Source organism: Stenotrophomonas sp. STEN031 (assembly GCF_056759975.1).
The window spans coordinates 1-54,315 of the sequence record NZ_JBRREA010000032.1 but is presented as its reverse complement, the minus strand read 5'-3'; the positions used below and the strand labels follow the sequence as shown (position 1 = coordinate 54,315).

Genomic DNA, 54,315 nt, shown 5'->3' with positions numbered 1-54,315 from the left:
TTTACAAAGCGAACAGGAAAGTCAATGAAATCAACGGTCTACCCAGACCACCCCCGCGCCAGTGCTAGCTTTGCGTACCGTCACTTATTGCACTGAAAACGAGGAGACCCCGAACCGGCCTGCGCCGGATCGACCCTGCCCAGCCTACGGCAGGGCTGCCGCTGCGAGCTGGCTTTCAGCCTCGCTCATCAGCACCGCAGTGCTGCATTCGAGCGCGCCGGCAATCTTGAAGATGATCGCCAGCGTTGGCATGTGCTCGCCGCGCTCGATCTTGCCCATGTGCGACCGTTCGACGCCAGCCAGGTGCGCCAGCGATTCTTGCGCGATACCGCGCTCTATCCGCAGCGCACGCACCGCAGCGCCGAAGGCGTGAGCCAACTCGGCGTCATGGGTGGTGGAGCCAGCCGGTCGGCCGGGCTGGACGGATCGCTTCTGCATGGACAGAAGCGTCGATTCGCCGCACAATTAAAACCACGTTATCTTTAACTCATTCATCAAAGCCCCACCGTTTTACGCTTCTGCAGAAATCCGTATTTACGGACTCCGACAAAGGAGCAGACCCACGGAATCACAATCGTGTTCATGCCCAAATCCGCCGATACGGTTTTGTGCTTTCACGCTTTGGCGGATTCGTGCAGCCGACGGGAATCGCCATGAATCCGCTCATCACCGAGGACGACCGTGTGCGCCTGCTGGCCCACGGCCAGGCCCGCGCCGCTGGCCGGGCCATCGACCCGGTGCCCGTGGTCCGGTTGTTCACGCCGGACGCGCATGTGACTTGGCTGCTGGCCGCGCTCGATCCCGCCGATGGCGACACCGCCTGGGGACTTATCGACCTGGGGATCGGTATGCCGGCGCAAGGCACCGTCAAGCTATCCGAGCTGGCCGGCATCGTCGGGCCGCGCCAGCAGCCCGTGATGCGTGACCTCTATTTCTGCCCAACGCGCACGCTGTCGGAATACACCCGGCTGGCCCAGCGCGACGGGGCTATCCCGGACTGAACAAGGCTGACTGTGATTTTTTCAGTCTGGTGTCATGCCGGTCAGGTCTCAATCGGCATTCTTGCGGCATACCCCGGCCAGTCTGATCGAAACAGTCATGATGCGTGGCGCGGGTTGCGGCAGGCTGGTCAATGCAGCGCTCCAAGTTCGGAGTGCTGCCGCCGCCGTATTGAGACAAACACTGCAACGCATCGGAGCCATTCGGTCTTGACCCCTTCCACCTATCTTGAAACTCCCATTTTTCCAACGATGGCGATGTAGCGCGTAGTCTCTTCCGTGACGGCGAATCCTGTTCTCAGGGAGGAGGCGTCATGGTCAACCCCCATCACCTCGCGCACTGGTATCCCACTGCGGCGTACCTGTTTGTCCTGTGGCTCGATGCGCTCGCGCTGGCTTGGGAATACCTGCGCAGGAATCCCGACTACCGGCTTGACTGGCTGCGCCATCATCGCCGGTTGCAAGCTGCGCAGCAGGCGGCGCAACGCTGGGGCTTGCGCCTGCTGGAAGACCCAGCCCTGGATGCGCGCGACGCGCATCCGGCCTGGCTGCCCGGCTCCGATGCCGTGGTGCAGCTCTACCCCGATGCCGATCCACTACTGGACGCCGCCGCGTTCGCGTTCTGGCACATCCCCGGCCATAAACACCTGCTGCATGATGGCAAGGGTCTGGCGTTGATCGCGCGCAGTCCTGGTCGCTGCCTGCGCTTCGCGCTGGCACCCGGCCTGCAAGACGGCATGGCCGTGGTCCATGCCTATCGCGGCGGCACTACCGCGCCTGCGCGCGGCTATGCGCCGGGCGCAGCCATTTCCGATGCCAAGCCCAGGCCAACACCGGCCGCGCTGCTGGAGCTGCATACCCTGCAAGCGCTCGACGCCACCCTGGCGGGCGCGTCCTTGCGCGAGGTCGGTGAAGGCTTGTTCGGCGTGGATGCCTTGGCCGATTGGTACAGCGACGGTGGCCTGCGCTCGAAGGTGCGCCGCCTGGTGCGGCGAGGCGATGCACTGATGCGCAGCGGCTATCGCCAGCTAGCACAACTTTCGCCGCTTGAGAAGGGTCGTTCTGATGGTGACGCAAAACGACCCTGAGCAGAACAGCTTGGTTTTCTGAGACTGCCTCCATCCGGTTGCGCTGGTGCAGCCGGCGTTTTCAACCGATGGAGGTTCACGCCATGCGTTCCGCTCCCTTGCGGCCTGCCGCCACTGCTGTCGCTGCGTCCATGCAGCCTCAACGCTACCTGACCAACGACGAAGCCGCCGAGTACCTGCGCCTGTCGCCGCGCACGCTGGAAAAGCAGCGCGTGATCGGTGGTGGTCCGCGCTTTCGCAAGTTCGGCCGGCGCGTCATGTACGCCGTGGCCGACCTCGATGCCTGGGCCGCCGACCGCAGCTTCGAGACGACTTCCGATCCCGAGTACGCCGAGCACCACTCGGCCGACAGCCGTGCGCGCTGATCGGCGGCGCGCGGCAGGCCATCGCCATGTCCAGCCCTGCGCTGCCCGCGCGGCAGCAGCCGATGCAGGAACGCGAACAGCTCGACCTGTTCCGCGCCTTGCCGGGCGAAGGCGTGGCTCCGCGCGACAGCCAGGATTTGATGGCCTATCCGTTCTTCTCTCTGGCGAAGTCCAAGCGGGTCAAGCCCATCGACTTTCGCGCGGGCAATGTGACGATCCGCGTGGAAGGCACGCAGGAGCATGGCATCGCCACCATTTGGGACGCCGATCTGCTCATTTGGGCGGCCTCGCAGATCGTGGAAGCGCGCGACGCGGGCTTGCGCCCGTCACGGCTGATGCAAGCCACACCCTACGAGATCCTGCGCTTCATCGGGCGCGGCAAGTCGCTGCGCGACTACCAGCGCCTCAAGGCCGCGCTCGATCGTTTGCAATCCACGACCGTGGCCACATCCATCCGCGAGACGACAGGCCGGCGCCTGCACCGCTTCTCGTGGATCAACGAATGGAAGGAACTGGCCGATGCCAGCGGCACACCGCTGGGCATCGAGCTGATCCTGCCGGACTGGTTCTATGCGGGCGTGCTCGATACCGCTCTGGTGCTGACCATCGACCCGGCGTATTTCCGGCTGACGGGCGGCATCGAGCGCTGGCTGTACCGCCTGGTGCGCAAGCACGGCGGCAAGCAGGCATACGGCTGGCAGTTCCACTTTCGCTACCTGCACCAGAAATCGGGCAGCACCGCCAAACCCTACGACTTCGCCTGCGACCTGCGCGCGCTCGTCGCGCGGCAGTCGCTGCCCGGCTACGTCCTGGGCATCGAGCGGATGCCCGACAACGGCATGGAACTGCTGACGTTCCGGCCCGTGCCGCATACGGCACGGGGATAACTCCGGGACAGCCTGTGAATGGTGTCGTGCTATCAGGCGTGCGGGGTATCGTGCTATCAGGCGTGGGACTATCGTGCTATCAGGCGTGCCGATCGGCCGCAAACCCGCGCCAGCACTGGGTTTGCGCGTCCTCTAACTTCCCTAACTTAATTTCTCTAACTTTTAGTAGGGAAGCGCCGCTGCGGTGGACAACCACCACGCGGCCACAAGCACAGCAGCAAAAGCCCTGCTTTCCAGCATGGAGGGCCAGGCCATGATCGTCGCTTTGCTCAACCAGAAAGGCGGCGTGGGAAAGACCACGCTCGCCACGCACATCGCCGGTGAGCTGGCAATGCGCGGCCAGCACGTCGTCCTGCTGGACGCCGACCCGCAGGGTTCATCGCTGGACTGGACACAGCGCAGAAGCCAGCAAGGCTTGCCACGGCTTTTCAGCGCCGTGGGCCTCGCACGCGAAACGCTGCATCAGGAGGCGCCAGACCTCGCCAGGCGGACCGATCATGTCGTCATTGACGGTCCACCACGCATCGCCGCCTTGGCGCGCTCTGCGCTGCTGGCGGCCGAGCGCGTGCTGATCCCAGTGCAGCCCAGCCCCTATGACCTGTGGGCCAGCGCCGAGATGGTGGAGCTGATCCGAGAAGCGCAGGTGTTCCGACCTGTGCTGCGCGCGGCCTTTGTCATCAATCGCCGCGTCAGTACCACCGTGATCGGGCGCGAAGCGCGCCAGGCGCTCGCTGACCAGCCGCTTCCTGCGCTTCGCGCGGAAGTGCATCAGCGCATTGTGTTCGCCGACAGCGTGGCCGCTGGCCGGCTGGCACGCGAGACGGCGCCCGACAGCGCTGCCGCCCGCGAAATCACCGCCCTGGTGGACGAGCTGCTGCGGTGGCCGACATGACCGAGAAACCGCTGCCGAACAGCAAACGCACGGCAAAGCGCGTCGGCATCGGCGCGCGTCCACCCGCGAATCCGCACGCCGAGGCGTGGATTCGCCAAGGCGATGCCGATGCGCTGGGCAAGGGCGACCTCTACACGGCTCGCCTGACCCTCGACATCACGCCCGCGATGCGCGCGCGCATCAAGGTATCGGCCTTTACGCAAGGCGTGACCGTGGCCGACCTGCTGCGCGGTCTGCTGGAGCGCGAGTTTCCAGAACACCGCAGGGAGAACACCCCATGATTGCATCCGCTTCGTCTGCCGCTGTCGCGGCCACGGCTGCGCCGCCACCATCACCGGCCGCGCTCGCTGGCCAGCCTGCCAGCGCACCGCTGACGCGCGTGGCGCTGGCCTACATCGAGCCACGCTTCAAGCTCTATCTGCGCTTCGGCGAGCCGGCGCGCATCATCCGGCTCGACCGCTGGCGGCGCTGCGCCGTATTCCTGCCGAACGCGGTTCTGTGCCGTGTCCGCTGGCAGGCCAACGACTACGGCACCGTGCGCTGGCAGCTCATGATGATGCAGGCTTGCACGCCGCTCGATGCGGTGCAGCGCATTCCTGGCGTGCAGCCGGGTGCGCGCCTGCTGCTGCACGCCGAGGGCGAGAACCAGGTCCGTGCCGTGCTGGAACGCATCGACGCCATCGAGGCGCTGGGCATCGCGCTCGTCGCTGTCTCGCCCGCGTACTGGCGCACGCTCGCCAACCGGCTCGCTGCGCGCCTGCCACTGCCCGAATACACCGCCGAGCGGCACGCCGCCTCGCTGACCGGGAGGGCGCAGCCATGACCACCGTTTCGACTGCCGGTACTGCATCGAGTCCTCGCTCGCCCCGCGCACGTTTGCGCGCTCGCCTCGTGCTGGCGGGCATATCCACCTGCGGCCTCGCTGCGCTGGCCTGGGCGTCCTTCGTGCATCCGCTGCCGCGCCTGATCTACAACCCGTCCGATAGCGTGGCGGTCGGCTGGTATCGCGTCGATCCGCTGGGCCACGGCACCGGCTCGCTGCCACGTTCCTTGTCCGTGGGCAGCATCGTCCTGACCGCGCTGCCGCCAGACGCCGCCGCGCTGGCCGCGCAGCGCGGCTACCTGCCGGCGCGCGTGCCGCTGCTCAAGCGCGTGGGCGCCGTTGCGCCGCAGGAGGTGTGCATCACTGGCCGTATCGTCCGCATCGACGGCGAGCCTTCGGCCGCCGTGCTGCCCGCCGACCGCTGGGGCCGGCCGCTGCCATCCTGGCAGCAATGCCGTCGCCTCGAACCCGGCGAACTGTTCTTGCTCAGTGTGACCAACCCGGCGTCGTTCGATAGCAGGTATTTCGGGCCGGTCAGCGCATCCGCCGTGATCGGCATCGCGCATCCGGTCTGGCTGGAATCTCGCCCATGATGGCCGCCGACTCGCTGCACGTTGCCGTGCAGTTCATCGTGCCATCGGGCGTGTCGCTCTGCTGGTCGTCGCCGTGTCGTCGCGCGTGCAGTGCTGGTGCTAATCCTACGCATTGGGCACTGCACTTCGCGCTGTCTACGGCGCAGCCATCCCATGTGCAGGCGTCTTGCCTCGAACGCGCCCGGCCTGCGGCCTTCATCGCACTGGTTCGCGCGTTCGCCGGCGCGCTGGCTGTTCACGCAGCAGCGCCGCCGGGCCGCCGCTGCCCGGAGCGTCAGCGAGGGGCAAAGGCGGAAGGCAAGACAAAAGGACGCGGCACCGGGCCGCGTCGAAAGCCTGTCTGCACGTGGGGGTGGCGCGGCACGCAGCGGCTTCGCCGCCGTGCCGCGTGGGGCGCGAGGCCCGCGCCGATGCAGGCATGTCCGCGTGCTTCGCACGACCGGACACGCCATAGCTTGCAGGGAGAGCGGCCATGACCGGCCGCCGCGACGACGATTTCCGGGTGCGTCCGAGCGCCCCAAAGAACCGGGGTAAGGGCCAGGGCCAGAGTTTCGTTTCCAAGGTGCTCAAGCAGGCGGGCAAGGCCAGCGGCGGCAAGTCCTCGATGCGCCATTCCGCCGCGTCCGGCGGCCAGGGCCAGCGCGCAGGCCAGCGGCCCGGCTCGCGCCTGGGGCGCGGCCATACGGCAGCGCGTTTCGCCGGGGCGAAGCTGACGCCCATGTCGCGGCGGGTGACCATCAAGACGCTGCTGGTCAATCAGCGCAACGTCAGCCCGCAGTCGTTGGCAAAACACCTGCGCTACATCGAGCGCGACGGCGCGGGCCGCGATGGTGAACCTGGGCGCGCCTACGGGCCGCAGACCGACGAAGCCGACCTCGACGCCTTCAAGGAGCGAGCCTCCGACGACCGGCACCATTTCCGCTTCATCGTCTCCCCGGAGGACGGCGCCGAGCTGGACGACCTGCGCACCTACACTCGGCATCTGGTGAACCGTATGGAAGCCGACCTGGGCACGCGGCTGGATTGGGTGGCAGTCGATCACTGGAATACCGACAACCCGCACACCCACCTGATCGTGCGCGGGCGTGACAACACCGGCAAAGACCTCATCATCGCGGGCGACTACATCGCCCACGGCTTCCGCCATCGGGCCGCCGAACTGGCGACCGAATGGCTGGGACCGCGCACCGAGCTGGAGATCCAGCAGACCTTGCAGCGCGAGGTGAATCAGGAGCGGTGGACGAGTCTCGACCGCACATTGCAGCGCGAGGCCGGTGAGGATGGCCGAGTGCAGATCGAACGGTTCAACGAACCGCGGCTGCAACGCCAGCGCCTGCTGCTGATCGGCCGCCTGCAACACTTGCAGCGCCTGGGCCTGGCCGACGAGACGCAGCCGGGCACGTGGGCCGTCCATGCCGACGCGGAGAAAACCTTGCGCGCCCTCGGCGAGCGTGGCGACATCATCCGCACCCTACAGCGCGCCATGCGCGGCGAGCCGCGCGAACTGGCGGTGTTCGAGCCGGGAGACGATGGCCGAACCATCCTCGGCCGCGTGGCGGCGAAAGGGCTGGCCGACGAGCTGCGCGACCGGGGCTATCTGGTCATCGACGGCGTGGACGGCAAGGCCCACTACGTCGCGCTCAACGCCCGCGACGAGCTGGCGAACTATCCGGCCGGTGCCGTGGTGGAAGTAAAGGGGGCGGCCGACGTGCGTGCGGCCGATCGCAACATCGCCGCGCTGGCAAGCGGTGGCCTATACCGCACCGACCATCACCTGGCCGTCGCGCAGGGTCAGGCCGTACCGGGCCGTGATCCGCAGGAGGTCGTGGCAGCCCACATTCGCCGCCTGGAAGCCTTGCGCCGCACCGGCATCGTGGAGCGTGTGGCCGAGGGGCTATGGAAGGTGCCCGGGGACCTGCCAGAACAGGGCCGCCGCTACGACGCGCAGCGCCTGGGCGGCGTGGCCGTGGAGCTGAAATCGCATCTGCCCATCGAGCGGCAGGCCCGTGTCATCGGCGCCACCTGGCTCGACCAGCAGTTGATCGGTGGCGGCTCAGGCCTGGGCGATCTGGGCTTTGGCGGCGAGGCCAAGCAGGCGATGCAGCGGCGTGCCGACTTCCTGGCCGAACAGGGGTTGGCCGAGTGGCGAGGGCAGCGCGTGATTCTGGCGCGCAATCTGTTGGGCACGCTGCGCAATCGGGAACTGGCGCAGGCGACCAAGGACATTGCTGCCGAAACCGGCCTGGCGCATCGCCCGGTGGCCGATGGCCAGCGCGTAGCCGGAATCTACCGGCGCTCTGTCATGCTTGCCAGCGGGCGCTACGCGATGCTCGATGACGGCATGGGCTTCAGCCTCGTGCCGTGGAAACCCGTGATCGAGCAGCGGCTGGGCCAGCAGCTCGCCGCGACGGTACGTGGCGGCGGCGTGTCATGGGAGATTGGAAAACAGCGCAACCTCACTATTTGAAGAATTCTCTCGCCCTCGGATTCAGCGTGGCCCTTCTGCTTCAAGCGGGCGTCTTCAGTATCTCAACGTATCCAATCAGCTCGGCCGAATAGCTGCCATCTCCATTTGCCGCGCCCTTGTGTTTCAACTCACGTTGCAAAGTTGGCTCCACGGTGTGGGCAAACAGCGCCAGCCGCTGCTCCGGTGTAAAACTCGGCGAGATCGCCGATGCTTGCAGATACCGTTCGCATTGCCGCTCAATAGTCGGCACCCGTGTCCCGTCCTGCTTGACTGCGATGGGCTGCACCACCACACGGCGCTCACCGTTGCCGGCAGACGCCTCTACCATCCACAAGGACAGCAGCACCGGCTCGTCAACATCCCCAGCCACCGCAAGGCCGATGTCTTCGGGCGTCACGCTGCGCCAGCGGCCCAGTTCTTCCTGTACCAAGGGGTGATCCAACCCCATCAGTTCCAGATCGTCCCTGCTGGTGGCGGTATCGCGGTTCAGTGTGAAACGTGCACGGCGCGTGCCATCTGTTGTTACAAGGTCGTAGGTTTCTTCGTCCACCTTCAGCAGCTTCTGCTGGCGGTCTGCCACTGCCGCCGACAGAAAGCGCACCAGCCGATCCAGGCTGGAGGACACATCCGAGAAGGGCTGGTAATCATCGAGGCTGAAACCGTCGAGGTCTTGAAACAGGTCGAACACCACCTGCCGTGCCTCGCGGGAATTGGACAGTGCCGCTTCCAGCTCCACCTGGGTGCGTTTCAGTTCAGGGTCAGACAGCGCCTCCTGGTACAGGCGGTCGTAGTTCAACCGTTCGGAAAGCTGCCCCAGAATCTGCGCCCGAAGGTCCTCGGCCACATTGCCCTGGTCATCGACCTTGCCGACCGTGCGTGCAATTTCAGTCAACTTCTCGTCCAGCAGCAGGAAGATGCGCCCCTCGATGGTGTCCGACAGCACGAGGTTGTAGACCTGCGCCGTGTCGCGCTGGCCGTAGCGATGGATGCGGCCGATGCGCTGTTCCATGTCCATCGGGTTCCACGGCAGGTCGAAATTGAACAGAATGCGTGCGAATTGCAGATTCAAGCCCTCGCGGCCAGCCGCTGTACACACCAACACACGCGGCCCGTCTTTCAGGCGGAACTTCCGCTCTGCCGCCAGCTTGGCGCCGTGGTCGCCGCCGCGCAGCACCACCACGCCCTGGCCGGGATAAGCCTGGTCAATCTCGCGGGCAATCAGATCGACCGTGCCAAGGTAGGTGGCAAAGATCACGATCTTTTCATTGGCGTTCTGCCGCCACAGATGCCCCAAGCCATCGAGCAGCTTTTGCGCCTTGGTCTCGCGCCGCTGCGGGAAGATGCGCAGCAGGTCGCCAATGCGCAGGCGCTCCTCGGGCAGATGCAAATCGACCACAGCAGACGCTGCCTCCTCGGCGTGCGTGGCCGAATACTCGCTGCCATAGGGGTCGGAGGCCATTTCCAGTGCCTCTTCGTCCAGCTTCTTCACCAACCGGTACTTGAGGTCAGCCAACACGCGATCCACCTCGCTGCGCCCAACGCTGTCGCGCGGCAAGCCGAATTCCTCGTGAATCAGCTCGCGCGCTTCCTCGGTCAGGCGTTCGCGGCCTTCGATGTCCAGCTCCTTGTCGCGCAAAAACGCCTCGTGCAGCGTCAGCATCAACAAGCGGCGCTTGAGCGTGCGGCGCACGGCAGCAAAGCTCGATGCCGCGATCTTCTGGAAGATCGCCATCAAGAAGCCCAGTGCGCGCCCCTGGTTGCCCTGGCGGCGGGCCAGATCGAACCCGTCTTCCAGGTATTCTCGCAGCTTCTCGTAAAACAGCCGCTCCTCCTGGTTCATCAGGAAGGACTCGGTATGCACCCAGCGCCGGGCAAACAGCGGTGAGCCATCAGGTTGGCAGGCATCGGCCTTGGTGCGGCGGAACATCACCGTATTCAGGCGATGGCGGTTTTCCAGCATGTTTTCGGGACTGCCAAACAGCGTGGGGTTCAAGAGCTGCGCCAGCATCCAGAACTGGAAGTGATTGCCTTGGTGCGGCGTAGCAGACAGAAGCAAGAGATCCCGCGCGTGATCCTTCAGCGCTTCGGCCAGCTTGTAGTTTTCCGTCTTGCGCACCTTGCCGCCCGTGCGGTGGGCGGTCAGGTGATGCGCTTCGTCGAACACCACCAGATCCCAGCGTGGCGCATCCAGCAGGCGCTTGATGCGGGCAGGGCGCTTCAAGGTGTCGATGCTGGCAATCAGCCGGTCGTGTTTGGCAAAGGCATTGGTCTTGCGGTCGGTGATGTCGCCTTCGGAGCCAAACACCTCGAAGTCGAGATTGAACACCTCGTTCAATTCGCGGTGCCAGTTGTTCACCAAGCCTGCTGGCACCACCATCAGCGCCCGGGTCAACTCGCCCCGGCTGGCCAGTTCACGCAAAATCAGCGCGGCTTCGATGGTTTTGCCCAAGCCCACCTCGTCGGCGATCAGGTAACGCCGTGGTGAGGCAGTCGCAATGCGGTGCGTCAGCACCACCTGATGCGGCAGCAGATCAATGCGCGCCGAGGTCAGCGCCGAGGCGCTTTCCATCACCGGCAGTGCATGCGCCTCGTAAGACAGCCACGCCTTGCGCGCACGGTCGGAGCCGCCTGCCACCGATTGCAGAATGCGCTCGGTACGGGTGCGCTCGCGGCGTACCGAACTGACCGGTACGCGGCGCTCGCCCACCACGCCGAAGAACGCGCGCAGATAGCCATCGTGCGCGGGTTCGAGCACCACGCCTGGGCCGAATTCGGTGTGGGTGATGCGCTCGCCGGGCTGGAACAAATCCTCAAAATCGTCTGCTTGCACGCGCTGGCCTCAAGTAATCCGCAGGTGAAACAGGCCGGCCGCTTTCGCGCCTTCGCGCAGCAAAATTTCCTGCGGGTACTCGTTGGCCTCACCCCACAGAAGGCGCCCAAAGTCGAGTAGTTGCCCCCGATGCGGCGCTTCGCACAGCCAGGTCACTGCGTCGGTGGAAGCCTGCACGCGCAAACGGCCCTGGCCCTGCGGCAGCCAGAAGATCAAGGCTGCTTCGCCTGCGTATTCATCCTGAAATGACAGGATGGCACGTTTGATCGTGTCGCCCAGCCAGATTTCGGCCTGATCGGGAGCCAGCAAATCAAGGCTGCCCTCCAGCCCGGCCACCACCAACGTCTGCCCGCCGTTGCTGGGCAGGTCATCCGGCCAGCCCTGCGCACCGGGGGCTGCCGCCTGCAAAAACTGCCGCAGGCTCCACACCTCGCCAGCCGCGCACACCGTGTTGCGTGCTTCCTCGTCCCACAGCCAACTGGTGCCGCGCCGTTGCCATACCGTATCGAGCACCTGCCTCATTGCGCATACTCCCCATCGTCATCGAACAACGAAACCTGCAGCGGCTTGGGTGCCTGGCTGGCTTGCCAGGCTGAAAAGATCGACACCGCGCGCGAGGCTGCGTTGCGGGTGGTTTGATCCGAGCCGTTCTTCTGCAGCCATTCCAGCAGCGGTTTGAGCGCGATGTGCGGCTTGAAGTTTTCGTTCGTCAGCGTGTCCGAGGCATTGATGCCGCTGCCGTCCACGCAGGCACCGATCAGCACCAGTGCCTGATCCAGATCGGAGGTGAGCTTGCGCTTGTGCTTGCCTTGCCAGTCGCGGGCGAAATCCAGCGGCGCGGTGCGGGTGAAGACCTTTTTCACCTCGCTGCACCAGCCACGCTGCTCAAAGTCATCCGGTGTGGTGATGGTGCCGCGCAGGAACTTCTGCAACTGGTCGCGCTTCATCTCGGTGGCCGTGCCGAAGGTGCGCAGAAACTGGCGTGTCATCGGTTCGGCGTTGACCGGCGGCGGCTCCTTGCCCTTGTCGGCGTCTTCGTCGATGAGCTGGTTAATGCCCACCAGCGCATCACGCACGGAGATGGTGCGGCCTTCGTCCACATACACCTTGCCGTAGTGGCGCGAGAAGTATTCCAGTGCCTTGCCGCGCCGGATCACCTGGATGTCGGCGGCGGGCAAGCCTTCCTTGGCGTGGTTTTCCAGCATGGCTTGCAACTGGCGCACGTCGGCCATCACCTCGCGGCGCATGCGGCCCCAGCTCACCGGCTTGGGTTCTTCCGTGCGCTTGCGGCAGACGTGGATGATGTCGTACTCGATGGTCTTGGAGCCGAATTCGCCTTCGCCCTTGGTTTCGTCGGAGCGGATGGGGTAGGTCGCTTCGAGGTAGTACCCGGCATCGAACAACGACTCCAGCACCGCCACCCACGGTTCGTCCTCGCTGTGGTGGAAGGTGAAGGCCAAAATGCCGCTGGGCTTCAAGAGGCGATGCGCCTCGCGCCAGCACTGGGTGAGCAGGCGCTGGTAAAAACCATCCGGATCTTCCGGCTCGCGAGCACGGTTGGCCACCGCCTCCAGCGATTTGGGTGTGTATTCCGCGCCGAAAATCTGCGGGTACTTGCCCTTGAGCGCGAGACGAAGCCAGACGTAGAAAAAGTCGGCCAGCTCCGAGTAGTGCAGCAGGCCACCGAAGGGTGGATCGGTGATGACCAGATCGAGGCTGCCGCTTTCAAGCTGCGCCAGATCGGTGGACGAGCCCTGATGCGTGGTTGCGCCTAGCAACGGGTCGCCGGGGTAAACCTTTTCGCTTTTACCTGTCACCTCGCCAGCGATGGTCGGTGCATGCCGATTTAGGTACTCCGCACTGACTGCCTCCCACGGCGTTTGCGCCCATTCCCCACCTTTGAATAGAACTTCATAGGTGGACGACCACGGGCCATAGCCCATTGGCGGAAACACGCCTACTTCAACCACATTGTTCTTGGGATGGAAATTGCTGTTCGACATGGCAGGAGCCAGCTTGTCGAGTTTCATGTGCCAGAACGCGAGCGAGTTTTGATTGCGCAAGAAATTCTGGAAAGCGCCGAGCACGTACTCGCGCGTCTTCCAGTCGTAACTCCCAACTTCGACAATCGCCTTGAGCAGTTGCGCATGTACCAGCAACTGGCGCGGGTTGAACATCGTCCACCAATGCGTGAAGCCGTGGTTCGGCACGCCGCCTTGCAGGTGGTGGGTCATGAAGCCGTAGGGAAGCTCAGAGCGCGGCCAGTAGTTCTTGAGGTCGGTATCTTTACGCGCATCCCATTCGGCGAACGCGGAGTCGTACTGCCGCGCGTGCGCTTCGCTGTAGGCCGCGAAGAAGCGGCCACTGTAGGGTTTGCCCGCCGCATCGCGCTTGGGCGCATAGCCCTGCACAGCGTAAGCAGCCATCGGCCCGGTCTTTCCCGTGGCTTTGATGGTGGTCAGTACGTCTTGCACCGTGCCGCACGCCGCGCAGGCGTAGTGGGATTTTTTCGGCACCGTGCCGATATCCGGGGCAAAAGTGACGCCCGTCTCAGGGTCGGTCACTTCCTCCGGCAGCGTGCCACGCACCTCCAATAGGCGAATCTTGGATGCCCGCGCACGGTCCCAGCGCGTTGTAGCAGCCACGTCGTCCTGCGCTGAGCCGCCATAGGGCTGGCTATTCGCGTCCTGCTTCGCTTCACCCGCCAGCCATTGCGGATGCACCAGCAGGCTCAGTTCCACCTTCTTGTTCTTGCCCTTGCCCAGATTCACCAGCGCGGCGTGCCCACAGTGCGGGCAGATCACGCCGCGCCTTTTGTCGAGCACGGAGAACGGGTGTTCATCCGGCGCGACATACAGCGGCGCATCCGGCGCCATCCGTGCGGCTTCCTCTTCAACGTGGAATTCGCCGCTGCATTTACTGCATGTGTGTTCCCAGTGCTTCACGCTGATGGTCTTCACCGCCATCACCGGGCTGCTCATGATCGGCGTGCGGTGGCCGCAGCCCGTCACCTGACACGGGCCGTGTTTGGCCCAGAAGGTGTATATGACCTCCGGGCCTTCGTAGCGGTAGTCCTTGCGCTCGCCCTGCAGGATGGCGAACGGGTCGAAATCGGCAGGCATCGCCTTGTTCGACGGCAAGTGCGTCCACGTGCCTTTCTCACCCTCCGGGCCGTCGCAGTAGTAGTACGGCATGATCTGCGGCTTGACCTCGGCCTCGATGTCGGCGAGCAGCTTCTTCACTTGCTCCAGATCGACATTGGCCAGCTCTTGCTTGACCACAAACCACGCAACCGGATTGAGGTCGTTGCCGACCATCTGCATGCCCAGACGCGAGCCTTCCACCAGCGTGGTGCCGCCGCCCATGAAGATGTCGGCCACCTTCAGGTGTTTGAACGCGCCTTTCTTCTGGTGGTTGGCGTAGTAGTTGTCCCACACCAGCTTGGCCGCGTGCGATTTGTCTTCCGGGGCCTTGGTGGCCGCCGCGATCAACATCGAGCGGAACACGCTGGAACGGCGCCGCGCCCACCACTTGGACATCTGGTAAATCGGCTTGCCCGCGTTGCCTTCGATGATCGCTACCTGATTGACGGGCAGGATGGGGAAATCAACCTCCAGGCACGTCTTGGGACGGTTGGGATCGTTGAAATCGACGGTTTCCAGCGCGACAGGTTTTCCCGCACCGACGGCTTTGGCGACTTGCTGTGCGAGTAGTTCTTTTTTGGTGGCCATCAAGGCTGTCCTCCAACTGCGCCGACAGCGACTTGCGGCTGCAGTCGGGTGCGAAGTTGCTGATAAATTGGAATTTGAATGCCCTCGCCAACCTCCAGGGTCACAGCGAGGCCGTAAGGAATGGCATCGTCAAGATGGGCCGTCGCATCTTTCTTGCAGGCAACGTGCAGCAGAATGCTGTCACCATCTTGGTATGCAGCGATCTGTTTAGAGCCTTCCACCACCTCGTGCTGCACGGTTCCACGCAACACTTGGTTGTGATCTGCATCTTGGCGCGCCAGCTTGAGGGGTACACCACTCCAGCCGCCAACGGGGGATAGTTCCAGCTTGGCTTCACGGAAGTTTCGGTGGTCTGGGTTGATTGGACTGAACCATGCCAACGTCACTACCAACCGGCGCCACGCCTGACTGCCGGAAAGGTCTGGGGGCAGGGGGAACCGATATTCGTGAATTTCATTCTCACGAATCTCGCCACAGCCCAGCACCGTACCGCGCTGCTCGGTACATGCCAGTACTCGTTCGATTTGAACCTCGCCATAGCCAAGGTAACGTGCCAACAGCTCTTTGAACTGGCGTGAGTTATCGGATGTTTTCAGTGCCGCAGTGATTGCCTTGCTGGCATCGCCATCTTGTTTGGCTCCATGCACCAATAGCGCCTTGATGAGAACGGAAATCAGCCCTGGCGGAATGTTCTCTTCGTTTTCCGCGCGCAGTGCATCCAGCACTTCATAAATACGTGCGGCACTGCGGGTGGCAAGCGCTGTAGCATTGCTGGTGCCGCGCGTATGAATGGTCTGAGACAAAGCACCGGCTTGGTTGCTGTCCGATGCTACTTTCTGCCCTGGCGCGGCAATGCTGCTATCCACGTGATAGACCGTCTGGCTGTCCAGCATTGGAGTGCGATACAGTTGTCGGCCACCTGGAAATAATACTTCCGGTTTGATGGAACGACGAAACCCATGCCCCAGCCGAGCAGCAGGGCTAAACAGCACCGTGTTGGGCAGAAGATCTGTACGTTGCCCCGGATAGTAATTGTCAACGCCGTCGGCGTGTGTCGCTCCCACCGTGATGGCATTGATGGATTCTGCCGGGGATAGAATTCGCCGCACGGACAGTTGGGCCTGAATGCACTTCAGCACATGATCGACCCTTTGGGAGTCGGTCAATGCCAGATAGTCCGGCCCCGATAAAGCAATGTCGATGGCGTCCGGATAGTTCCCTGCACTGACGCAGAAAAGCACACGGTACTTCCATGACAACCAATCCAGCAGCCTAGCCCAAGGGCTGGGCGTGTGGATAAAGGGGCGTGCCGGGTCTCCAATGGAGAGATTGATGACGCAAACACCGGGTGCTTGCGCTGGCACTGCGCCTTCGCCCTCAAACATTCGCCTGACTGCGCGCGCAATGCGATCCTCGAAAAAAACCTCATCGGGCACATGCTCGCTTCGGTTCATGGAATGAGGATCTGGCTGCATGATGGGAAGCACATACACCAGACGTGGCAATGGGTCAGATTCGCCATCCACCAGCTCACCATGCACAACTAAAGAAGCCATTGACGTACCGTGTTTTCTTTCTCCTGGTTGATACTGCGAAGAAAGATTATCCGGATCGTCCAGCAATAGGCGCCCCTTCAGCGCTTGGTGCTGGATGTTGGGCACGCCATCGAGAATGGCTGCAACAGGTGGCAGCTCAACTATTCCCTCGGCAATTTCAGTGTCAACGCCTTCGCCATCTTCCGTTACGGCGAGACTTTGCCCGGTGGGACGGAAATACATGACACCATGAAACTTGAAGAGCTGAATGTCGGTATCGTGCGCCTCGGAATCCAGATCGTATAAAAGCTGCCGGATACGTTCTACGGGCAATTCTGCCTTGACCGCATGAAAGGCGATCTCTGGCATGTCGATGAAGCTGCTCAATGCTCGGCCACCAGCCGCTTCCAGCAATGCGGCAATATTGCGCTCGCTTTGTCTGCGCCTGTCTTCTGACTTGCGATAGAACAGCTCGATCTGACAGTGGATCGATTCCTCCGAGTTGTTGGGGTCGAGGGCATCTCTCCAGCGCCCCAGCATGCCTGTCTCGCGCAGAGTTTCTTCAATGCCCCAGCGGCGGATTTGAACAGTTTGATTGAACACATCGCGCCACTTGGTTTTCCCCATCGGCAACGCCTGATTGTTCTTCCATTGCTCCCATAGCGACAGGAGTTGCCGCATCCCTGCCTCATTGCTGAGAGACAGGAACATCCGCCCCTTGACCGCCTTGTTCGCACGCTCCCCTTTGGTGTTGACTTCAAAAAAATCCTCGTCGGGGGGAATGTCATCAACATCCCATTCCCCCAGCCACTCCAGTCCAATGGCTTCGACGGCCTGTCGGAACTCATTGACGCTGCCTGCTATTTCAATCACCAGAACGGTTTCAGGCTCGAATCCAGCCACGGAGCCGCTAACGCTGGCTTTATAGCGATCAAATTCCTGTTGGAGTGTGGTCAGTTGCGTGCCTAGTCGAGCCACCTGTTTTCCATGTCCTGGAACATGGGGCTGACTTGACGGAAATCCGTTACCTGCGGGTGGTGCGATGGTTCTCGCTTGTGGGAATACGAGAAGAGGAAGAGAGGTTGCCATCAGCTATCTCCTCCCTCTTTGGCTGCTTCCTTGACAGTCGCCGCGCCTTTGCCGGTGGTTGGTTTCAAACGGCCTTTCCATTGCTCCAGCTTCAGCTTGGTCACTTGCTGGGCATTTTCCGTCTTCATGTCGAGAACGGCGCGGCGAACTACGCTAAGGCAAAACTCTTCGGTTTCTGCGAAATTCAACCCCAACAGGTGCTTCGCCAAGGTTGCCGGCTCATATCCAAAATTCACGTCACACCGCTGGCCAATCGAGGCGATGTATTGCGTCAGTTGTGCTCGGGTAGGTGTTAGCAACTCAATGCGCAATTGAAAGCGCCGCCAGACGGCTTTGTCCAAAAGTTCAGGGTGATTGCTGGCAGCGACCACCACTACATAGTCTGGCATTTCATCCAACTGCATCAGCAAGGTACTGACGACGCGCTTGATCTCTCCCGTTTCATGGGTGTCGCCGCGCTCTTTGCCCAGTGTCTCGAATTCGTCAAAGAATAGGACGCAGCGCTGTGTCCTAGCGTAGTCCAGCACGCTTTTCAATCGGCTGGAAGTTTCACCAAGATAGCTTCCCACCAAAGTTTCGTATCGGACGACGATGAGGGGATACATCAGCTCGAACGCCAGCGCTTCGGCCAGCGTTGTTTTGCCATTTCCGGGGGGGCCTGCGAGCAGAATGCTGTTTCTGGCACGAAGGTTGTGTGCATGAAGTAGCTCTGCACGATGTTGCTCTTCCACAAGCTCTCTTATCTGCACCCTGATCTTTTCAGGCAGCATTAAGCTATCCAGATTGCGCTCTGGTGTGGTTTCATAAAACAGATCTTTTTGTGGGGCGCTGCCGCTCATCTTGGTGACCGGGGAGCGGGCAGCTTGAGTGACATTGGGTTGCAATGCCTTGGTCAGTCGCTCCGCGAGCAAACGGTGTCCCTTCTGTTTTTCTTCTTGGATCAATCCTTCTGCGGCCTTGCGGAAGGCAAGCTGATCCCCACTGGTCGCGGTTTTGACCAAATCAACCAATAAATCAGCTTGTGCCATTAGCCCATGCTCCGAAAAAAATGTTCCAACCCGTTCATCTACTTATCTCAAGCCAAGGTGACAGCACTTCCAGCAGCGAGAGACCACCATGCGTCAAAGTCGGGTAGCCGCCTTGGCTGCGCCACTTTCTGCGCCCCAGCGCCAGCAGGTGTGCGCCATGCGGGCTGTCGATTTGCAAGGCGACGGGAGGAACGAAGGGGCCTGCGTCGCCATTGCCTGCCTTGCTGCGACCGCTTGAAAAAGTCTGCTTGAGGTGCGAGGCAACCTCACCATCGGCATCGGGGAAGTAGCCCGTGGCGGCGTAGCCGTGATCGGATGTGATGACCAAGCGCCGCCCAGTGGCGAGGCGCTCAATAAAGCTCCAAAAGTCGTCACTGGAAAGTTGCTGCGCGGCATCTCTGGTCAGCAGCTCCAGACCTTGGCCCGCGCCGTAGTCGTGCAGCTTGACGTCTGGCCAGTGATGCCAGAACACCCAGTTCTTCGCGCCCGATGCGTTGTCCACCAAACCCTCGCAGTCCTTCCACGGCAGGTCGATGGTTTCGGTCTGCGCCGGTTGCAGCTTGTGGGCCAAACCGCCGCCGTTGGCTTGTAGCTGGCTGCGGCTGGTCAGCCCCAATGCGCGGGCGAACGGGTTGGTTTCACTGGGCAGTTCGGATGCTGTGGCGCCCACTGTGTGCAGGGTGAATCCACGATCTTTGGCTCCTTGCAGCAGCCAGGGCAGTTCGCGCAGCGAGAGGGCATCCAGAATCAGCACGGCGCGCGCGACGCTGTGGCCATAGCCGGGTTCGCTCCACCAACGCGCAAGCCGGTCTGAGGTACGTTCAACACCACAGATTTCGGGTTGGCCAAAGACCCGCCACAGATCCCAGCCGCTGGAGGCCAGGAACAAATCGAGCTCGGCAATTTCGCGGTCTCGCTTGACCACCTCGCTGGGGGCATTGCCTTCGGCCAGCGGTTTCGAGGCAATCTCCAGCACCCGATCGGTAATGATGCGCCACGCTTCTTTGGGACTGTCCTGGGTCAGGCGCTGCAAGATTTGAGCATCCAACGCCATCAGTTGTCCTCCTTCTCAAGACTCAGCTCAAAAGTCATGCCATCAGGCAGCTTCTTGAGCAGTTCCTTGAGCTGCGCGCCCGTAATCTGCGTGTTCTGACCAGCAGACACCTTGATCGAGACTTCTGCCACAGGCGTGGCCGGGCCAATGCCCCAGCCTTCGAGCTTGCCGATCAGGTTGAGCGGTGAGGTTGGCGGGTTAGAGAGCGGGGTGCGCGATTTGGCGGTGGTACTTGTGCCGCCACCAAAGATGTCGCCGCCATTCGGCAATGTGCCACCGCCGGGAGTGTTGTCGCCACCGGAAGGGGAGACGGGCGGAGTGGTGGTGCCGCCACCAAAAGTATCGCCGCCCGATCCACCGTTGCCGCCTGCAGGCGGCTGCGGCGCGGGTGGCGTGGTGCCTCCGGTCGCGGGCACCGCCGAGGGTTCCATCAGGAACACTTCATCAAGCTGACGCCCGGTGTAGGAGAGCTTGGGGCGCAAGCGCCGCCATGCAGTTTCCTCGTCCTCGCCCGCGTGGGTTTGAAGGTGCTCCAGATTGCGCAGGTTGATGGCGATCTTGCCGCGCGCACACAAGCGCAGGATGCGTTCCTTCATCGCGGTTTCCCCCAGCCAGGGGATGCAATCCTGACCCGCAGGGCGAGGCTCTTGCAGTTCACGCAGCAGCTTGCCGAGGGGGGCGTTCTCCGAGGCGGCTTCAAGAACGAGGTCTTCGAAATCTTCGGGAACAAAGAGGTCGTTGGTCAGGGTTTCTTCGATGCCCTCGGGGATTTGAGCACCTTGCTTTTTCAGGTGCTCGACACTGAACAGGGATTGCTGCGGGTTCTGGTGGTCATAGCGGTGCAGGATGGCAAACCGATCGAAGCGCTTCTTCAGGTTCTCGCGCAGCGTGCCTTCAAATTCCTTATGAAGTTTCTTGTATTCGGGGTTCTGCCCACTCCATTCCTGAGCCTTCATTTCGGCGCGGGCAAGGATGAGGAGGTCACGGTCCTGGAAGGCGTTGGTGGAGCCGGCACGGGGCAACAAGAAGCGAATGGTGTTGCGGCGCTTTTGCAGGTGGTCCTTGAGCCAGCGGCCCAGTGTCTGGTCCATTTTTTCCGGCTCATCTGGCAGCACCAGAATGGGCAGCCGGTCATCCCAGCGCTCCGGCTGCTCGGCTTCGTCGAGCGATGTCCACGGATCGTTCTGCCACGATTTTGGCAGGGCAATCACGCGGAAGGTTTTAGCGACCTCATCGCTGCCTCCGATGACGTAGCGCACCTGCTTGGCAAGCTGCACCTGATCGGAACCATCGGTGAACAGCTTGTCGTTGCGCGCGCAGGCCATCAGCTTGGCGCGGGGGTTTTCTTCCTCGCGGAAGACCAACCGTGGACCATCCTGGTGAATGTTGAAGCTGTTTTCGACAATGGTCGCCAGTTCGACCTGAAAGGCATTGCCATCTACCGGCTTGCTGCGGGTGATGTCCACCTGCAACGTGGCAGGATCGGCCCCGGCAAGATTGCCGACGGCGATGGAGCGGAGCCACAGCGCGCTCAGGATTTCTTGCAGGTGTGGGGCAAGGTTGGCGTGGTCGTACACCGCCTCGGTCACCGAAATGATGTTGTGCTGCGCTTTTTCGCGCAGGGTGCGGTGGTGTTCGTTGGACACTGAATCCAGCAGCGCTCCAATGCCCGAGGCATCGTCATCCAGCCGGAAATCAGCGGCAGTGAGCACAGGCACCGCTTCGCCCCGGCTCTTGTAGAGGTTGGCCAGGATGCGAATCATGTCGCGCGTTTCTTGCGCATCCGTGGCTATCAGCACCTGTTCCTCAAGCAGGCGCAGCAAGTGCGGTGCGTAAGGCCAGGACTCAGTGAATTCACGGCGCTTGCGATCCTGCTCGGCGGGCGGCACATCCAGCAGGCGGAAGTATTCGGAGACGTGTTGCGCAACCAGCGATTCGATGGTGCCGTCTGCAATCTGCAGACGGTTGTCGAACAGGCGATGCAACAGCATCCGCCGTCGATCCTGCTGGATACGCTCGGCATTGCCTCCCGCCTTGAAGTCGATGGCCACCGGGTTGACGCGGTGCACCTGCTGGTAAGCATCGCTTCCGCCATTGCGCACGGAGATCACCAACACGAGTAGGTCGGGGCGCTCTTTGGCGATCTCCGACAGGATCTGGATGAAGTTGAACGCCCATTGCTTCCAGGGGTACTGCTTGGTATTGGTCAGGCCGTCGTACCAAGTCTGGAATTCGTCGAGGAGGAGCATCGCGGGCCGATGCTCAAGCAGCTCGATGATGAGCTTGTCTGAGGGGATGTCGGTCTTGGCCGCTCCCATGCCTTCCCACTTGCCCTTGATGAATTCGCCGCGAGGGTGGCGTTCGAACAGCAAGTCCCACAGGAACTTGTAGCGTTGCCGGTGCAGGCTCTCGCCAATGACCAACATGCCATCGCGCAGTGCTATCTTGCCGATGCCGGGATCACCCAACGTGCTTGACCAGGAGTTGAGCCATGCGCCCGTCGATGCGGCATCGTTGACCGCGTGGTAGAGCGCTGCCATCAAGTGCGACTTACCCAGGCCGCGCTCGCCGATCACGACCACTGGCCGCCCTTGGTTGGGGCCTACGGCTTCGATGCCCTTCAGCAGATCGTGGGTGGGATAGGTGATCTCCAAGAATGCCTGTGCGGCGATCTGGGTGGCACCCGTGTTCGAGTCGTTGGAAAGCTCAATGGCCGTCCCTTTGAGGCGCTTGCCCCGAAACTCATCCCGAAGAGTCAATCCAAGCATTACTTACGCACTCCATCGTTGGTTTGGCCATTGGCCGTGTGGACACCCTCGCGCGCAGCGTCGAGTCCTTCCAAGGACTGCTGCTTGATCCAGTTGTCAATGTCTGCGCGCGAAAACCGCCACGTCCCTCCAACTTTGAAGGCTGGGATTTTCTTGGCCCCGGCCAACCTGTAGATCGTCCGTTCCGTGACCTTCAGGTAGTCGGCTACCTGCCTGATGGTGAGGATTTCGCCTTCGTTGTTGTCGGTGGGCATCGTGGGTGCCTTGGAGGTCAAACAATGGCAGGATTGTACAAAATTTTCATGTTTGGGTGATAATTACGCATCTCATGCGAATTTTTCAAGATTGCTGCCGGTCATAAGGCATGCGTGAAGATCGGGCAGGAAGCGTTGGCAAGAGGTAAAACAATGGAGCTCCGACATCTACGCTGTTTCCTCGCTGTTGCAGAAGAACTGCACTTTGCCCGTGCAGCCGAGCGGCTGCATATGGAGCAGTCGCCACTGTCGCGCGCCATCAAGGAGCTGGAAGAAGAACTAGGCGTGTTGCTGTTTGCCCGTACCACGCGCAGTACACGGCTGACCCGTGCCGGAACATTGTTCTTGGAGCATGTGCGCCGTGTGTTCGCTGCCTTGGAACAAGCGCGTGAAAGCGTGAAAGCGGCAGCAAACGGTTTTCATGGGCAGTTGCGCGTGGCCTTGTCGGATGGCATCACGCCGTCGCGCTTGCCGACCTTGCTGGCGTTGTGTCGCCTAGAAGAACCCGAGGTCGAAATCCGCTTCTTCGAGGTGCCGCTGTCGCAGCAGATCAAAGGGTTGCATGACGATCTGTACGACGTAGGGTTTGCCCAATCCGACGAAGTGGGCGACGGCATCGTCGCCATACCAGTCTGGAGGGACGCGCTCATAGTGACGGTGCCAGCCCGGCATCCGCTGCTTGCATTCAAGCGCATCCCTTTGGAGGAACTGCTGCGCTATCCGCTGGTTCTATGTGATCCGAAAGTGTGCGAAGGCCATGCCAAATTCGTCGATCGGGTGCTGCGCCGGGCCGACATGGAGCCGTTGGTCGCAGAACGGGTCGCTACGTGCGATCTGATGATGGCGTTGGTATCGGCCGGCCTCGGGCTTGGATTTACGGGCGCAGCGCGCATTGCGGCCAACCCCGACTCGGGCGTGGTGGCCCGACCGCTGGCTTTGCGCGTGCCGCCGCTGACGACCTACCTGCTGCACGCTGAAGGTCAGCCGTTCGATGTGCTTGCACGGTTCATTGAGCGCGTGCAGGCCATCGAGTCACCGGAAGCCCCAAGGCCCAAGCCGGGCCATTACTCCGATTCCCTGGAGGAACCTGCGCCATGAAAAGGATCATCCCATTCTTGCTTGCAGCCGCGCTGACTGCCTGCGGCCAGTCCGAAACGCCTCAGAAGGCCAACACATCGGAAGCGAATATCCCGACGGTGGAAGAACTGGCGGCCAACCCCGACCGGCTCAAGGAACTGCGCCAGCAATGCAAGACAGATCGCCCCAAGCTGGGCGACGTGCTGTGCAATCGGGTAGCCGAGGCCACGCGCAAGCGGTTCTATGGCGACGGCGAAACCCCATACACACCACCGAAGGAATCCCCCAAGTTCTGATTGTTGGCGGTTCGTCGCATCGACTTTATCTTTCTGCTCGACACGCTGCAATGCGCCTGCACTTGCGGCGCTTTTCTTTGGTTCGCCATCGCGCGCATTCTGTCTTTTTGCTCGACCTTTCTGCCCGAAACGGTCTTTGACCGGCACTGACCCGGCACCGATCCTGACGCCTGCGGCACGCCCTTGTGCCGCTTTTCCCATGAGGAATCAGCGCAGGAGAAATCGGAGGCCAGGTCATGCAAGGGACGAACGTGCTGTTCGGTCAGATCGCCGTAGTGTTCGGCATCGTGATCGCCGGCGTGTGGGGCGCCACACAATGGACAGCAGCGGCCCTTGGCTATCAGCTACGCCTTGGCTCGCCCTGGTTCGACTTTCTTGGCACGTCTATCTACCACCCTTGGAAGCTGTTTGAGTGGTGGTTCTTCTTCGGCGCGTATGCACCGGAGGTGTTCGACACTGGCGGCGCGATTGCCGGCGCCAGTGGCATGGTCGCCGTGTGCGTTGCCATTGCCATGTCGGTCTGGCGCTCGCGCCAAGCGCGGCTCGTCACCACCTACGGCTCGGCCCGCTGGGCGAACGCGCAGGACATTCGTAGGGCGGGCCTCACGCAGCCGGCCGGCGTGTTCCTCGGCCAGCACGACCGCCAGTACCTGCGACATGAAGGGCCGGAACACGTCCTGACCTTCGCGCCCACGCGAAGCGGCAAAGGCGTTGGCCTCGTAGTGCCGACGCTGCTTTCCTGGCCCGCATCCGCCGTCATCCACGACATCAAAGGCGAGAACTGGCAAATCACCGCAGGCTGGCGCTCGCGCTTCTCGCATTGCCTGCTGTTCAACCCGACCGACGCGAGGTCGGCCGCCTACAACCCGCTGTTGGAGGTGCGGCACGGCGCGCATGAAGTGCGCGACGTGCAGAACATCGCGGACATCCTGGTCGATCCCGAAGGCGCGCTGGAGAAGCGCAACCATTGGGAAAAGACCAGCCACGCGCTGCTGGTCGGGGCCATTCTGCATGTGCTCTACGCGGGCGAGGACAAGACGCTACGCGGCGTTGCGAACTTCCTCTCCGACCCGGCCAGCCCGTTCGAGCTGACCTTGCATCGGATGATGACCACGCCGCACCTGGGCCTGGATCAAGGAGGTATGCCGCATCCGGTTGTCGCTTCGGCTGCGCGCGAGGTGCTCAACAAGTCGGACAACGAGCGTTCCGGCGTGCTGTCCACGGCCATGAGCTTCCTCGGCCTGTACCGCGACCCCACGGTGGCCGAAGTCACGTCTCGCTGCGACTGGCGCATTGCCGACCTGATCGCGGCCAAGCATCCGGTGTCGCTGTATCTGGTGGTGCCGCCTTCGGACATTTCGCGGACGAAGCCGCTAATCCGTCTGATCCTCAACCAGATCGGCCGGCGGCTGACCGAATCGCTCGATGGGTCCGACGGCATCGAACGCCGCCACAAGCTGCTGCTGATGCTCGACGAGTTTCCGGCGCTGGGGCGCCTGGACTTCTTCGAGACCGCCTTGGCCTTCATGGCGGGCTACGGCATCCGCAGTTTCCTCATCGCGCAGTCGCTCAACCAGATCGACAAAGCCTACGGCCAGAACCATTCGATCCTCGACAACTGCCATGTGCGCGTGACGTTCGCCACGAACGACGAGCGCACCGCCAAACGGATCTCCGAGACGCTGGGCACGGCCACCGAGCTGCGCGCCCAGCGCAACTACGCGGGCCACCGGCTCGCGCCGTGGCTGGGCCACCTCATGGTGTCGCGTCAGGAAACCGCGCGCCCGCTGCTGACGCCAGGCGAGGTCATGCAGCTTCCGCCCGACGAGGCCGTGGTGATGGTGGGCAGCAGTCCGCCGATCAAGGCCAAGAAGCTGCGCTACTACGCGGACACCAATTTCAGCCGCCGCGTGCTGCCGCCGCCTGCGCTGGCGGACGGGCAGTACTCCGACGTGCCCCCGCTGCGCCCGGACGATTGGAGCGCGCTGGCGATTCCTGCCGTGCCAGTCGCACCGGTCACCGTTCCCATTGATGACATGGGCAGCGCCGACGACGGCGGCCCGCGCCGTCAGCCCGAACTCTCCGAAACCGTCGCCTACGACCCTGAGCTGGCCGCGTCCGCAGCCGACCTCGCACTGCTCGATGACGACGACCTGCCACTTCCCCTTCCTCGCCAGCTTGACCCTGCCATGCAGCGCACGGCCCGGCTGGCATCGCTGAACCCAAACGACGGAATCGAGCTATGAGCCAATACCGCCTGAATCTCTTTATCCAGTCGGAGCACGCCAAGCGCCTGGACGAGCTGGCCGCCAAGAAAGGCGTGTCCAAGTCGTCCATCGTCGCGGCGGCGCTCGCATCGTGGCTGTCGCCCGATGCCGCCGACCAGCGCGAGGCGGCCATTGCCAAGCGGCTGGATCGCCTCTCGCGCCAGGCCGAGCGCATGGAGCGCGACCAGAACATCGCCATCGAAACGCTGGCGCTGTTCATTCGCTACTACCTGACCGTCAGCACGCCAGTTCCCGAAGCGCACCAAGAGGCCGCGCGCGCCCAAGGCAAGGCGCGCTTCGAGCAATTCGTGGAGCAGTTGGGCCGCCACCTGCTGCGTGGGCGCAGCCTGGTGCGCGACGTGGTGGAGGAACTGCATCCAGACCCAATGCGGATGGAGGACGCGGCGGCGGCTGCGCAAGCACAGGAGCGTGCGTCATGAGTGTCGTTCCGCAATTCCCGCCCGAACCGCGCTCGTCCGCAGCGGCCTCGCTCGACCGGCGCATCCAGATGCTGCGCACGGCGATGGGGCCGTTGATCGCCGCTGCGCTCGAAGACCCGGACGTGGTGGAGGTCATGCTCAACCCGGATCACACCCTTTGGGTGGATCGCCTGTCGTCGGGCCGAGCGCCTATGGGCGTGGAGATGTCCGAGGCGGACGGTGAGCGAATCATCCGCCTGGTGGCCGCCCACGTCGGCGCGGAAGTCCATCGCGGCCAGCCGCTACTGTCCGCCGAGCTGCCCGAAACGGGCGAACGCTTCGAGGGCATCCTGCCACCGGCCGCGCCGGGGCCGGCCTTCGCGCTGCGCAAGCGCGCCATCGGCGTGATCCCGCTGGAGCGGTACGTCATCGACGGGATGATGACCAGCGCACAGGCGGGCTTTCTCGTTCGCGCCGTGCGCGAGCGGCAGAACGTGCTGATCGCCGGCGCCACCAGCAGCGGCAAGACCACGCTCGCCAATGCTTTGCTCGCCGAGGTCGCCGCCACCGGCGACCGTGTGCTGGTGCTCGAAGACACGGTGGAGCTGCAATGCGCGGCGCGCGACCACGTTCCGCTACGCACGCGGCATGGCGTCGTGTCGATGACCGAGCTGGTGCGTTCGTCAATGCGCCTGCGCCCGGATCGTGTCGTCGTTGGCGAGGTGCGTGGCCCCGAGGCGCTGGATCTCATCAAGGTGTGGGGCACGGGCCACCCCGGTGGTATCGCCACGATCCACGCGGGCTCCGCGCTCGGGGCACTGCTGCGCCTGGAGCAACTGATCCTCGAAGTGGCGGTGAACCCGCCCCGTGCGTTGATCGCCGAGGCGGTCAACGTGGTGATCCATATCGCCGGACGCGGGCGCAAGCGCCGCATCGAGAGCATCGCCCGTGTCGTCGGCTTTGACGGTATGGGCTACCGGCTGGTGGATTGGGGGGCGGACGCGCTGAAAACGCCGCTTTCCGAGCTGTCGCCACTTTCCGATGCCGCACCCGCTGCGGCGACCTCCCCATCCCCTGACTCACTTGGAGAACTGCCATGACGCAGATGATCGTTCCTGCTTTCCGTTTTTTTCCGAATCCGGCTTTGCGCCTTGCGCGACTGCGCAGCCTTGCTCGCCCTGCGGGGCAAGGGCTGCTGCTGGCCGCGCTGCTGCTGCTCCTGGCTGGAACCGCACAGGCCGCCGGTTCCTCGATGCCGTGGGAAGGCCCCTTGCAGTCGATCCTGGAGTCGATTCAAGGGCCGGTGGCGCGCATCGTTGCGGTCATCATCATCATCGCCACCGGCCTCGCGCTTGCCTTCGGCGACACGTCGGGCGGCTTCCGCAAGCTGATCCAGATCGTGTTCGGCCTGTCCATCGCGTTCGCGGCTTCGAGCTTCTTCCTGAGTTTCTTCAGCTTCTCTGGCGGGGCTGTCGTATGAGCGCCCCAGACACCTTCGCAGACGGCTTCGAGGTGCCGCTGCATCGCTCGCTGACCGAGCCGCTTCTGCTGGGCGGCGCGCCGCGCACCGTGGCGATCGCCAACGGCACGCTGGCCGCTGCTGTCGGGCTGGGCCTGCAACTGTGGATTCCCGGCGTGGTGCTCTGGATCGTTGGCCATTCGCTGGCGGTGTGGGGCGCGCGCGTCGATCCGCAGTTCATGGCCGTGTTCGCGCGGCACATCAAGCACCGATCGCTGCTGGACGTGTGAGGTGATGCCATGCTGAACCTCGTCGAATACCGCCAGCGGCCCGCGCTGCTCGCCGACTGGCTTCCGTGGGCCGGACTGGTCGCGCCGGGCGTCGTGCTGAACAAGGATGGCTCATTCCAGCGCACGGCACGCTTTCGCGGGCCTGATCTGGACAGCGCGACACAAGGCGAGCTGGTCGCCACGTCGGCGCGGTTGAACAACGCGCTGCGCCGCATGGGATCGGGCTGGGCACTTTTCATCGAAGCCGAGCGCCGTCCCGCCGCCGATTACCCGCGCTCGGAGTTCCCCGAGCCGCTTTCGTGGATGGTGGAGGAAGAGCGCCGGGCCGCCTTTGAGGAATCGGGCCACCACTTCGAGAGCGGTTATCACCTGACGCTGGTGTATCTGCCGCCGGAGGAGTCGCGCGCCCGCGCAGCCAAGATGCTCTACGAGAACACGCCGACGAATGGCGTGGACTGGCGCGAGCGGCTGCAAGCCTTCAGCGCGGAGACGGATCGCGTCTTCGACCTGCTCGATGGCGTGATGCCGGAAATCACCTGGCTCGATGACAGCCAGACGCTGACCTACCTCCATTCGACCGTCTCGACGCGGCGCTATTCGCTGGCGGTACCCGAAGTGCCGTTCCATATCGACGCGCTGCTGACCGATTCTGCACTGGTTGGTGGCCTGGCGCCCATGCTGGGCGACCAGCACCTGCGCGTGGCATCGGTGCGCGGCTTCCCGACCTCGACCTGGCCGGGAATTCTGGACGACCTCAACCGCCTGGGATTTGCATACCGCTGGAGTACGCGCTTTCTGTGCCTGGACAAATCCGAGGCGGAACGGGAGCTGGGGCGCCTGCGCCGTCAGTGGTTTGCGAAAAGAAAGAACGTCATCGCGCTGCTGCGCGAAACGATCTTCCAGCAGGAATCACCGCTGGTCGATACCGACGCCAACAACAAGGCTGCCGACGCGGACGCGGCCTTGCAGGAGTTGGGCAGCGATCAAGTCGCCTTCGGCTACCTGACGGCGACCGTCACCGTCATGGACGAGGACGCCGGCGCAGCCGACGAGAAGCTGCGCATGGTGGAGCGGGTCATCCAGGGACGCGGCTTCGTCACCATCCCCGAAACGCTCAACGCCGTGGATGCGTGGTTGTCGTCTATCCCCGGCAACGCCTATGCGAATGTCCGCCAGCCCATCGTCTCGACGCTGAACCTGGCGCACATGATGCCGGTGTCTGCCGTGTGGGCCGGGCCGGAGAAGAACGACCACCTCGACGGCCCGCCGCTGATCGTCACGCGCACCGATGGCGCCACTCCGTTCCGGCTGGTGACGCACATTGGCGACGTGGGCCACACGCTGGTGGCTGGTCCCACGGGCATGGGCAAGTCGGTGCTGCTCGCCACGCTGGCGATGCAGTTCCGCCGCTATCCCGGCTCGCGCATCTTCGCGTTCGATATGGGCCGCTCGATGCGGGCCACCATCCTCGGGCTGGGCGGCGAGCACTACGACCTGGGCACGGATGGCGAAATCGCCTTCCAGCCGCTCGCCCGCATCGACCGCGAGGGCTACCGCACTTGGGCCGCCGAATGGATCGAAGGCCGCTTGCTGCACGAAGGCGTGACCGTCGGCCCCGACGAGAAAACGGCTATCTGGTCGGCGCTGGGAAGCCTGGCCGGTGCGCCGGTGGAGCAGCGCACGATGACAGGCCTGTCGGTGCTGCTGCAATCGAATGCACTGCGACAGGCGCTCGCGCCGTATGTGCTGGGTGGCGCGCACGGCAAGCTGCTGGATGCCGACCATGACCGGCTGGGCATGGCCGACGTGCAATGCTTCGAGATGGAAGAACTGATGCACAGCAAGGCCGCCGTCATGGCCGTGCTGCATTACCTCTTTGCGCGCTTCGACGAACGCTTTGATGGTGCGCCTACGCTGCTGATCCTCGATGAAGCGTGGCTGTTTCTCGATGACCCGGTGTTTGCGGCACGCATCCGCCAGTGGCTCAAGACGCTGCGCAAGAAGAACGTCTCGGTGATCTTCGCCACGCAGTCGTTGGCGGACATCAAGGATTCGAGCATCGCGCCCGCGATCATCGAAAGCTGCGCCAGCCGCATCTTCCTGCCGAACCCGCAGGCGACCGAGCCGCAGATTCGCACGATCTACGAAGGCTTCGGCCTCAACAGGCGGCAGATCGATATCGTCGCCACCGCGCAGCCCAAGCGCGACTACTACTACCAATCCCGGCTCGGCAACCGCCTGTTCGACCTCGACCTGGGGCTGGCGGCGCTGGCGTTTGCGGGCGCGTCCACGCCGCAGGACCAGCGCGACATGGACGCGGTGCTCGCCGACGCTGGCACGCCCAGCTTCGCGGGCGCGTGGCTGCGCCATCGCGGCCTCAATTGGGCGGCTGACCTGCTGCCCTCGTTCCCCGGCCTTGCGCCGGGTTCCCTCCGTACCGCTGACCACCCCCAGGAGAACCTGCCATGAAAACCCATGCCTCGAAACTCGCCGCGCTGACCGCTGCCTGCGTGCTCGCCTTCGGTATCGCGCAGCCCGCCCATGCCTTGTTCGGCGTCGGCGACATCGTGCTCGACCCGACCAATCTGATTCAGAACACGCTCACGGCCGTTCGCACGCTGGAGCAGATCAACAACCAGATCCGCCAGCTCCAGAACGAAGCGCAGATGCTCATCAACCAGGCGCGCAACCTGGCCAGCCTGCCGTCCAGCGTGGTGGGCCAGTTGCGCGCCAACCTGGCGACCACCCAGCGCCTCATCGCGCAGGCCAAGGGCTTGGCCTACGACGTGACGAGCATCGACCGGGAGTTCGCACGCCTGTACCCCGAGAAATACGCCGCCACGGTGAGCGGCAATCAGATGTACCTCGATGCGCAGGAGCGTTGGAAGAACACGCTCAACGGCCTGCAAACCACCATGCAGATGCAGGCCCAGGCGTCGCAGAACCTGAGCGATGACGAAAGCGTGCTGGCCGACTTGGTGGGCAAGAGCCAGTCGGCCGAGGGTGCGCTGCAAGCCATGCAGGCCATGAACCAGTTGCTGGCCTTGCAGGCCAAGCAGTCGATCCAGTCACAGCGGCTCCAGATCACGCAAGACCGGGCCGCCTCGCTGGAGCTGGCGCGACAAGCGGCGGCCACGGAGCGTGCCCGCGAGGTGCGACGACGCTTCCTCGGTGAAGGCACGCCGTACACACCGCAGTCCATCAACTTCTACCGCGACTGACGGGAGGTCGCCATGCGATGTGTCCTCGCCCCGTCTGTTGTGATGCTTGTCGTGCTGCTGGCTGCGTGCGGCGAGCAGCCGACCGACAACCTTGCGGATGCCTTGTCCGCCGATCCCGTGCGGCTCAAGGCATTGCGCGCGCAATGCGCGGCCCATCCACAACAGGTTATGCCGACCACGGGCGAGGACGCTTGCCGCGCCGCAGCTGAGGTATTCCGGCGGCGCTTCTTCGCCGGCCAGTCCGGGCCGGACGAATACCGGACGCTGGCGGACCTGCCGCCGATCCCGCCCAGCTTCGATGAACCAGAGGGCACGCCATGAATGACGTGACCATCATCGACCAGTTCCTCAACACCTTCGCCACCTACATCGACTCGGGTTTCGGGCTGCTGCGGGGCGAAGTGGCGTTCCTCACGGCCACGCTGATCGTCATCGACATGACGATCGCCGGACTGTATTGGGCCATGAGCCACGCCACTGGCCAGGGCGAGGACGTGATCGCCAAGCTGCTGCGCAAGGTGCTCTACGTCGGTGCCTTCGCCTACATTCTCAATAACTTCAACTGGCTGGCCAGCATCGTGTTCCGCTCCTTTGCGGGTTTGGGTATCACCGCCACCGGTTCGGCCATCACGATGGAGAACTTCTTGCAGCCGGGCCGCCTAGCGAAGATGGGCATTGACGCGGGTGCGCCGATCCTGAAGCAGATCGGCGACATGGCCGGGTTCCCCGAAGTGTTCGTGAACCTTGACCCCATCGTGGTGATGTTCCTCGCGTGGCTGATCGTGGTGCTGTGTTTTTTCGTGCTGGCGATCCAGCTTTTCATCACGCTGATTGAGTTCAAGCTGACCACGCTCGCGGGCTTCGTGCTGGTGCCGTTCGCGCTTTGGAACAAGACCTCGTTCCTGGCCGAAAAGGTCTTGGGCAACGTGGTGGCCTCCGGCGTCAAGGTGCTGGTGTTGGCCGTGATCGTGGGCATTGGATCGGGCCTGTTCTCTCAGTTTCAGGTTCATCCCGCCGAGCCGTCCATCGACCACGCGCTGGTCATCATGCTGGCCTCACTCACGCTGCTGGCGCTGGGCATCTTCGGCCCTGGCATCGCCACAGGCCTCGTGTCCGGTGCGCCGCAGCTCGGCGCGGGTGCGATGGCGGGTGCCGCTGTCGGTGCAGCCGGCACGGCCGTCGTTATCGGTGCTGCAGCAACCGGCGTCGGTGGTGCGGTGGCGGCTGGCGCGCGCATGGCACCGGCAGCCGCCAAGCTGGCCGGCGCTGGTGCGCGTGCGGCCACATCGGCGGCTGGCAGTACGAAGTCGGCATTCCAGGCCGGCTCCGCCGCCGCAGGAGGTGGTGCGAAAGGCGCAATGGCGGGACTGGGCAGCGTCGTCAAGACGGGTGCGCAGGCAGCTGGGCGAGGCGCTGCGTCCCGAGCCTCCGCTGCCGGGCAACGCATGGCCGCTCCCTTCCGCGCAGGCTGGAATGGGGATGCGGGAGCGTCAGGTGGCCCCGCCCCGGCAAGTGCCACTGCGGCCCAGGCACCGGAACAACCTGCCTGGGCCAAGCGGCTGCACCGCCGCCAACAAATCACCCATGCCGCGACCACCACCGCCCACGCGCTGCGCGGTGGCGATGGCGGCGGCTCTGGCCAAGGGCCGAGCCTGCGCGGCTCCGACGACTGAAGCGATTCATAAGGAGAACTGACCATGCGATTCAAGAAACCGCAGGTGCGCTATGCCGACACGCCGCAGCCTGCCACGCCGTACCAAGCTGCCGGCCAGGTGTGGGACGACCGCATCGGCTCGCCGCGCGTGCAGGCGAAGAACTGGCGGCTGATGGCCTTCGGCTGCCTGACGCTCGCGCTGTTGATGGCCGGCGGCCTGGTGTGGCGTTCGGCGCAGTCCATCGTGACACCCTACGTCGTGGAGGTGGACAACGCCGGCCAGGTGCGCGCGGTCGGCGAAGCCGCCACGCCGTACCGGCCCAGCGATGCACAGACTGCGTACCACCTGGGCCGCTTCATCGGTCTGGTGCGCTCGTTGTCAATCGACCCCATCGTTGTCCGCCAGAACTGGCTCGATGCCTACGACTACACGACCGACAAAGGCGCGGCCGTCCTCAACGACTACGCGCGCGTGAGCGACCCGTTCGCACGCATCGGCAAGGAGTCGGTGACGGTGCAGATCACCAGCGTGACTCGCGCCAGCGACACGTCTTTCAACGTGCGCTGGACGGAGCAGCGCTTCGTCAACGGCGCTGCCGCAGGGACTGAACGCTGGAACGCCGTGATTTCCATCGTGCAGCAGACCCCGCGCACCGAGCAGCGCCTGCGCAAGAACCCCTTGGGCATCTACGTCAACGGCCTGTCCTGGGCGCGTGAACTGGATTCTTCCGAAGGAGCCAAACCATGAAATCGTCTTTCCGTATTTATGTTTCCGTGCTGGCGCTTGCGGCCCTGGCGGGCTGCGCCACACAGGGCAAGCCGCCGCCGACCATCTCGCTCGATGAGCCCGTGCAGGCCCAGCCGCTGCCGGAGCCGCCCAAGCCGGTGGAGATGGTGGCCGTGCCCGAGGTGCTGCCGATGCCAGCGCAGTTGAAGCCATTGCCCGAGTCCGAGGCTGCCAAGCCCGCGCCGGAGCCGGCGGACGAGACCGTGCGCGTGTCTCGGGCCAACGCCGAGGCACGCATCGCGCCCACGCGCGAGGGCTACGTCAATGCGATTCAGGTGTGGCCCTATACCGATGGTGCGCTGTATCAGGTCTATGCGGCCGTGGGTCGCGTGACCGTAATCGCGCTCCAGCCGGGTGAGGAGCTGGTGACGGTCGCCGCCGGCGATACCGTGCGTTGGATCGTGGGCGACACATCGAGCGGCAGCGGTGATGCGTTGCGCGTGAACGTAATGGTCAAGCCGATTCGCTCGGGGTTGAAGACCAATCTGGTCATCACGACCAGCCGACGCACCTACCTGATCGAGTTGACCTCGACCGAGAAGACGTGGATGGCGTCGGTGTCCTGGGAGTACCCGAAGGACAAGATGCTGGCCTTGCAGCGCCAGGCGCAGGCGGCCAGTGCCGCCGCGCCGGTCGATAGCGGGCTGTCGCTGGAGAAGATCCGTTTCCGCTACACCGTCTCGGGCAGCAATCCGCCGTGGAAGCCACTGCGCGCTTTCGATGACGGCGAGAAGGTCTATATCCAGTTCCCGCCTGGTATCGCGCAAGGCGAGCTGCCGCCGCTGTTCGTCATTGGGCCACAAGGTGATGGGCAACTGGTGAACTACCGCTTCCGCTCGCCGTACTACATCGTGGATCGGCTGTTCGGCGCGGCCGAACTGCGCCTGGGTGGTGACAAGGGCGACGTGGTACGGATCGAGCGCACGGACGGCGTTGCGCGGAGGAATTGACCATGAGCCAAGACGACACTACCGACCTCGCCACGCCGCAGGCGGGCAAGGTTGCGCCCGAGGCGGTGCCGCTGCGCGCCCAGCCACGCCCCGTCATGCGCCTGAACCGGCGCGTGCTGGCCATCCTCGTTGGCGGCCTGTCGGTCGCCGTGCTCGGGGCCACGATCTGGTCATTGCAACCGCAGCGGCGCGGGGCCAATGAACAGACCGAGCTTTACAACGTCGATCGTGTGTCGAAGTCCGAAGGGTTGGATGGCCTGCCTTCGGACTACTCGAAGCTACCGCCAAAAGTGCCGGAATTAGGGCCGCCGTTACCAGGCGACCTTGGCCCTGCCATCGTCGCTTCGCAGCAGCCGGTGACGCCGGCCTATGCGCCGCCAGGCCATGATCCCGAGGATGCCTTGCGCAAGGAGGCGGACGCGGCGGCGGCCTCGTCGGTGTTCTTCCGCTCGGGCGGCCAAGGTCAGACCGCCGCCACGGTCGCGCAGGCAGCGCCGGGTGCTGCAAGCACGCTCGCGGCCTTCGATCCTCTCGCTGCCGGGCCTGCCTCGACGGCGGCCCAGCCCGCCGACCCGACCGCCGTGCAGAACCGGCAAGACCAGAAAGAGGCGTTCCTGAAAGCCGGTTCTACGGAAACCCGCAATTCCGGCAATCTGGCGCTGCCGGCGTCGCCCTATCAGGTGATGGCTGGAACCGTGATCGCGGGCGCGCTGGTGACAGGCATCAAGTCGGACTTGCCGGGCGACGTGATCGCCACGGTGACAGAGCCGGTCTTTGACACAGCCACGGGCAAGTTCCTGCTGATTCCGCAGGGGGCGCGCATCCTTGGGCGCTACAACAGCCAGGTCAGCTACGGGCAGAGCCGCGTGCAAGTAGTGTGGAACCGGATCATCTTGCCCGACACGTCTTCGCTGACGCTCGACAACCTAGTGGGCACCGATCCGGCCGGCTACGCCGGCCTGGAGGATGACGTGAACTGGCACTGGAATCGCATCGTTGCGGGCGCGGTGTTGACGACGCTGCTGGGCGTGGGCGCCGAACTGGCCGCGCCGGAGAACCGGCAGGACGGCAACCGCATCGTGATTGCCGGGCGCGACAGCGCGCAGGACAGCATCAATCAGGTCGGCCAAGAGATCACCCGGCGCAACATGAATATCCAGCCGACGCTGACCACGCGGCCGGGCCTGCCGGTGCGCATCATCGTCAACCGCGATTTGGTGTTGCGGCCTTACCAGCCGATGTTCTTCCAACGGGGGGCGATGCAATGAGCACAACCAAGAACCTGCGGCTCGGGCCGCTGCCCAAGACCGAGAGCATCAAGCTGACCTTTGCGTGCCCGGTCAGCTTGAAAGCCGACCTTGACCGCTACGCCACGCTGCACGCGCAGGCGTATGGCGAGACGGTCGATGCCATGACGCTGATCCCGCACATGCTGGAGGCGTTTATCGCTGGGGATCGAGGATTCCGGCGGGGCAGGGGAGATGACACCCGACCTTCTTCCCGCACGGCTATGCCGAAAGGGTGATTGTTTGGATTAGATTCCATTGTCGTATCCAGCCTACGATTGGTGGTTCCATATCAAATTGACGTTTTCTTGGAAAAGATATATATATCGTAGTATGGCTACGACTAATTCAAGCAGACTAAATGTGCTCTACACCCGGTTGGCACCGGGAACGCCGCTGACCTCGCTGGACTTGGCGGCGTTGGGCATCTCTGCTGACCTGGCTGTTCACTACGTCCGGGCAGGGTGGCTCAAGCGCCTGGCGCGGGGGGTGTTCTGCCGCCCCAACGATCCCCCGGCGCTTCATCCCAGCCTGCTGCTGTTGCAGCGCCAGTTCGAGGGGCTGCACGTCGGCGGCAAGTCGGCGCTGGACTGGTACGGTGTGCGGCAGTACGTAGCGCAGCAGCCGGTGCTGCATCTGTATGGCTGGAAGGCCGCACGCTTGCCGGAATGGTTCACGGAACGATTCCCAGCTGAATACCACCGCAAACGGCTGTTCGACGAGCAGCCGGCCGCCTTGTTGCACGTTGGCGCGTTCGAGAAGCGCAGCGGGGCGCCGCAGGTGTCCGCGCCGGAGCGCGCCTTGCTGGAACTGTTGAGTGAGGTTGGCGTGCGCCAGCCCTTACAGGAAGCCCGCGAACTGGTGGAGAGCGCCTATAGCCTGCGCCCCGACGTGTTACGCGAGCTGTTGCAACACTGCACAAACGTCAAGACCGTGCGGCTGTGCCTGCAACTCGGCCGCGAGGCGTCATTGCCCTGGGCGGCCAAGCTCGATCCGGCCGCGCTGCCGACGGGTAGCGACCGTCCCTGGGTGTCTCGATCGGCCGATGGCCTGCTGGTACTCAAGCCATGAACCAGACCTATCTCGATACCGCGCGCCTGCTGACGCAGGTCGCGCCGCTGGTGTTTGTTGACGATACCTTTGCCCTGAAGGGCGGTACGGCGATCAACCTGTTCGTGCGCGACATGCCGCGCTTGTCGGTCGATCTCGATCTGGTTTTTCCCGATCACACCTTGCCGCGCGACGAGGCACTGGCGCGCATCAACGAGGCCATCCGGCAAGCTGCGGAGCGGTTGAAGAAGCGAGGATTCCACACACACGCGCCAGCGGCAGCAGCAGGGGAAACCAAGTTGCTGGTGCGTCGCGGCTCGATTCAGGTCAAGGTCGAAGTCAACTTCGTCATGCGCGGCACGGTGCAGCCGGTGCGCCGCGCCTCGCTGACGCCGATGGCCCGTGACGTGTTGATGGCCGATCTGGAGATTCCGGTGGTGTCGCTGGAAGAAGTGTACGGCGGCAAGCTGGTGGCGGCGCTGGATCGGCAGCATCCGCGTGATCTGTTCGACGTGATGCAGCTCTTTGCGCACGAGGGCATCACGCCCGGCATCCGGCGCGCCTTCGTGGTCTATCTGGCCAGCAGCAACCGGCCGATCCATGAAGTGTTGTTCACGCCGCTGCGAGACATCCGGCACGACTACGAGCACAACTTCCAAGGCATGACGACCGAGCCGGTGCCGCTTGATGCGCTGCTCGACGCGCGAGAACGCATGGTGCGCGAAATCCAGCAGGGTTTGGACGACGACGAGCGGCGCTTCCTGCTGTCGCTGGCCGCTGGCACGCCGGAGTGGTCATTGCTGGACATCGCACACCTCGAACAACTGCCGGGCATCCGCTGGAAGCTGCACAACCTGGCGCAGTTGCAGAAGGCCGATGCGAAGAAGTTTGCCGAGCAAGCAGATGCGCTGGCCGCAAGGTTGGGGTAGGGGGATTCCTCAACACAAGCCGGCCTGACCCGCTAAAAAATGGACACGAAACCCAGTGACTTCTCCCCGCATTGCCGACCGATTTGCGTTCCATCGTTCTACGCCACAGATCACGGTCGATGAGTATGAGCGACGCCGCGTGATCGAACTCGGTGAGTGGGTGGCTGCGCGGGGCCGCATCTACCTCGACAAGTGCTTCTGGATTCACCTGCGCGCCGCACGCACGCTCGCGTCGAGTCCACCGGGAGCGGCGGATCTTTTGGATGCCCTCGTAGCTGGTGTCTCCAACGGGCAGTTGGTGTGTCCCATCAGCGATGTACTGTTTCTTGAACTAGGGCCTGTTAACACATTCTCAGTCCATCTGCGACAAGCACGAAGCTGATGAAGCCGAGGAACATGAGATCGAGTTTCTCGAAGCGCGAGAAGATGCGCCGGTAACCCTTGAGGCGACGAAACAGTCGCTCGACCTCATTGCGGCGCTTGTACATGGCCCGGTCGTATTCCCAAGGATCAAGGCGTTTGCTGGTCGGGGGCACGACCGGAATGAATCCCAGGTCCAGAGCAAGTTGGCGGGTTTCATTGCCTTCGTATGCCCGGTCCATGAGCAAATGAACGGGTCGGCTTGTCGCCCCGAGGCTGCTGAGCAAACGCCTGCCTTCAGGTGCGTCGTGCGCTTGTCCTGGCGAGAGGCAGAACGTCACGGCCGTTCGAGCATCCGCGGCAACCATATGAATCTTGGTGTTCCATCCGCCTCGGGACTTGCCGATGGACTGAGGGCCGTTTTTTTTAACGCTCCGGTGCCGTCTGGGTGGACCTTGATGCTGGTGGAGTCCAGCGAGACCGCCTCGATCTTGATGCGCACGACCTGGGCCCGCTGCAATTCCTCGAACATGCGATCGAGTACACCGGCCTTGGTCCAGCGGTTCATGCGCGTGTAGATCGTGTGCCAGTTGCCGAACCGTTTGGGCAGTCCACGCCACTTGCAGCCATGCTCGGCCACATAGAGGATGGCGTTGACTACCTGCAGGTTGCTCAGGCTGACATTGCCGCGCTGCTTGGGCAGACAGTGCTCGATGGTGGCGAATTGCTCGGGTGTGATCTCCATGCCAGAGATTGTCCCGCGCAGTCGCAGAAATCGCCATTAGTGTTAACACGCCCTAACTCCAGGAGCTTCACGATGCACCATCTTCATTCCCACCGCGCCCGGCAGCAACGTGCCACCACCATCGCCATCACGCCATCGGTCACCCGCTGGTACCCCGCGGCGCGAGCCGCTGGTTGGACACTGCTGGCCATGACGCTGACCGTCTTCGTGGTGTTCAGGCTCGGCTGACCACCGCCATCCACCGCTCTCCATGGCCCCTTAAGGAGGACCAAGCCAATGAACCACCCAGTTTTCCGGCACTACCCCCGCAACAGCCCTCAGGCCGCCGGGCGCATCCTGGCCACCGCCTTGCTCGCCAACGGCGACATCAAGGATGTCGAATGGCAGCGACTGGCCGACACGCAGGCCTTCGAACGGCTCGATCTGCATGGCCTGCAATGGCATGTCGTTCTGGACGAGTTGTGCCAGGACCTGATGACCGGTGTTCGCCCGGGGCGGGATATCCTGATCGACGGCCCGACGCTCGCTGCCTGGCTGGACGAGATCGATAACGTCGCGTTGCAGGCGCTGGTGATCAAGCTTTGCGCTCAAGTCATCGAGGCCGACGGCGAGGTGCACCCGGGCGAGTCGATGTTGTTGCGCGCGGCACTTGAGCGGTGGGTGCTGCCGATGGAAGACCAGGAGTGTGTCGAACCACTGGTCTACGGCCTCGACTTTCAGGTGGTGCCGCGCCCTGGCATCTCGATGCCGGGCTAACGTTCGATCAAGCATCAGGTGATTCCCCTTCCCCCATTCTCCATTCCCGAGGCCGGCCGCGCTGCAGCGCTGTCGGCCTTGTTGTTTGTCGAGCTAACCAACAAAGGCATAATTCCCGCAACAGCTTGTCTGCTGTGCGAAGAAGGAACAACATGAAACATGTCTACTTGGCCCTGCTGCTCGCCATGACGGCTGTCGTTTTTCTCTTCAAGTTCCAGAACCTCGACACTGTGACCGTGCAGTTCCTGTCTGCGAGCTTGACGCTACCGCTGTCGTTGCTGCTGCTGGCGGTGTACGTGCTGGGCATGCTGACGGGAGGCACGCTCCTGTCCATGGTTCGCAGCTGGGTGCGCGGCGCCACCTCGAAACCTCCCTTGAGCAACTGAGCCATGGCGACTTTGCGGCAATGACTTTTCTTCTGTTCGCGGGGGGGCTCCTGGCCTTGGTTGCCGGCGCCTTCATCCTCGTGCGCGGTGCGTCGCTCCTGGCATTGCGCCTGGGTCTGTCGCCGCTGGTGGTGGGTCTCACGGTGGTGGCTTTTGGCACCAGTGCACCGGAGATGGCCGTGACAACCGGCGCAGTGCTGGCCGGGCAGGGCGGGCTGGCGGTGGGCAACGCCGTGGGCAGCAACATCTTCAACGTGCTGTTCGTCCTGGGCCTGGCCGCGCTCATCACGCCGCTGGCGGTGCACCGGCAAGTCATCCGCCAGGAGGCGCCGATCATGATCGGCGGCGCCGTGTTGCTCATCGTCCTGGGCCTGGACGGATCGTTGGGGCTGTTCGACGGATCGCTGCTGCTCGGCCTGCTGATGGCCTACACCGCGTTCCTGGTCCGGCAGTCGCGCGCGGAGCCGGCCGCGACCGGTCCCGACGAGTACGCCGACACACTGCAGCCGGCCAAGGCGGGGCGGTGGGACGCCCGGCTGCCGGCACAGCTCGGTCTGATCGTCGCCGGGCTGGTGCTGCTCGTGCTGGGATCGGATTGGCTGGTGCAGGCGGCAGTCATCTTCGCGCGTGCACTCGGTCTGTCGGAGGTGATCATCGGCCTGACCATCGTCGCCTCGGGCACTTCGCTGCCGGAGGTGGCGGCATCGGTAGTGGCCAGCCTCAAGGGCGAACGCGACATCGCCGTGGGCAACGTGGTGGGCAGTTGCGTGTTCAACCTCTTTGGCGTCGTTGGCCTGGGGGCCGTCGTGGCGGCTGTGGGCACCGGTGCCGCGCTGCCGCTGCCGCCGGACGTGGCCCGGTTTGATCTGTGGGTCATGCTCGCCGCACTGGTGGCTTGCCTGCCGGTCTTCCTGACCGGTCGCGAGATCGCCCGTTGGGAGGGCGGCCTGTTCCTGGGCTACTACGTCGCGTATGTGGCCTACCTGGTGCTGGCGGCGCAGCGCCATGACGGCGTCCAGGCCTTCGGCGACGCGATGCTGGGGTTCGTGGTGCCGCTGACCATCGTCACGCTGGGCGTGACGATGTTGCGGCGGGCGGGGCGCTGAGCGTGGGCACGCCGCTTCTGAGCTCGGCGGCCGATGGCGGCATGGGGCTGGCCTCTCGTGCCGCCTTCACGGCGCTGCCTCTGGCCGCGCTGGGCGTCGTGGTGGGCATGTTGTTGTGGCTGCAGCTGCCGACGGGTGGTGCGCTCGAGTGGATACCGGCGCTGGGCATCTCGCTGGCCTGGCGCATCGACGGCCTGGCGGTGCTGATGCTGCTGATGATCACGGCTGTGGGCAGCGCGGTATTCGTCTACGCCGGCGGCTACTTCGCAAGCCACCCGGGGCAACGGCGGCTGTTCGTGCAGCTCACGCTGTTCATGGTGGCGATGATCGGCTGCGTCACTGCTGACAATCTGTTCACGCTCTTCCTGTTCTGGGAAGCCACCAGCGTGCTGTCCTTCCTGCTCGTCGGCTTCCACCATGAACGCGCGGTCAGCCGCAAGGCGGCGCAGCAGGCGCTGCTGGTGACAGGCACCGGCGGCCTGGCGCTGCTGGCGGGCTTGATCCTGATCGGGCAGGTGATGGGCACCAGCACCATCAGCGTGATCGTCGAACGCCTGCCGGCCACCGCGCCCACCCCGCTGCTGACGGCGGGTGTCCTGTTGGTGATCGTGGGCGCCTTCACCAAGAGCGCGCAGTTCCCGTTCCACTTCTGGCTTCCCAACGCGATGGCCGCGCCAACACCGGTGTCGGCCTACCTGCATTCGGCCACGATGGTGAAGCTGGGTGTGTACCTGCTGGCGCGGCTGGACGCCGGCCTCGACGACTGGCTGCTGTGGCAGGTGCTGCTGCAGGGCGCGGGTTCGATCACCGCCGCCTGGGGCATGGTGCTGGCGCTGCGCGAGCGCGACCTCAAGCGCATCCTGGCCTGGTCGACGGTGGCCACGCTGGGCACCTTGGTGGCGCTGGTGGGCATGCCAGGCGAAGGTGCTGCGGTGGCTGTGGGCGCGCTGCTGCTGGCGCATGCGCTGTACAAGGCGCCGCTGTTCTTCGTCGCTGGCAATGTCGATCATGGCACCGGCACCCGCATCATCGACCGACTGGGCAACCTGCGCCACGCCATGCCGTGGACCGCGGCGGCGGCGGCGCTGGCCGGCATGTCGATGGCCGGCATCCCCTTGTCGTTCGGCTTCGTGGTGAAGGACCTGATCGGCGACGCCAAGGCGGCCGACAACGTGCTGGCTTTCGCGCCGCTGGCCAACACGGTGTTCTCGGCCATCGCGGTGGCCGTGGCCGGTGTCGCCGCCGTGCGCGTGTTCTGGCACCGCGCGCCCGAGCCCGCGCTCACCGGCGTGCATGAGGCCGGTCCCGCGCTGGTGCTGCCGCCCATGGTGCTGGCCGGCTTCGGCGTCGCGCTGGGGCTGTTCCCGGCCTGGGCCCAGCCGATGGTAGAAGCTGCGGGGGTGGCCATGACCGCCGGCGACGACCCTGTGCTGGCGCCGCTGGCGCGGGCACTGCTGGCAGAGTCGCTGACCTTTGCCACCACGCTGGCGCTGGGTGCGATCGTCTATCTGCTGTGGGACGTGCTGCACCGCATGGTGGATGCGGTTGCCCCGCGGCTAGCCACCTTCGGCCTTGCCAGGCTCTACGAACGTTCCCTGGACTGGATTCCGCGTCTCGCTGCGTTCAGTACGCGGGCGTTGCAGCACGGACGCTCGCCAGGTTACATGGCCGTGGCGGCGGCCGCGGCGGTGCTGGCCATCGGGCTCCCGCTGGTGGCAGCCGCGCCCACGCTGGCCTGGCCGGCCTGGTCTGCGCCGCCATTGGGCGTGGCCGGTGCCGTGCTACTGATCGCTGTCGGCGCCATGGCGGCCGCCACGCTGAAGGACCGCCTGGTGCTGCTGCTGGGTGCCGGTCTCGTGGGCTACGGCAGCGCAGTGCTGTTTCTCTTTGCGGGGGCGCCGGACGTCGCCTTCACACAGGTGGTCGTTGAGACGGTGTTCGTCATCGTCGTTGCGGCGGTGCTGTTGGCGTTGAAACGCCAAGGCAAGGCCATGAGCGTGCCCGAGCCGGTCTGGCGCCCGATGGCGCTCGTGCTGTCGCTGGCCTTCGCCACCGTGCTGACCGCGCTGCTGCTGGCCGCCGTGGCGCTGCCCTTCGACGACACGCTGTCGCGCTGGTTCGGCGAGCACAGTGTGCCGGCCGCGCAGGGCCGCAACGTGGTAAACGTGATCCTGGTCGACTTCCGAGCGCTGGACACGCTGGGCGAGATCACGGTCGTGATGCTGTCGCTGCTGGCGGCGGTGCCGCTGCTGCGTGCTGTGCGCACCCGGCGCGACACGGAGGCCGGACGATGAACCGCCGGCTGGTCATCCTGGAGGTAGTGGCTAAGCCCCTGTACGTGGTGATCCTGGCCGCGTCGCTGGTGGTCCTGCTGCGCGGCCACAACGAGCCCGGCGGCGGCTTCATCGGCGGCCTGCTGGCGGTGACCGCCAGCGTGCTGTGGGCCGTCGCGCACGGACCCGATGCCGCCACGCAGCGCCTGCCGCTGCGCTCGCCGGTGCGGCTTGCGGCGCTGGGCGTGCTGGTCGGCGCGCTGTCGGGCCTGCCGGCCTGGCTGATGGGCAAGGCCTACCTTACGCACCTGTGGGCCGGTGTGCCGCTGGGCTTCACGACGCTGCCGGTGTCCACGGTGCTGGTGTTTGATCTCGGCGTCTACCTGTGCGTGTGGGGTGCGCTGGGGGGTTATGCCATCGCACTGCTCGACAGCGACGAGGCGGAGGAGGGCGCGCAATGATCTGGGCCGTCGCCTTCGCGCTCTGGATCACGTTGACCGCAGGGCTGTACCTGGCGCTGTCGCGCGACGTGCTGCGCTGCGTGGTGGGCCTGGCGCTGCTGGGCAGCGCGGTGAACCTGCTGCTGCTGGCCGCGGGCCGCCTGGGGTCGGCGCAGCCGGCGGTGATCGAGGCGGGCGGCCGGGTGCTGCAGGAGGCGGCCAACCCGCTGCCGCAGGCGCTGGTGCTGACCGCCATCGTGATCGGGTTCGCGCTGATGTGCTTTGCGCTCGTGCTGGTCATGCAGTTGGTGCGGCGCGTCGGCACCGACGATGCGCTGGCGCTGCGGCTGGTGGAGCCCGAGCCGGCGGACCCCGTGAAGCCGCCGCTGGCCTTCGATGCCGTCCATGCCGACGACGATGCGCGGCCGCAGAGGGCCGACACGTGAGCATCGTCGCCACCGCACCCGTGCTCGTGCCGCTGGCCACCGCGGGCCTGACGGCGCTGTTCTCGGGCCGGTCCCGCACGCAGCAGGCCATCAGCTTCGTCGGCGTCCTGGGCTTCCTGGGGGCGGCGGTGACGCTGCTGGCGCAGGTCAGCGCCAGCGGCCCGGTCGGCGTCAGCTTCGGCGATTGGCCCGCGCCCTACGGCATTCAGTTCCGCTTCGACGGCCTGTCCACCGCCTTGCTGCTGTTGACGGCGCTGATGGGCCTGGTCACGCTGATCTTCCTGGGCAGCGACGCCGACCCCGGTCCGCGCCACCGGCTGCTGCTGCCGCTGCTGCACGGCACGCTGGCCGGCGTGGCCGGTGCCTTCAGCACCGCCGACCTGTTCAACCTCTATGTCTGGTTCGAGGTGATGCTGATCTGCGCCCTGGGCCTGATCGCGCTGGGCGGCCGGCGCGACCAGCTCGATGCCGCCTTCAAGTACCTGGGCCTGAACCTGTTCGGCACGCTCCTGCTGCTGGCCGCCATCGGGCTGCTCTATGCCGCCACAGGGCAGCTCAACTACGGCGGGCTGGCACTGGCGGCGCGCCAGCTCGACCCGGCCCTGCTGCACACGTTGCTGGCGGCGCTGACGGTGGGGCTGCTGCTGAAGGCCGGGGCTTTTCCGCTGTATGCCTGGCTGCCGGCGTCCTACCCCACGCTGCCCGCGCCGGTGCTGGCCCTGTTCGCCGCGCTGCTGGGCAAGGTGGCGGCCTACGCCGTGCTGCGCATGCTGGGCGACGTGTTCATGCCCGAAGGTGCGGCGCTGTACGAGGTGCTGGGCTGGGTGGCGGTGGCCACCATGGTGGCTGGTGTGCTGGGCGCGGCGCACCACTGGGACATGCGGCGCATCCTGGCCTTCCACAGCGTCAGCCAGATCGGTTACGTGCTGCTGGCGGTGGCACTGGGCGGCCCGGCCGGCCATGCCGCGGCGCTGTTCTACACGCTGCACCACAGCCTGGTGAAGGCCAGTCTGTACCTGACCGCCGGCATGGTGGCCAGCGTGGCCGGCAGCTACGACCTGCGGCGCATCGGTGGCCTGGCCGCCGCACGGCCGATGCTGGCGCTGCTGTTCGCGGTGATGGCCTTGTCGCTGGTAGGCATTCCGCCGCTGTCGGGCTTCTGGGCCAAGCTGCTGGTGCTGCAGGAGGCCTTTGCACAGGGGCGCTACACGTGGGCCGCGCTGGCCCTGCTGGTGAGCGTGCTGACGCTCTACTCGATGATGAAGATCTGGACCGAGGCCTTCTGGAAGCCCCATCCCTTGGCCGATGCGGAAGGTGTATGGCCAGCGCGGCGCGTGGCGCTCGCACCGGCCTGGGCGGCGACGGTCAGCCTGGCGGCCGTGACGCTTGCGATCGGATTTGCACCCCAGACACTGATCGAGTTCGCGCAGGCCGCGGCCGCGACGCTGGGCCGGAAATGAACCGCAGGAGCCGCCACATGAATTGCCGTGCCGCATGAACAAGCTCACCGCCGCCGTCCTTTTGCCACTGCGCTTTGGCTGGGCGATGCTCGCCTCGGGCGTGCAAACGGTTGCCGCGATCGTTCGGCGCGGCCTGGCTATCGGCACGGCGCCTGCGGCGACCTTCGTGCGCATCGGCTTCGCGCCGATGAGTCCACAGGGCGCTGCGCTGCTGGTCTGCATGATCTCGCTGACGCCGGGGACGACGGTGATCGACATCGACCTGGTGCGCCGGGAGATGGTGCTGCACATGCTCGACGCGAACAACGCGGCGGCTGAGGTCGACGCCATCCGGCGCGACTTCGAGCCGCCGCTGCTGGCCTGGTTTGGAGAGTCGGCATGAACGGGCTGCTGAACGCGGCCTCGGTGGGCTGGGCCACAGCCGTGCTCACCTTGCTGGCGCTGTGCGCGACCCTGATCGCCACCGTGCGCATCGTGCGCGGGCCTCGGCATGCGGATCGCGTGGTGGCCCTCGACATCTTCCTGGCGGCCGCCGTGGCGCTGTGCGTTGCGGCCTCGCTGGCCACCCGCCGCACCGTGTTCCTCGACGTGGCCATCGGCCTTGCGCTGGTCGGCTTCGTGGGGACGGTGGGGTGGGCACGCTTGATCGAGCGGTCGGCGCCGTCCGATACGCAGGAGGAGCGGCGATGATGACGACCCTGGGCGGGCTGCTGCTTGCTGCTGGCGCGGTGTTGCTGGTGATCGCAGCCTGGGGCGTGATCGTGTTGCCCGATGCACTGGCCCGCCAGCACGCGGCGACGAAGGCGGGCACGTTGGCGCTGACGCTCGTGTGCGTGGGCGCCTTGCTCGTGGCCCAGGACACGGCCTGGACCTGGCGGCTGCTGCTGATCCTGGGTTTTCTGCTGGCGACCTTGCCGGTGGCTTCTCACCTGCTGGCACGGGCTGCAGTGCGCGAAGGGGGTCTGGCTCAAGCGGTCGACGCGGCGGAGTTCGTCTCCAACACGGACTGGGACGGAACGCCTGACTGAAACAGGTGTTCCGTCAGCGCCTGATTGAACTCAGCCAAGAGCGTTGAATTGCTGCCGTTCAAATCAAGCTGCCAGTTATTCTGAACAACGAGCATGCATACACCGAAGTCGCGGGGGTTTCGGTGACGAGACTGACGAACTGGTTGTCGGTATAGAAGTCCCCGGCAATATGGGGTCTGGTGCAGGCGGCTACGAGGGAAACCTTGGTCGAGCGCATGGCTGGCGCCACCTGTACGTACTGTGCTTTGGCCCGCTGGGTCGAGGTGTATTCATTGCTTTCGTTTGTAGCTTGTTCTTTGACATCGGTGGTTCTCGCAGAACTTGATGTTGTTTGGTGCGAGAGATTGGCGTTCGCGTCTCGGCGTACCTCCGTCGGGCTCTGCGGGCTGCGCCCCGCGCCCCTGCGGGTCGCAGCCATTCGGCTCCGATCTCTGACGCACTCCGGCCGTCGGTGGGCCCCCGGCCTGCGCGCTGCGCTTGCCTGTTTCGTGCCTGCTTGTGTGGTGGGGCTGGCTTGCTGATCCCTTCATCCTTGCACACCGTTCTCGCTGTCAAGGTCTGCGCGTCCTGTGGTCGCTGGCGGCCGTTCGGCCGTCTTCGAACCTGTGACCGCTGCGCTGCGGCGTGCCGTTTCCGGTCTCGGGCAATCCCGCCCGATCACCGGAGTTGGTCATGGACGACAAATCACACGTTTCGCTGGAGCAGCAGCTTTGTCTGGTGTGCGGCACTGCTTTTGATACCGGCAACATCTTGCTCGACCGGCGCCTGCGCGCGAGCATGAAGCACCACACGACGACGGGCTGGGGGCTGTGTCCCAAGCACCAGCGCCTGTTTTCGGAGGGCTTCGTGGCCTTGGTCGAATGCGATCCGCAGCGCAGCGGAACGCCGTCGGGTTCGGGCCTGATGAAGCCTGATCAGGCGTACCGCACCGGGCGGCTGGCGCATTTGAAGCGGGATGCCTTCGCCCGGGTGTTCAACGTTCCGGTCGCGGCCGAGCAGCCGTGTGTCTTTGTCGAGCTTGGCGTGATCGAACAACTGCAGGCGATGGTGCCTGCGACAGATTGACGCTGCGTTGAGGCCTTGTGGCGCCGCCCCGTACATCGCGGGAGCGGCGCTTTTCTGATGCTGTGCTGCGCTGTTGGGGTTGACCCTCAACCCAATGGGCCGACCCCTTTCTCTCCGGCAGTGCTGCGCGATTCGCACCCCCTGCGCGCCGGTTTCACCGGCTTGCCTGGCCTTTGCGGGCGCTCCCCCCGTCAAGGGCCGCTGCGGCGCCCGTGTCCTCGGCTGCGCCTGCGGGCCGCGCCAGCGCCTTCGCTTCCTCCCTTGACGGCGCACCCGCGCCGGCCCCAGCTGCTGCCCATGGCCGCGAAGGGCTTCGCGGCCCCTGCGGAGCCCAACACCCAAGGAGAGCGCCCATGCACAGCAACGACTGACTTCCCAACCTTTTCACTATGTCTTCCATTGTTTGAACAAGGTCCCCTTGTGGGACAGGAGATTTCACATGAACACCGTTACCGAGGGTTGGCCGTTAATTCGGGAAAAGTCCGACAATCTTCGGTAACCGATTGTCGCTGCAGCAATTTCGCCACCGCAGATCAGTGAGACGTTGTGTTCCTTCGCCGCGCCGCTGGCGCCCATTACTTCAGAGGAAGGTCTTGGGTCGCCTCTTCGGCTGCAGGCGGACGCACGCGACGCTTGCCGGTGCGCTCGACGGGCTCCGTCGCCGGCGTCAATGTCGCATCACGCTGAGCCCACGCGGCCTGCATGCCTTCAAACCGAGCCTGGGTTCGCTCGCGTTCGAGTTCGGAATCGCGTAGCTCTCGGCGCGTTTGCTCAAGTTGCGATCTCGCCTGGTCCAGGTGGGACTGCAGCACCTCTGCGTCTGTGATCGCCTTTGCCGTTCGCTGTTCGAGGGATGTCACTTGTGCCGGAAGCGGTCGCAAGGATTCCAGTTCTTCACGAGCTTTGCGGACCTCGCGTTCGGCCTCCGTCAACGCCTTCTGCTGGTGCGTGGTCTGTTCAAGCAGGCGGCCGTTATCACGATTGAGTCTCAGCAGCTCCGCGTTCTTGGCGGTGACCTGGTCCGCGGCCTGGCGGAGTTCGACCTGCAACGCCTGAAGGGCCTGTTCGTGCTGACGTTGCTCGCGTGCCCTTTGCTCCTGCGCCTGGGCCCGGAAGTGGTCAACGTCAGCGCCCACGACGAGCCGCGCAGCCCCGAGCAGAAGCGCCGTGCGATGAGCTGGGCGCAACGCCTCAAGCGGGTCTTTTCCATCGACGTCACCGCCTGCGTCCACTGCGGTGGCACCGTGCGGATCGTCGCCAGCATCGAGGAACCTGCCGCCATCCGCGCCATCCTTGGCCACTTCGTGAAGCAGGGCGCGCGGGAAGAAGCGCACTACAGGCCCGCAGCGCGCGCACCGCCAGTGCAAGCCGCGTGACGATCTGCCGGCTGCACAGCCGACGGCGAAACCGGAATCCGAGCCGATGCGGCCACGATCCGCAGGGCGGCGCTCGGCCCGCTGTCGGGAATCAGCGAAGCATGGCTGCTGACAACCCCGCTGCGTGGCCCCGCGATGCCGAAATCCCACTCACAGACGTCCGATCCGTGCCCAAAACGGGGCTTGCGCGACCACCGCCTACCCAGCAGACTGCCCGAAAAGGGCGTTTGAACTTCCTATACGCGAACTTAAGAACGTTGTCATCTACACAAAAGACCATTGTCCGTTTAGTAAACGCGTGAAGGAGTACTTAACTTCTGAAAAAGTTGATTTTAAACAAATTCGCGTGGATGACGATCCCAAGACTTATGATGAGTTGAAGAAAAAAACCAACCTTCAAACTGTTCCGCAAGTTTTTGTGGATGGAAAATTCATTGGTAGCGCGACTGACTTCTTCGCGTGGATTGATAGCTAAAGAACAAACCCAAAAATAAAGGAGCAAATTTATGTTCAACTGGGAAAGCATTAACAACTATCTCGATAACGGCACTCCCGCTCCTCCTAGAAAAGTAGAAAAGAGCGAGGAAGAGTGGAAAAAAATTCTGACGCCCGCTCAATTTAATGTCATGCGGAAGAAAGGCACCGAGCGCCCTCACACTGGGGAACTCTGTTCATTTTATGAGGCAGGACGGTATGCCTGCGCGGGCTGCGACACTGAACTGTTTGATTCGAACGTTAAGTTTGATTCGGGAACAGGTTGGCCGAGTTTTTCTGAGCCCGTCGCCGACAACGTAATTCAATATGAACTGGACACGACTTACGGACGAAGAATCGAAGTGCTATGCAATGTGTGCGAAGCCCACTTAGGGCACGTTTTTCCAGATGGTCCTGAGCCCTCTGGGGCTCGATTCTGCATCAACTCGGAGTCGTTGAAGTTTGTAGAGTAATTTTAGAAAATGGAGGGGGTCGTGGGGATTAAGCTGTTCGGTCATAAGGACTGCCACAAAACCAAGATTTACCAGTCGTACTTGAAAGAAAAAGGAATCGAGTTTGATTTTTTAGATGTTCACGAAGACGACGCGGCAGCTGATGAACTGCGATCCCTTTATACTACTGGAAAGTTAAATTTCCCGACAATACTGGTTGGGACAAAGAAGCTGAGAAACCCCAAGTTCAAGGATCTCGACAAGTGGTTGGAAGCTTCGATGAAATAACGAGATCTTTTTTTTGAGGATTGTAATTAGCTTAGTAAGGAGTCAGATCAATGATTATAGCAGTTTTCCGCAGTCGTGTTGCCAAGGAGCACGGTGGGGAGTTTGAAAGAAGATACGCCGAGATGTCCGCGCTTGTCGAAGCCATTCCTGGTTACGGAAGCCATGAGCGGTTTTCTTCTCCTAACGGTGAAGATGTTCTAATTGTCGAGTTCCTTACCAGAGAAGCTTTCGATGCTTGGGATAAGCATCCCGAACACAAAAAAGCCAAGATGCTTGGCAAAGACTACATTTTTGAATCGTACGACGTGAAGGTCGGAGAAGTTTTTGAACGGCACACAAAGCCGGAGGTGAAATTATGAAAACGAGAAACGTTTATATCGTAGGTGGAGCTCGGATTCCATTTATGAAATCTATGACCGCATATCGAGACGTCTCAAGTGAAGAACTAATGACGGCGAGCCTAAAGAGTTTAGTTGATAGATATAACTTGGAAGGAAAAACTGTGGGCGATGTAGCCTTAGGAGCTGTCATGCACAGCTCGGCTAACTGGAATTTGGCTCGTGAAGTCGTTCAATCCTCCGGTTTGCATCCAAACACTCCGGCATATAACGTGCAACGTGCTTGCGGAACGAGCTTGGAAAATACGATTCAGATTGCTCACAAAATTTCTAGCCACCAAATTGAAAGTGGCATTGCGGGCGGTGTTGATAGCAACAGCGATTTGCCCATTATGGTTAGTCGAACTTTCGCAAGAAAATTGATTGCGTTGAATTCTGCCAGAACGCTTGGTGAGAAAGTAAAAATCATTTTAGGAATTAAACCTAGCGATCTAAAGCCAGTGTTGCCCGCAGTGGTTGAGCCACGCACCGGAAAATCAATGGGTGAGCATTGCGAGCTCATGGTTAAAGAGTGGAATATTTCTCGCCAAGAGCAAGATGAGTTAGCGCTGGCAAGTCACAGAAATGCAGCTCAAGCATATAAAGATGGGTTTTATGATGATCTCGTCTTTCCATTCCAAGGAAATAAGACCGATGGAATTTTGCGTGCTGATACAACTTTGGAAAAATTGTCGAAGTTAAAACCTGTTTTTGATAAATCAGAAAAAGGGACTTTGACGGCGGGAAATTCAAGCTCGCTCACAGATGGCTCATCCACCGTTCTTTTAGCATCAGAAGAAGAGGCAAAAAAGAATAATTGGCCCCTGTTGGCTAAGATTGTGGATTCTCATACTTCTGCCGTGGATTACGTCGCTGGCGAAGGTTTGCTCATGGCTCCAACTGTGGCGGTCAGTGAATTATTGAAGCGAAACGGCTTAAAGCTTCAGGATTTTGATTTTTACGAAATTCACGAGGCGTTCGCTGGACAAGTGCTCTGCACGATGAAGGCGTGGGAGTCTGCTGAATACTGCAAAACACGTTTGGGACGATCAGAGCCTCTCGGAAAAATTGACCGCTCGAAGCTAAATGTCCGTGGAAGTAGCATTGCCCTTGGGCATCCGTTTGCGGCTACTGGCGCTAAGATCGTCGGAGTTTTAGCAAAGATACTGCACTCAGCTGGTCCTGGAAAACGTGGCCTTATCGTCGTTTGCACGGCGGGAGGAATGGGAGTGGCTACAATTCTTGAAAGTTAGGAGAAAAATATGTCGGATCTAAAAATGAATAAAGAAGACGGTGTTGAAAGCTATGAATTTGCAACCCCTGAAGCAATCGAAGAAGCATTGAAAATCGGGAAGCTTAGTCAAACGGTTTTCGGCATGGGTTGCTTTTGGGGACCGGATTCTAATTTTGGAGGGACGCAGGGAGTAGTGCAAACACGTGTTGGCTACGCTGGAGCATCAACTCTGGATCCGAGTTACCGCAACATCAACGGACACGCCGAAGTCGTCAGAGTGATCTACGATAAAGACCAAATCAGCTACAGGGAACTTCTTGGAAGTTTTGAATCATGGTCTGTTCATGGTAGAAAGCAGGGCCAGTATCGCCAGATACTTTTTGTTTTTGATCTGGAGCAAAAACAAGTAGCTGAAGAACTGATTCAAGCGATTGGAAAGGAGAAATCTCCCGAGGTGATTGAGGCCGGAGAACAAAATGGTTATTTTTGGCCCGCCGAAGATTACCATCAAAAGCATCGTCTTCGCAGAAACAAACAGCTTGTAAGTCTTGCAGAAGTAGATTTCGGTCCTCGCTGGGATGAACATCTGTATTTTACTAAATTAAATAGTACCGATAGAAAAGGCTTCAGTCTCTCAAGCTGGCTAAAAAAGTTGTCTCCGGAAATGCAGAAAGCTTACCGAATCGGTTAATCTGAAATTGCAGCTGGCTAAAGAACTCTATTTTCTATATGTAAAGAATGTGACGATCTCCTTCACATGGAGTCCAAGAGAGCATAAAAAATCTGTGTAAGTCGCATTACCCATGTATTTGAAAGGAATAAATAATGCCAATATCAGACCAGCTTATCGACCGAAGCAAGACCTCAGTTTTTATGAGGTCTTGAGATCAGCGCAGCGTGAACAGATCTCTTACAGTGTGGCGAACACACTGGTTTGATTGCGGCCTTGGGTTTTAGCTTTGTATAACATCTGATCGGCGACTTCGAGCAACTGCTTTTCGGCGATGTCCGATACGAAAACCGGAAAAGGCCGATATGAACCGGCCGGGGCGGGCGCAAGCCTGAGCAGCCATTCCCTGCACCGGAGTGTTTCGTGCCGCGCTTCGCCGCGACCGTGTCGCAGCTGCAGGATGCCGTGGCGCACGCAACGTCGCCGGCAGCGCATCTGCCCACGGCTCGCTATGCGCCTCACCGTCCCGAGCGCACCCTGCTGTACGCGCTGGTGCAGGCGCATTGGCCGGACTTTCTCGCGCGCCGTGAGGTAGAAGACCGCCCGCTGCCCGAGTATGTGCGCGAGGAGTTCGAGACCTACCTGCGCTGCGGCGTGCTCGAGCACGGCTTCCTGCGCGTGGTCTGCGAGCACTGTCGTGCCGAGAGGCTGGTGGCGTATTCCTGCAAGAAGCGCGGGCTGTGCCCGAGCTGCGGGGCGCGGCGCATGGCCGAGTCGGCGCGGCATCTGGTGGACGAGGTGTTCGGCCCGCGGCCGGTGCGGCAATGGGTGCTGAGTTTCCCGTACCCGTTGCGCTTCCTGTTCGCCAGCAAGCCTGAGGCCATCAGCCCGGTGCTGGGCATCGTGCATCGTGTGATCGCCGGTTGGCTTGCCGATCAGGCCGGCGTGCCGCGGGATACGGCGCAATGCGGCGTGGTGACCCTGATCCAGCGCTTCGGCAGCGCGCTGAATCTCAACATCCACTTCCACATGCTGTGGCTCGACGGCGTGTACGAGGACACCACCGAGCGTCCGCAGCGCAAGCCGCGCCTGCACCGCACCCGTGCGCCCACATCGGCGCAACTGACGGAACTGGCCAACACCATCGCGCATCGCGTGTGCCGGCACCTGACGCGCAAAGGCTGGCTGGAAGGCGAGGACGAATCCGTGTTCCTGTCCGACAGCGCGGGTAGCGACGACGGCATGGATGGGCTGCGGATGAGTTCGATGACCTACCGCATCGCCACCGGTCG

56 protein-coding genes and 1 pseudogene are annotated in these 54,315 nt (G+C 63.2%); 46 read left to right on the top strand and 11 right to left on the bottom strand.

Going from position 1 to position 54,315, the window contains the following annotated elements; translation table 11 throughout:
- Positions 1-144 precede the first annotated feature (144 nt).
- The gene (locus tag ACVOLQ_RS14770; protein WP_053506350.1) at positions 145-438 is read right to left on the bottom strand and encodes a helix-turn-helix domain-containing protein; all 294 of its coding nucleotides are present in this window, start codon (positions 436-438) and stop codon (positions 145-147) included.
- Between the two features lie 215 nt (positions 439-653).
- Here ACVOLQ_RS14770 and ACVOLQ_RS14765 point away from each other — a divergent pair, with 215 nt between their 5' ends.
- From ACVOLQ_RS14765 to ACVOLQ_RS14725, 9 genes are all read left to right on the top strand, one after another.
- Entirely contained in the window at positions 654-1,001 is a 348-nt protein-coding gene (locus tag ACVOLQ_RS14765) for a DUF2958 domain-containing protein (RefSeq protein WP_150359718.1), read from the top strand.
- A gap of 311 nt (positions 1,002-1,312) precedes the next feature.
- Entirely contained in the window at positions 1,313-2,086 is a 774-nt protein-coding gene (locus tag ACVOLQ_RS14760; protein WP_150359719.1) for a DUF2285 domain-containing protein, read from the top strand.
- 83 nt (positions 2,087-2,169) lie between these two features.
- Positions 2,170-2,451: a helix-turn-helix transcriptional regulator gene (locus tag ACVOLQ_RS14755; RefSeq protein WP_150359720.1), complete on the top strand. Its 282-nt coding sequence runs from the start codon at positions 2,170-2,172 to the stop codon at positions 2,449-2,451.
- A 26-nt stretch (positions 2,452-2,477) separates the two neighbouring features.
- Positions 2,478-3,338 carry a replication initiator protein A gene (locus ACVOLQ_RS14750; protein WP_150359721.1) on the top strand — a complete coding sequence of 287 codons (861 nt, stop codon included), beginning with the start codon at positions 2,478-2,480 and terminating at the stop codon, positions 3,336-3,338.
- Positions 3,339-3,591: 253 nt separating this feature from the next.
- Positions 3,592-4,230 (top strand): ParA family partition ATPase, encoded by a 639-nt coding sequence (parA, locus tag ACVOLQ_RS14745; protein ID WP_150359723.1) that lies wholly within the window; start codon positions 3,592-3,594, stop codon positions 4,228-4,230.
- Positions 4,227-4,511, top strand: coding sequence for a chromosome partitioning protein ParB (locus ACVOLQ_RS14740; RefSeq protein ID WP_150359724.1), 285 nt, complete (start codon positions 4,227-4,229; stop codon positions 4,509-4,511). The genes parA and ACVOLQ_RS14740 overlap by 4 nt, the downstream gene beginning before the upstream one ends.
- Complete coding sequence (locus ACVOLQ_RS14735; protein ID WP_150359725.1) at positions 4,508-5,053, top strand: DUF2840 domain-containing protein; 546 nt, start codon at positions 4,508-4,510, stop codon at positions 5,051-5,053. The genes ACVOLQ_RS14740 and ACVOLQ_RS14735 overlap by 4 nt, the downstream gene beginning before the upstream one ends.
- Positions 5,050-5,646, top strand: a complete 597-nt coding sequence (locus tag ACVOLQ_RS14730; protein WP_150359726.1) for a S26 family signal peptidase — start codon at positions 5,050-5,052, stop codon at positions 5,644-5,646. The genes ACVOLQ_RS14735 and ACVOLQ_RS14730 overlap by 4 nt, the downstream gene beginning before the upstream one ends.
- A gap of 472 nt (positions 5,647-6,118) precedes the next feature.
- On the top strand, positions 6,119-8,113 hold the full coding sequence (locus tag ACVOLQ_RS14725) for a relaxase/mobilization nuclease domain-containing protein (RefSeq protein ID WP_150359728.1): 1,995 nt from the start codon (positions 6,119-6,121) through the stop codon (positions 8,111-8,113).
- A 40-nt stretch (positions 8,114-8,153) separates the two neighbouring features.
- Here the strand turns inward: ACVOLQ_RS14725 and ACVOLQ_RS14720 are convergent, their stop codons facing one another.
- Genes ACVOLQ_RS14720 through ACVOLQ_RS14685 form a run of 8 tightly spaced genes read right to left on the bottom strand, consistent with a single transcriptional unit; the run spans position 8,154 to position 22,402 of the window.
- On the bottom strand, positions 8,154-10,943 hold the full coding sequence (locus ACVOLQ_RS14720; RefSeq protein WP_190953015.1) for a DEAD/DEAH box helicase: 2,790 nt from the start codon (positions 10,941-10,943) through the stop codon (positions 8,154-8,156).
- Positions 10,944-10,952: 9 nt separating this feature from the next.
- The gene (locus ACVOLQ_RS14715) at positions 10,953-11,465 is read right to left on the bottom strand and encodes a hypothetical protein (protein WP_150359729.1); all 513 of its coding nucleotides are present in this window, start codon (positions 11,463-11,465) and stop codon (positions 10,953-10,955) included.
- Positions 11,462-14,674, bottom strand: a complete 3,213-nt coding sequence (locus ACVOLQ_RS14710) for a DUF1156 domain-containing protein (RefSeq protein WP_481528453.1) — start codon at positions 14,672-14,674, stop codon at positions 11,462-11,464. The genes ACVOLQ_RS14715 and ACVOLQ_RS14710 overlap by 4 nt, the downstream gene beginning before the upstream one ends.
- On the bottom strand, positions 14,674-17,298 hold the full coding sequence (locus ACVOLQ_RS14705) for a S8 family peptidase (RefSeq protein ID WP_150359731.1): 2,625 nt from the start codon (positions 17,296-17,298) through the stop codon (positions 14,674-14,676). The genes ACVOLQ_RS14710 and ACVOLQ_RS14705 overlap by 1 nt, the downstream gene beginning before the upstream one ends.
- Entirely contained in the window at positions 17,298-18,326 is a 1,029-nt protein-coding gene (locus ACVOLQ_RS14700) for an AAA family ATPase (RefSeq protein ID WP_099605299.1), read from the bottom strand. The genes ACVOLQ_RS14705 and ACVOLQ_RS14700 overlap by 1 nt, the downstream gene beginning before the upstream one ends.
- A 34-nt stretch (positions 18,327-18,360) precedes the next feature.
- Positions 18,361-19,380 (bottom strand): hypothetical protein, encoded by a 1,020-nt coding sequence (locus tag ACVOLQ_RS14695; protein WP_150359732.1) that lies wholly within the window; start codon positions 19,378-19,380, stop codon positions 18,361-18,363.
- Positions 19,380-22,148, bottom strand: coding sequence for a DUF499 domain-containing protein (locus ACVOLQ_RS14690; protein ID WP_279735282.1), 2,769 nt, complete (start codon positions 22,146-22,148; stop codon positions 19,380-19,382). Before ACVOLQ_RS14690 ends, ACVOLQ_RS14695 begins: the two co-directional genes overlap by 1 nt.
- On the bottom strand, positions 22,148-22,402 hold the full coding sequence (locus tag ACVOLQ_RS14685) for a helix-turn-helix domain-containing protein (RefSeq protein WP_099605296.1): 255 nt from the start codon (positions 22,400-22,402) through the stop codon (positions 22,148-22,150). The genes ACVOLQ_RS14690 and ACVOLQ_RS14685 overlap by 1 nt, the downstream gene beginning before the upstream one ends.
- A 153-nt stretch (positions 22,403-22,555) precedes the next feature.
- Between ACVOLQ_RS14685 and ACVOLQ_RS14680 the strand changes: the two genes are divergently transcribed.
- The 17 genes from ACVOLQ_RS14680 (at position 22,556) to ACVOLQ_RS14600 (ending at position 38,087) form a co-directional block, all read left to right on the top strand.
- Positions 22,556-23,500, top strand: coding sequence for a LysR family transcriptional regulator (locus ACVOLQ_RS14680; RefSeq protein WP_150360007.1), 945 nt, complete (start codon positions 22,556-22,558; stop codon positions 23,498-23,500).
- Positions 23,497-23,775, top strand: a complete 279-nt coding sequence (locus tag ACVOLQ_RS14675) for an EexN family lipoprotein (protein ID WP_099605294.1) — start codon at positions 23,497-23,499, stop codon at positions 23,773-23,775. The genes ACVOLQ_RS14680 and ACVOLQ_RS14675 overlap by 4 nt, the downstream gene beginning before the upstream one ends.
- Before the next feature lie 236 nt (positions 23,776-24,011).
- Entirely contained in the window at positions 24,012-26,021 is a 2,010-nt protein-coding gene (locus ACVOLQ_RS14670; protein ID WP_099605293.1) for a conjugal transfer protein TraG, read from the top strand.
- Complete coding sequence (locus ACVOLQ_RS14665) at positions 26,018-26,482, top strand: ribbon-helix-helix protein, CopG family (protein ID WP_099605292.1); 465 nt, start codon at positions 26,018-26,020, stop codon at positions 26,480-26,482. Before ACVOLQ_RS14670 ends, ACVOLQ_RS14665 begins: the two co-directional genes overlap by 4 nt.
- A 68-nt stretch (positions 26,483-26,550) precedes the next feature.
- Positions 26,551-27,561: a P-type conjugative transfer ATPase TrbB gene (gene trbB / locus ACVOLQ_RS14660; RefSeq protein WP_425519159.1), complete on the top strand. Its 1,011-nt coding sequence runs from the start codon at positions 26,551-26,553 to the stop codon at positions 27,559-27,561.
- On the top strand, positions 27,558-27,941 hold the full coding sequence (locus ACVOLQ_RS14655) for a TrbC/VirB2 family type IV secretion system protein (RefSeq protein WP_099605290.1): 384 nt from the start codon (positions 27,558-27,560) through the stop codon (positions 27,939-27,941). The genes trbB and ACVOLQ_RS14655 overlap by 4 nt, the downstream gene beginning before the upstream one ends.
- Entirely contained in the window at positions 27,938-28,210 is a 273-nt protein-coding gene (locus ACVOLQ_RS14650) for a VirB3 family type IV secretion system protein (protein ID WP_150359734.1), read from the top strand. Before ACVOLQ_RS14655 ends, ACVOLQ_RS14650 begins: the two co-directional genes overlap by 4 nt.
- 9 nt (positions 28,211-28,219) lie before the next feature.
- Entirely contained in the window at positions 28,220-30,679 is a 2,460-nt protein-coding gene (trbE, locus tag ACVOLQ_RS14645; RefSeq protein WP_099605288.1) for a conjugal transfer protein TrbE, read from the top strand.
- Positions 30,676-31,431, top strand: a complete 756-nt coding sequence (gene trbJ, locus ACVOLQ_RS14640) for a P-type conjugative transfer protein TrbJ (RefSeq protein ID WP_099605287.1) — start codon at positions 30,676-30,678, stop codon at positions 31,429-31,431. The genes trbE and trbJ overlap by 4 nt, the downstream gene beginning before the upstream one ends.
- Before the next feature lie 42 nt (positions 31,432-31,473).
- A complete protein-coding gene (locus ACVOLQ_RS14635; protein ID WP_425519128.1) occupies positions 31,474-31,752 on the top strand; it encodes a hypothetical protein in 279 nt (92 codons plus the stop codon).
- Positions 31,749-33,104 (top strand): P-type conjugative transfer protein TrbL, encoded by a 1,356-nt coding sequence (gene trbL, locus ACVOLQ_RS14630; protein WP_099605285.1) that lies wholly within the window; start codon positions 31,749-31,751, stop codon positions 33,102-33,104. The genes ACVOLQ_RS14635 and trbL overlap by 4 nt, the downstream gene beginning before the upstream one ends.
- 24 nt (positions 33,105-33,128) lie before the next feature.
- Entirely contained in the window at positions 33,129-33,833 is a 705-nt protein-coding gene (trbF, locus tag ACVOLQ_RS14625) for a conjugal transfer protein TrbF (protein WP_099605284.1), read from the top strand.
- Entirely contained in the window at positions 33,830-34,822 is a 993-nt protein-coding gene (trbG, locus tag ACVOLQ_RS14620; protein WP_099605283.1) for a P-type conjugative transfer protein TrbG, read from the top strand. The genes trbF and trbG overlap by 4 nt, the downstream gene beginning before the upstream one ends.
- A 2-nt stretch (positions 34,823-34,824) precedes the next feature.
- Positions 34,825-36,090 carry a TraB/TrbI/VirB10 family type IV secretion system protein gene (locus tag ACVOLQ_RS14615; protein WP_099605282.1) on the top strand — a complete coding sequence of 422 codons (1,266 nt, stop codon included), beginning with the start codon at positions 34,825-34,827 and terminating at the stop codon, positions 36,088-36,090.
- Positions 36,087-36,347: a DUF2274 domain-containing protein gene (locus tag ACVOLQ_RS14610; protein ID WP_099605281.1), complete on the top strand. Its 261-nt coding sequence runs from the start codon at positions 36,087-36,089 to the stop codon at positions 36,345-36,347. Before ACVOLQ_RS14615 ends, ACVOLQ_RS14610 begins: the two co-directional genes overlap by 4 nt.
- A 94-nt stretch (positions 36,348-36,441) precedes the next feature.
- Entirely contained in the window at positions 36,442-37,179 is a 738-nt protein-coding gene (locus ACVOLQ_RS14605) for a type IV toxin-antitoxin system AbiEi family antitoxin (protein WP_047290281.1), read from the top strand.
- Complete coding sequence (locus ACVOLQ_RS14600; protein ID WP_053506162.1) at positions 37,176-38,087, top strand: nucleotidyl transferase AbiEii/AbiGii toxin family protein; 912 nt, start codon at positions 37,176-37,178, stop codon at positions 38,085-38,087. Before ACVOLQ_RS14605 ends, ACVOLQ_RS14600 begins: the two co-directional genes overlap by 4 nt.
- Positions 38,088-38,428: 341 nt before the next feature.
- Here the strand turns inward: ACVOLQ_RS14600 and ACVOLQ_RS14595 are convergent.
- A protein-coding gene (locus tag ACVOLQ_RS14595; RefSeq protein ID WP_121335901.1) for an IS5 family transposase occupies positions 38,429-39,192 on the bottom strand; the annotation gives its coding sequence in 2 pieces (ribosomal slippage) (positions 38,429-38,877 and positions 38,877-39,192; 765 coding nt in all).
- A 72-nt stretch (positions 39,193-39,264) separates the two neighbouring features.
- On the opposite strand from ACVOLQ_RS14595, the gene ACVOLQ_RS14590 reads away from it, so the two are divergent.
- The 12 genes from ACVOLQ_RS14590 to ACVOLQ_RS14535 all read left to right on the top strand — a co-directional run bounded on the left by ACVOLQ_RS14590 (position 39,265) and on the right by ACVOLQ_RS14535 (position 48,152).
- Positions 39,265-39,420 carry a hypothetical protein gene (locus ACVOLQ_RS14590; protein ID WP_165710375.1) on the top strand — a complete coding sequence of 52 codons (156 nt, stop codon included), beginning with the start codon at positions 39,265-39,267 and terminating at the stop codon, positions 39,418-39,420.
- 48 nt (positions 39,421-39,468) lie between these two features.
- Positions 39,469-39,948 (top strand): tellurite resistance TerB family protein, encoded by a 480-nt coding sequence (locus tag ACVOLQ_RS14585; protein WP_047290285.1) that lies wholly within the window; start codon positions 39,469-39,471, stop codon positions 39,946-39,948.
- Between the two features lie 152 nt (positions 39,949-40,100).
- Positions 40,101-40,334, top strand: a complete 234-nt coding sequence (locus ACVOLQ_RS14580) for a lipopolysaccharide assembly protein LapA domain-containing protein (protein ID WP_047290286.1) — start codon at positions 40,101-40,103, stop codon at positions 40,332-40,334.
- A gap of 20 nt (positions 40,335-40,354) precedes the next feature.
- Entirely contained in the window at positions 40,355-41,440 is a 1,086-nt protein-coding gene (locus ACVOLQ_RS14575) for a calcium/sodium antiporter (RefSeq protein ID WP_047290287.1), read from the top strand.
- Between the two features lie 2 nt (positions 41,441-41,442).
- Positions 41,443-43,734, top strand: coding sequence for a hydrogen gas-evolving membrane-bound hydrogenase subunit E (gene mbhE / locus ACVOLQ_RS14570; protein WP_052914419.1), 2,292 nt, complete (start codon positions 41,443-41,445; stop codon positions 43,732-43,734).
- Between the two features lie 26 nt (positions 43,735-43,760).
- Complete coding sequence (locus ACVOLQ_RS14565; RefSeq protein ID WP_279824023.1) at positions 43,761-44,174, top strand: MnhB domain-containing protein; 414 nt, start codon at positions 43,761-43,763, stop codon at positions 44,172-44,174.
- Positions 44,171-44,599, top strand: coding sequence for an NADH-quinone oxidoreductase subunit K (locus ACVOLQ_RS14560; RefSeq protein WP_047290289.1), 429 nt, complete (start codon positions 44,171-44,173; stop codon positions 44,597-44,599). The genes ACVOLQ_RS14565 and ACVOLQ_RS14560 overlap by 4 nt, the downstream gene beginning before the upstream one ends.
- Entirely contained in the window at positions 44,596-46,059 is a 1,464-nt protein-coding gene (locus ACVOLQ_RS14555; protein WP_047290290.1) for a complex I subunit 5 family protein, read from the top strand. The genes ACVOLQ_RS14560 and ACVOLQ_RS14555 overlap by 4 nt, the downstream gene beginning before the upstream one ends.
- A 34-nt stretch (positions 46,060-46,093) precedes the next feature.
- Positions 46,094-46,441, top strand: a complete 348-nt coding sequence (locus ACVOLQ_RS14550; protein ID WP_047290291.1) for a Na+/H+ antiporter subunit E — start codon at positions 46,094-46,096, stop codon at positions 46,439-46,441.
- On the top strand, positions 46,438-46,749 hold the full coding sequence (locus tag ACVOLQ_RS14545; RefSeq protein WP_047290292.1) for an MrpF/PhaF family protein: 312 nt from the start codon (positions 46,438-46,440) through the stop codon (positions 46,747-46,749). Before ACVOLQ_RS14550 ends, ACVOLQ_RS14545 begins: the two co-directional genes overlap by 4 nt.
- Positions 46,746-47,087: a cation:proton antiporter gene (locus ACVOLQ_RS14540; RefSeq protein ID WP_047290293.1), complete on the top strand. Its 342-nt coding sequence runs from the start codon at positions 46,746-46,748 to the stop codon at positions 47,085-47,087. Before ACVOLQ_RS14545 ends, ACVOLQ_RS14540 begins: the two co-directional genes overlap by 4 nt.
- A 672-nt stretch (positions 47,088-47,759) precedes the next feature.
- Entirely contained in the window at positions 47,760-48,152 is a 393-nt protein-coding gene (locus tag ACVOLQ_RS14535; RefSeq protein WP_047290294.1) for a hypothetical protein, read from the top strand.
- Positions 48,153-48,727: 575 nt separating this feature from the next.
- On the opposite strand, the gene ACVOLQ_RS14530 is transcribed toward ACVOLQ_RS14535, so the two are convergent.
- Complete coding sequence (locus ACVOLQ_RS14530; protein ID WP_127005324.1) at positions 48,728-49,201, bottom strand: hypothetical protein; 474 nt, start codon at positions 49,199-49,201, stop codon at positions 48,728-48,730.
- A 69-nt stretch (positions 49,202-49,270) separates the two neighbouring features.
- Between ACVOLQ_RS14530 and ACVOLQ_RS14525 the strand changes: the two are divergent.
- The 8 genes and pseudogenes from ACVOLQ_RS14525 to ACVOLQ_RS14490 form a co-directional block, all read left to right on the top strand.
- Positions 49,271-49,528: pseudogene (locus ACVOLQ_RS14525) on the top strand (IS91 family transposase); the annotation flags it as partial.
- 124 nt (positions 49,529-49,652) lie between these two features.
- A complete protein-coding gene (locus tag ACVOLQ_RS14520) occupies positions 49,653-50,003 on the top strand; it encodes a glutaredoxin (protein WP_223846396.1) in 351 nt (116 codons plus the stop codon).
- A gap of 31 nt (positions 50,004-50,034) precedes the next feature.
- On the top strand, positions 50,035-50,475 hold the full coding sequence (msrB, locus tag ACVOLQ_RS14515) for a peptide-methionine (R)-S-oxide reductase MsrB (protein ID WP_000483554.1): 441 nt from the start codon (positions 50,035-50,037) through the stop codon (positions 50,473-50,475).
- 21 nt (positions 50,476-50,496) lie between these two features.
- Complete coding sequence (locus ACVOLQ_RS14510) at positions 50,497-50,742, top strand: glutaredoxin family protein (RefSeq protein ID WP_025467194.1); 246 nt, start codon at positions 50,497-50,499, stop codon at positions 50,740-50,742.
- A gap of 50 nt (positions 50,743-50,792) precedes the next feature.
- Positions 50,793-51,101: an antibiotic biosynthesis monooxygenase family protein gene (locus ACVOLQ_RS14505; protein WP_002122973.1), complete on the top strand. Its 309-nt coding sequence runs from the start codon at positions 50,793-50,795 to the stop codon at positions 51,099-51,101.
- Complete coding sequence (locus ACVOLQ_RS14500) at positions 51,098-52,372, top strand: acetyl-CoA C-acetyltransferase (protein WP_000857678.1); 1,275 nt, start codon at positions 51,098-51,100, stop codon at positions 52,370-52,372. The genes ACVOLQ_RS14505 and ACVOLQ_RS14500 overlap by 4 nt, the downstream gene beginning before the upstream one ends.
- 24 nt (positions 52,373-52,396) lie before the next feature.
- Complete coding sequence (locus ACVOLQ_RS14495) at positions 52,397-53,044, top strand: peptide-methionine (S)-S-oxide reductase MsrA (protein WP_223846397.1); 648 nt, start codon at positions 52,397-52,399, stop codon at positions 53,042-53,044.
- 402 nt (positions 53,045-53,446) lie between these two features.
- Positions 53,447-54,315 (top strand): transposase zinc-binding domain-containing protein (locus ACVOLQ_RS14490; protein WP_481528452.1); only part of this gene is annotated, 869 nt, incomplete at its 3' end.

What these genes read in the sequence shown, in the direction of transcription:
- ACVOLQ_RS14770 (WP_053506350.1), bottom strand. Translation starts at nt 438, where the DNA reads ATGCAGAAGCGATCCGTCCAGCCCGGCCGACCGGCTGGCTCCACCACC.
- ACVOLQ_RS14765 (WP_150359718.1), top strand. Translation starts at nt 654, where the DNA reads ATGAATCCGCTCATCACCGAGGACGACCGTGTGCGCCTGCTGGCCCAC.
- ACVOLQ_RS14760 (WP_150359719.1), top strand. Translation starts at nt 1,313, where the DNA reads ATGGTCAACCCCCATCACCTCGCGCACTGGTATCCCACTGCGGCGTAC.
- ACVOLQ_RS14755 (WP_150359720.1), top strand. Translation starts at nt 2,170, where the DNA reads ATGCGTTCCGCTCCCTTGCGGCCTGCCGCCACTGCTGTCGCTGCGTCC.
- ACVOLQ_RS14750 (WP_150359721.1), top strand. Translation starts at nt 2,478, where the DNA reads ATGTCCAGCCCTGCGCTGCCCGCGCGGCAGCAGCCGATGCAGGAACGC.
- parA (WP_150359723.1), top strand. Translation starts at nt 3,592, where the DNA reads ATGATCGTCGCTTTGCTCAACCAGAAAGGCGGCGTGGGAAAGACCACG.
- ACVOLQ_RS14740 (WP_150359724.1), top strand. Translation starts at nt 4,227, where the DNA reads ATGACCGAGAAACCGCTGCCGAACAGCAAACGCACGGCAAAGCGCGTC.
- ACVOLQ_RS14735 (WP_150359725.1), top strand. Translation starts at nt 4,508, where the DNA reads ATGATTGCATCCGCTTCGTCTGCCGCTGTCGCGGCCACGGCTGCGCCG.
- ACVOLQ_RS14730 (WP_150359726.1), top strand. Translation starts at nt 5,050, where the DNA reads ATGACCACCGTTTCGACTGCCGGTACTGCATCGAGTCCTCGCTCGCCC.
- ACVOLQ_RS14725 (WP_150359728.1), top strand. Translation starts at nt 6,119, where the DNA reads ATGACCGGCCGCCGCGACGACGATTTCCGGGTGCGTCCGAGCGCCCCA.
- ACVOLQ_RS14715 (WP_150359729.1), bottom strand. Translation starts at nt 11,465, where the DNA reads ATGAGGCAGGTGCTCGATACGGTATGGCAACGGCGCGGCACCAGTTGG.
- ACVOLQ_RS14710 (WP_481528453.1), bottom strand. Translation starts at nt 14,674, where the DNA reads ATGGCCACCAAAAAAGAACTACTCGCACAGCAAGTCGCCAAAGCCGTC.
- ACVOLQ_RS14705 (WP_150359731.1), bottom strand. Translation starts at nt 17,298, where the DNA reads ATGGCAACCTCTCTTCCTCTTCTCGTATTCCCACAAGCGAGAACCATC.
- ACVOLQ_RS14700 (WP_099605299.1), bottom strand. Translation starts at nt 18,326, where the DNA reads ATGGCACAAGCTGATTTATTGGTTGATTTGGTCAAAACCGCGACCAGT.
- ACVOLQ_RS14695 (WP_150359732.1), bottom strand. Translation starts at nt 19,380, where the DNA reads ATGGCGTTGGATGCTCAAATCTTGCAGCGCCTGACCCAGGACAGTCCC.
- ACVOLQ_RS14690 (WP_279735282.1), bottom strand. Translation starts at nt 22,148, where the DNA reads ATGCTTGGATTGACTCTTCGGGATGAGTTTCGGGGCAAGCGCCTCAAA.
- ACVOLQ_RS14685 (WP_099605296.1), bottom strand. Translation starts at nt 22,402, where the DNA reads ATGCCCACCGACAACAACGAAGGCGAAATCCTCACCATCAGGCAGGTA.
- ACVOLQ_RS14680 (WP_150360007.1), top strand. Translation starts at nt 22,556, where the DNA reads ATGGAGCTCCGACATCTACGCTGTTTCCTCGCTGTTGCAGAAGAACTG.
- ACVOLQ_RS14675 (WP_099605294.1), top strand. Translation starts at nt 23,497, where the DNA reads ATGAAAAGGATCATCCCATTCTTGCTTGCAGCCGCGCTGACTGCCTGC.
- ACVOLQ_RS14670 (WP_099605293.1), top strand. Translation starts at nt 24,012, where the DNA reads ATGCAAGGGACGAACGTGCTGTTCGGTCAGATCGCCGTAGTGTTCGGC.
- ACVOLQ_RS14665 (WP_099605292.1), top strand. Translation starts at nt 26,018, where the DNA reads ATGAGCCAATACCGCCTGAATCTCTTTATCCAGTCGGAGCACGCCAAG.
- trbB (WP_425519159.1), top strand. Translation starts at nt 26,551, where the DNA reads ATGCTGCGCACGGCGATGGGGCCGTTGATCGCCGCTGCGCTCGAAGAC.
- ACVOLQ_RS14655 (WP_099605290.1), top strand. Translation starts at nt 27,558, where the DNA reads ATGACGCAGATGATCGTTCCTGCTTTCCGTTTTTTTCCGAATCCGGCT.
- ACVOLQ_RS14650 (WP_150359734.1), top strand. Translation starts at nt 27,938, where the DNA reads ATGAGCGCCCCAGACACCTTCGCAGACGGCTTCGAGGTGCCGCTGCAT.
- trbE (WP_099605288.1), top strand. Translation starts at nt 28,220, where the DNA reads ATGCTGAACCTCGTCGAATACCGCCAGCGGCCCGCGCTGCTCGCCGAC.
- trbJ (WP_099605287.1), top strand. Translation starts at nt 30,676, where the DNA reads ATGAAAACCCATGCCTCGAAACTCGCCGCGCTGACCGCTGCCTGCGTG.
- ACVOLQ_RS14635 (WP_425519128.1), top strand. Translation starts at nt 31,474, where the DNA reads ATGCTTGTCGTGCTGCTGGCTGCGTGCGGCGAGCAGCCGACCGACAAC.
- trbL (WP_099605285.1), top strand. Translation starts at nt 31,749, where the DNA reads ATGAATGACGTGACCATCATCGACCAGTTCCTCAACACCTTCGCCACC.
- trbF (WP_099605284.1), top strand. Translation starts at nt 33,129, where the DNA reads ATGCGATTCAAGAAACCGCAGGTGCGCTATGCCGACACGCCGCAGCCT.
- trbG (WP_099605283.1), top strand. Translation starts at nt 33,830, where the DNA reads ATGAAATCGTCTTTCCGTATTTATGTTTCCGTGCTGGCGCTTGCGGCC.
- ACVOLQ_RS14615 (WP_099605282.1), top strand. Translation starts at nt 34,825, where the DNA reads ATGAGCCAAGACGACACTACCGACCTCGCCACGCCGCAGGCGGGCAAG.
- ACVOLQ_RS14610 (WP_099605281.1), top strand. Translation starts at nt 36,087, where the DNA reads ATGAGCACAACCAAGAACCTGCGGCTCGGGCCGCTGCCCAAGACCGAG.
- ACVOLQ_RS14605 (WP_047290281.1), top strand. Translation starts at nt 36,442, where the DNA reads ATGGCTACGACTAATTCAAGCAGACTAAATGTGCTCTACACCCGGTTG.
- ACVOLQ_RS14600 (WP_053506162.1), top strand. Translation starts at nt 37,176, where the DNA reads ATGAACCAGACCTATCTCGATACCGCGCGCCTGCTGACGCAGGTCGCG.
- ACVOLQ_RS14590 (WP_165710375.1), top strand. Translation starts at nt 39,265, where the DNA reads ATGCACCATCTTCATTCCCACCGCGCCCGGCAGCAACGTGCCACCACC.
- ACVOLQ_RS14585 (WP_047290285.1), top strand. Translation starts at nt 39,469, where the DNA reads ATGAACCACCCAGTTTTCCGGCACTACCCCCGCAACAGCCCTCAGGCC.
- ACVOLQ_RS14580 (WP_047290286.1), top strand. Translation starts at nt 40,101, where the DNA reads ATGAAACATGTCTACTTGGCCCTGCTGCTCGCCATGACGGCTGTCGTT.
- ACVOLQ_RS14575 (WP_047290287.1), top strand. Translation starts at nt 40,355, where the DNA reads ATGACTTTTCTTCTGTTCGCGGGGGGGCTCCTGGCCTTGGTTGCCGGC.
- ACVOLQ_RS14560 (WP_047290289.1), top strand. Translation starts at nt 44,171, where the DNA reads ATGATCTGGGCCGTCGCCTTCGCGCTCTGGATCACGTTGACCGCAGGG.
- ACVOLQ_RS14550 (WP_047290291.1), top strand. Translation starts at nt 46,094, where the DNA reads ATGAACAAGCTCACCGCCGCCGTCCTTTTGCCACTGCGCTTTGGCTGG.
- ACVOLQ_RS14545 (WP_047290292.1), top strand. Translation starts at nt 46,438, where the DNA reads ATGAACGGGCTGCTGAACGCGGCCTCGGTGGGCTGGGCCACAGCCGTG.
- ACVOLQ_RS14540 (WP_047290293.1), top strand. Translation starts at nt 46,746, where the DNA reads ATGATGACGACCCTGGGCGGGCTGCTGCTTGCTGCTGGCGCGGTGTTG.
- ACVOLQ_RS14535 (WP_047290294.1), top strand. Translation starts at nt 47,760, where the DNA reads ATGGACGACAAATCACACGTTTCGCTGGAGCAGCAGCTTTGTCTGGTG.
- msrB (WP_000483554.1), top strand. Translation starts at nt 50,035, where the DNA reads ATGTTCAACTGGGAAAGCATTAACAACTATCTCGATAACGGCACTCCC.
- ACVOLQ_RS14505 (WP_002122973.1), top strand. Translation starts at nt 50,793, where the DNA reads ATGATTATAGCAGTTTTCCGCAGTCGTGTTGCCAAGGAGCACGGTGGG.
- ACVOLQ_RS14500 (WP_000857678.1), top strand. Translation starts at nt 51,098, where the DNA reads ATGAAAACGAGAAACGTTTATATCGTAGGTGGAGCTCGGATTCCATTT.
- ACVOLQ_RS14495 (WP_223846397.1), top strand. Translation starts at nt 52,397, where the DNA reads ATGAATAAAGAAGACGGTGTTGAAAGCTATGAATTTGCAACCCCTGAA.